The 55259-nt window shown below is 39.2% G+C and carries 68 protein-coding genes, 1 tRNA gene, 1 pseudogene and 2 riboswitches (1 of these 72 only partly in view); of the genes and pseudogenes, 44 read left to right on the top strand and 26 right to left on the bottom strand.

Features of this window, described 5'->3' with window-relative positions; translation table 11 throughout:
* Positions 1-236 precede the first annotated feature (236 nt).
* The 4 genes from M2369_RS14580 to M2369_RS14565 form a co-directional block, all read right to left on the bottom strand.
* The gene (locus tag M2369_RS14580) at positions 237-1148 is read right to left on the bottom strand and encodes a ClpXP adapter SpxH family protein (protein WP_007499002.1); all 912 of its coding nucleotides are present in this window, start codon (positions 1146-1148) and stop codon (positions 237-239) included.
* Entirely contained in the window at positions 1145-1543 is a 399-nt protein-coding gene (locus M2369_RS14575) for a globin domain-containing protein (protein WP_007499001.1), read from the bottom strand. Before M2369_RS14575 ends, M2369_RS14580 begins: the two co-directional genes overlap by 4 nt.
* 277 nt (positions 1544-1820) lie before the next feature.
* Entirely contained in the window at positions 1821-2585 is a 765-nt protein-coding gene (locus tag M2369_RS14570; RefSeq protein WP_008348461.1) for a lytic transglycosylase domain-containing protein, read from the bottom strand.
* Between the two features lie 25 nt (positions 2586-2610).
* Positions 2611-3186, bottom strand: a complete 576-nt coding sequence (locus tag M2369_RS14565) for a CYTH domain-containing protein (RefSeq protein WP_041092056.1) — start codon at positions 3184-3186, stop codon at positions 2611-2613.
* A 217-nt stretch (positions 3187-3403) separates the two neighbouring features.
* Between M2369_RS14565 and M2369_RS14560 the strand changes: the two genes are divergently transcribed.
* The 4 genes from M2369_RS14560 (at position 3404) to M2369_RS14545 (ending at position 6209) form a co-directional block, all read left to right on the top strand.
* Entirely contained in the window at positions 3404-3769 is a 366-nt protein-coding gene (locus tag M2369_RS14560) for a UPF0738 family protein (RefSeq protein ID WP_008348459.1), read from the top strand.
* Between the two features lie 33 nt (positions 3770-3802).
* Positions 3803-4432: a GTP diphosphokinase gene (gene yjbM / locus M2369_RS14555; protein ID WP_008348457.1), complete on the top strand. Its 630-nt coding sequence runs from the start codon at positions 3803-3805 to the stop codon at positions 4430-4432.
* Between the two features lie 65 nt (positions 4433-4497).
* On the top strand, positions 4498-5298 hold the full coding sequence (locus M2369_RS14550) for an NAD kinase (RefSeq protein ID WP_008355343.1): 801 nt from the start codon (positions 4498-4500) through the stop codon (positions 5296-5298).
* 17 nt (positions 5299-5315) lie between these two features.
* On the top strand, positions 5316-6209 hold the full coding sequence (locus tag M2369_RS14545) for an RluA family pseudouridine synthase (RefSeq protein ID WP_201268126.1): 894 nt from the start codon (positions 5316-5318) through the stop codon (positions 6207-6209).
* Positions 6210-6249: 40 nt separating this feature from the next.
* Here the strand turns inward: M2369_RS14545 and prpE are convergent, their stop codons facing one another.
* A complete protein-coding gene (prpE, locus tag M2369_RS14540) occupies positions 6250-6993 on the bottom strand; it encodes a bis(5'-nucleosyl)-tetraphosphatase PrpE (RefSeq protein ID WP_017359667.1) in 744 nt (247 codons plus the stop codon).
* 160 nt (positions 6994-7153) lie between these two features.
* Here prpE and M2369_RS14535 point away from each other — a divergent pair, with 160 nt between their 5' ends.
* The 10 genes from M2369_RS14535 to M2369_RS14490 all read left to right on the top strand — a co-directional run bounded on the left by M2369_RS14535 (position 7154) and on the right by M2369_RS14490 (position 16062).
* Positions 7154-9001, top strand: coding sequence for a monovalent cation:proton antiporter family protein (locus M2369_RS14535; protein ID WP_007498989.1), 1848 nt, complete (start codon positions 7154-7156; stop codon positions 8999-9001).
* A 53-nt stretch (positions 9002-9054) separates the two neighbouring features.
* Positions 9055-9164: riboswitch (TPP riboswitch) on the top strand.
* A gap of 78 nt (positions 9165-9242) precedes the next feature.
* Positions 9243-9953, top strand: coding sequence for a thiaminase II (gene tenA / locus M2369_RS14530; protein WP_008348448.1), 711 nt, complete (start codon positions 9243-9245; stop codon positions 9951-9953).
* Positions 9928-10545 carry a thiazole tautomerase TenI gene (gene tenI / locus M2369_RS14525; RefSeq protein ID WP_008348446.1) on the top strand — a complete coding sequence of 206 codons (618 nt, stop codon included), beginning with the start codon at positions 9928-9930 and terminating at the stop codon, positions 10543-10545. Before tenA ends, tenI begins: the two co-directional genes overlap by 26 nt.
* The gene (thiO, locus tag M2369_RS14520; RefSeq protein WP_008348444.1) at positions 10529-11641 is read left to right on the top strand and encodes a glycine oxidase ThiO; all 1113 of its coding nucleotides are present in this window, start codon (positions 10529-10531) and stop codon (positions 11639-11641) included. The genes tenI and thiO overlap by 17 nt, the downstream gene beginning before the upstream one ends.
* The gene (gene thiS / locus M2369_RS14515) at positions 11638-11841 is read left to right on the top strand and encodes a sulfur carrier protein ThiS (protein ID WP_008348442.1); all 204 of its coding nucleotides are present in this window, start codon (positions 11638-11640) and stop codon (positions 11839-11841) included. The genes thiO and thiS overlap by 4 nt, the downstream gene beginning before the upstream one ends.
* Before the next feature lie 4 nt (positions 11842-11845).
* A complete protein-coding gene (locus M2369_RS14510; protein WP_007498979.1) occupies positions 11846-12613 on the top strand; it encodes a thiazole synthase in 768 nt (255 codons plus the stop codon).
* Positions 12610-13623, top strand: coding sequence for a thiazole biosynthesis adenylyltransferase ThiF (locus tag M2369_RS14505; RefSeq protein WP_008348440.1), 1014 nt, complete (start codon positions 12610-12612; stop codon positions 13621-13623). Before M2369_RS14510 ends, M2369_RS14505 begins: the two co-directional genes overlap by 4 nt.
* 17 nt (positions 13624-13640) lie before the next feature.
* Positions 13641-14447: a bifunctional hydroxymethylpyrimidine kinase/phosphomethylpyrimidine kinase gene (thiD, locus tag M2369_RS14500; protein ID WP_039167328.1), complete on the top strand. Its 807-nt coding sequence runs from the start codon at positions 13641-13643 to the stop codon at positions 14445-14447.
* A gap of 149 nt (positions 14448-14596) precedes the next feature.
* A complete protein-coding gene (gene fabI / locus M2369_RS14495) occupies positions 14597-15373 on the top strand; it encodes an enoyl-ACP reductase FabI (RefSeq protein ID WP_003211867.1) in 777 nt (258 codons plus the stop codon).
* 113 nt (positions 15374-15486) lie between these two features.
* Positions 15487-16062: a CotO family spore coat protein gene (locus tag M2369_RS14490; protein ID WP_047945549.1), complete on the top strand. Its 576-nt coding sequence runs from the start codon at positions 15487-15489 to the stop codon at positions 16060-16062.
* 37 nt (positions 16063-16099) lie between these two features.
* Here the strand turns inward: M2369_RS14490 and M2369_RS14485 are convergent, their stop codons facing one another.
* The 5 genes from M2369_RS14485 to M2369_RS14465 all read right to left on the bottom strand — a co-directional run bounded on the left by M2369_RS14485 (position 16100) and on the right by M2369_RS14465 (position 18735).
* Positions 16100-16543, bottom strand: a complete 444-nt coding sequence (locus M2369_RS14485; protein ID WP_008348434.1) for a CotY/CotZ family spore coat protein — start codon at positions 16541-16543, stop codon at positions 16100-16102.
* Between the two features lie 212 nt (positions 16544-16755).
* The gene (locus tag M2369_RS14480; RefSeq protein ID WP_008348432.1) at positions 16756-17247 is read right to left on the bottom strand and encodes a CotY/CotZ family spore coat protein; all 492 of its coding nucleotides are present in this window, start codon (positions 17245-17247) and stop codon (positions 16756-16758) included.
* 147 nt (positions 17248-17394) lie between these two features.
* A complete protein-coding gene (locus M2369_RS14475) occupies positions 17395-17880 on the bottom strand; it encodes a spore coat protein (RefSeq protein WP_008348431.1) in 486 nt (161 codons plus the stop codon).
* 88 nt (positions 17881-17968) lie between these two features.
* Positions 17969-18304, bottom strand: a complete 336-nt coding sequence (locus M2369_RS14470) for a hypothetical protein (protein ID WP_035392394.1) — start codon at positions 18302-18304, stop codon at positions 17969-17971.
* A 44-nt stretch (positions 18305-18348) separates the two neighbouring features.
* Positions 18349-18735: a spore coat protein gene (locus M2369_RS14465; protein ID WP_007498962.1), complete on the bottom strand. Its 387-nt coding sequence runs from the start codon at positions 18733-18735 to the stop codon at positions 18349-18351.
* Positions 18736-18912: 177 nt separating this feature from the next.
* Between M2369_RS14465 and M2369_RS14460 the strand changes: the two genes are divergently transcribed.
* The 5 genes from M2369_RS14460 to spoVIF all read left to right on the top strand — a co-directional run bounded on the left by M2369_RS14460 (position 18913) and on the right by spoVIF (position 20385).
* Positions 18913-19263 carry a DUF1360 domain-containing protein gene (locus M2369_RS14460; protein WP_045035236.1) on the top strand — a complete coding sequence of 117 codons (351 nt, stop codon included), beginning with the start codon at positions 18913-18915 and terminating at the stop codon, positions 19261-19263.
* Between the two features lie 71 nt (positions 19264-19334).
* Positions 19335-19463: a hypothetical protein gene (locus M2369_RS14455; protein WP_008348422.1), complete on the top strand. Its 129-nt coding sequence runs from the start codon at positions 19335-19337 to the stop codon at positions 19461-19463.
* 84 nt (positions 19464-19547) lie between these two features.
* Positions 19548-19769 carry a hypothetical protein gene (locus M2369_RS14450; RefSeq protein WP_008348420.1) on the top strand — a complete coding sequence of 74 codons (222 nt, stop codon included), beginning with the start codon at positions 19548-19550 and terminating at the stop codon, positions 19767-19769.
* 84 nt (positions 19770-19853) lie between these two features.
* Entirely contained in the window at positions 19854-19991 is a 138-nt protein-coding gene (locus M2369_RS14445; RefSeq protein ID WP_008348419.1) for a YjcZ family sporulation protein, read from the top strand.
* Between the two features lie 136 nt (positions 19992-20127).
* Positions 20128-20385 (top strand): sporulation-specific transcription regulator SpoVIF, encoded by a 258-nt coding sequence (gene spoVIF / locus M2369_RS14440; RefSeq protein WP_008348417.1) that lies wholly within the window; start codon positions 20128-20130, stop codon positions 20383-20385.
* 16 nt (positions 20386-20401) lie between these two features.
* Here spoVIF and M2369_RS14435 read toward each other — a convergent pair whose 3' ends face one another.
* The gene (locus tag M2369_RS14435) at positions 20402-22711 is read right to left on the bottom strand and encodes an ATP-dependent helicase (protein ID WP_259254752.1); all 2310 of its coding nucleotides are present in this window, start codon (positions 22709-22711) and stop codon (positions 20402-20404) included.
* 126 nt (positions 22712-22837) lie between these two features.
* On the opposite strand from M2369_RS14435, the gene M2369_RS14430 reads away from it, so the two are divergent.
* Positions 22838-23095 carry a hypothetical protein gene (locus M2369_RS14430; protein ID WP_008348414.1) on the top strand — a complete coding sequence of 86 codons (258 nt, stop codon included), beginning with the start codon at positions 22838-22840 and terminating at the stop codon, positions 23093-23095.
* An 83-nt stretch (positions 23096-23178) separates the two neighbouring features.
* On the opposite strand, the gene M2369_RS14425 is transcribed toward M2369_RS14430, so the two are convergent.
* The 3 genes from M2369_RS14425 to M2369_RS14415 are packed head-to-tail and all read right to left on the bottom strand — an operon-like array spanning position 23179 to position 24928.
* A complete protein-coding gene (locus tag M2369_RS14425) occupies positions 23179-23613 on the bottom strand; it encodes a GNAT family N-acetyltransferase (protein ID WP_008348412.1) in 435 nt (144 codons plus the stop codon).
* A gap of 6 nt (positions 23614-23619) precedes the next feature.
* Entirely contained in the window at positions 23620-24135 is a 516-nt protein-coding gene (locus M2369_RS14420) for a YjcG family protein (protein WP_024720139.1), read from the bottom strand.
* Between the two features lie 52 nt (positions 24136-24187).
* On the bottom strand, positions 24188-24928 hold the full coding sequence (locus M2369_RS14415; protein WP_019743058.1) for an esterase family protein: 741 nt from the start codon (positions 24926-24928) through the stop codon (positions 24188-24190).
* Positions 24929-25148: 220 nt separating this feature from the next.
* Positions 25149-25270: riboswitch (SAM riboswitch) on the top strand.
* Positions 25271-25349: 79 nt separating this feature from the next.
* Here M2369_RS14415 and M2369_RS14410 point away from each other — a divergent pair.
* The 6 genes from M2369_RS14410 (at position 25350) to M2369_RS14385 (ending at position 29802) form a co-directional block, all read left to right on the top strand.
* The gene (locus M2369_RS14410; RefSeq protein ID WP_259254749.1) at positions 25350-26468 is read left to right on the top strand and encodes a methionine biosynthesis PLP-dependent protein; all 1119 of its coding nucleotides are present in this window, start codon (positions 25350-25352) and stop codon (positions 26466-26468) included.
* Positions 26465-27643 (top strand): cystathionine beta-lyase, encoded by a 1179-nt coding sequence (metC, locus tag M2369_RS14405; protein WP_259254748.1) that lies wholly within the window; start codon positions 26465-26467, stop codon positions 27641-27643. Before M2369_RS14410 ends, metC begins: the two co-directional genes overlap by 4 nt.
* 128 nt (positions 27644-27771) lie before the next feature.
* Positions 27772-27844, top strand: a tRNA-Val gene (locus M2369_RS14400).
* Positions 27845-27978: 134 nt separating this feature from the next.
* Complete coding sequence (locus tag M2369_RS14395) at positions 27979-28224, top strand: hypothetical protein (protein ID WP_259254747.1); 246 nt, start codon at positions 27979-27981, stop codon at positions 28222-28224.
* Positions 28212-28430, top strand: a complete 219-nt coding sequence (locus M2369_RS14390; protein WP_259254746.1) for a hypothetical protein — start codon at positions 28212-28214, stop codon at positions 28428-28430. Before M2369_RS14395 ends, M2369_RS14390 begins: the two co-directional genes overlap by 13 nt.
* 82 nt (positions 28431-28512) lie before the next feature.
* Positions 28513-29802, top strand: a complete 1290-nt coding sequence (locus M2369_RS14385) for a hypothetical protein (protein WP_259254745.1) — start codon at positions 28513-28515, stop codon at positions 29800-29802.
* Between the two features lie 367 nt (positions 29803-30169).
* Here the strand turns inward: M2369_RS14385 and M2369_RS14380 are convergent, their stop codons facing one another.
* Complete coding sequence (locus M2369_RS14380) at positions 30170-30493, bottom strand: hypothetical protein (protein ID WP_259254744.1); 324 nt, start codon at positions 30491-30493, stop codon at positions 30170-30172.
* Positions 30494-30514: 21 nt separating this feature from the next.
* Positions 30515-31060, bottom strand: coding sequence for a hypothetical protein (locus M2369_RS14375; RefSeq protein WP_259254743.1), 546 nt, complete (start codon positions 31058-31060; stop codon positions 30515-30517).
* A 1258-nt stretch (positions 31061-32318) separates the two neighbouring features.
* On the opposite strand from M2369_RS14375, the gene M2369_RS14370 reads away from it, so the two are divergent.
* The 3 genes from M2369_RS14370 (at position 32319) to M2369_RS14360 (ending at position 33939) form a co-directional block, all read left to right on the top strand.
* On the top strand, positions 32319-32483 hold the full coding sequence (locus M2369_RS14370; RefSeq protein ID WP_169744074.1) for a hypothetical protein: 165 nt from the start codon (positions 32319-32321) through the stop codon (positions 32481-32483).
* 8 nt (positions 32484-32491) lie between these two features.
* Positions 32492-33058 (top strand): type II toxin-antitoxin system PemK/MazF family toxin, encoded by a 567-nt coding sequence (locus M2369_RS14365; RefSeq protein ID WP_045035238.1) that lies wholly within the window; start codon positions 32492-32494, stop codon positions 33056-33058.
* A gap of 296 nt (positions 33059-33354) precedes the next feature.
* Positions 33355-33939: a DUF3102 domain-containing protein gene (locus tag M2369_RS14360; protein ID WP_259254738.1), complete on the top strand. Its 585-nt coding sequence runs from the start codon at positions 33355-33357 to the stop codon at positions 33937-33939.
* Between the two features lie 378 nt (positions 33940-34317).
* Here M2369_RS14360 and M2369_RS14355 read toward each other — a convergent pair whose 3' ends face one another.
* Positions 34318-35262: an acetyl-CoA carboxylase carboxyltransferase subunit alpha gene (locus tag M2369_RS14355; protein WP_259254737.1), complete on the bottom strand. Its 945-nt coding sequence runs from the start codon at positions 35260-35262 to the stop codon at positions 34318-34320.
* 32 nt (positions 35263-35294) lie between these two features.
* Entirely contained in the window at positions 35295-35741 is a 447-nt protein-coding gene (locus M2369_RS14350) for a MarR family winged helix-turn-helix transcriptional regulator (protein ID WP_047945567.1), read from the bottom strand.
* A 250-nt stretch (positions 35742-35991) separates the two neighbouring features.
* Between M2369_RS14350 and M2369_RS14345 the strand changes: the two genes are divergently transcribed.
* The 4 genes and pseudogenes from M2369_RS14345 (at position 35992) to M2369_RS14330 (ending at position 38583) form a co-directional block, all read left to right on the top strand.
* Positions 35992-36822 (top strand): sialate O-acetylesterase, encoded by an 831-nt coding sequence (locus tag M2369_RS14345; protein ID WP_216894923.1) that lies wholly within the window; start codon positions 35992-35994, stop codon positions 36820-36822.
* A 127-nt stretch (positions 36823-36949) separates the two neighbouring features.
* Positions 36950-37087 (top strand): annotated as a pseudogene (locus M2369_RS14340) (CatA-like O-acetyltransferase); the annotation flags it as partial.
* A 226-nt stretch (positions 37088-37313) separates the two neighbouring features.
* Positions 37314-38432, top strand: a complete 1119-nt coding sequence (locus tag M2369_RS14335) for a response regulator aspartate phosphatase (protein WP_216894925.1) — start codon at positions 37314-37316, stop codon at positions 38430-38432.
* Positions 38422-38583: a RapH phosphatase inhibitor gene (locus M2369_RS14330; protein WP_142154801.1), complete on the top strand. Its 162-nt coding sequence runs from the start codon at positions 38422-38424 to the stop codon at positions 38581-38583. Before M2369_RS14335 ends, M2369_RS14330 begins: the two co-directional genes overlap by 11 nt.
* Before the next feature lie 543 nt (positions 38584-39126).
* Here M2369_RS14330 and M2369_RS14325 read toward each other — a convergent pair.
* Together M2369_RS14325 and M2369_RS14320 are read right to left on the bottom strand one after the other, a co-directional pair.
* Complete coding sequence (locus tag M2369_RS14325; protein WP_045035248.1) at positions 39127-39315, bottom strand: hypothetical protein; 189 nt, start codon at positions 39313-39315, stop codon at positions 39127-39129.
* Between the two features lie 46 nt (positions 39316-39361).
* Positions 39362-39868: a hypothetical protein gene (locus tag M2369_RS14320; RefSeq protein ID WP_259254732.1), complete on the bottom strand. Its 507-nt coding sequence runs from the start codon at positions 39866-39868 to the stop codon at positions 39362-39364.
* Positions 39869-40478: 610 nt separating this feature from the next.
* On the opposite strand from M2369_RS14320, the gene catA reads away from it, so the two are divergent.
* The 5 genes from catA to M2369_RS14295 all read left to right on the top strand — a co-directional run bounded on the left by catA (position 40479) and on the right by M2369_RS14295 (position 44483).
* Complete coding sequence (catA, locus tag M2369_RS14315) at positions 40479-41141, top strand: type A chloramphenicol O-acetyltransferase (RefSeq protein WP_216894929.1); 663 nt, start codon at positions 40479-40481, stop codon at positions 41139-41141.
* Positions 41142-41648: 507 nt separating this feature from the next.
* The gene (locus M2369_RS14310; RefSeq protein ID WP_056407879.1) at positions 41649-42140 is read left to right on the top strand and encodes a hypothetical protein; all 492 of its coding nucleotides are present in this window, start codon (positions 41649-41651) and stop codon (positions 42138-42140) included.
* A 56-nt stretch (positions 42141-42196) separates the two neighbouring features.
* Positions 42197-43078, top strand: coding sequence for a hypothetical protein (locus M2369_RS14305; protein WP_259254729.1), 882 nt, complete (start codon positions 42197-42199; stop codon positions 43076-43078).
* A gap of 287 nt (positions 43079-43365) precedes the next feature.
* A complete protein-coding gene (locus M2369_RS14300) occupies positions 43366-43539 on the top strand; it encodes a RapH phosphatase inhibitor (RefSeq protein WP_160757922.1) in 174 nt (57 codons plus the stop codon).
* Positions 43540-43649: 110 nt separating this feature from the next.
* Positions 43650-44483: an SMI1/KNR4 family protein gene (locus M2369_RS14295; protein WP_259254727.1), complete on the top strand. Its 834-nt coding sequence runs from the start codon at positions 43650-43652 to the stop codon at positions 44481-44483.
* A gap of 30 nt (positions 44484-44513) precedes the next feature.
* Here M2369_RS14295 and M2369_RS14290 read toward each other — a convergent pair whose 3' ends face one another.
* Together M2369_RS14290 and cuyB are read right to left on the bottom strand one after the other, a co-directional pair.
* Positions 44514-45389: a LysR family transcriptional regulator gene (locus M2369_RS14290; RefSeq protein ID WP_008348346.1), complete on the bottom strand. Its 876-nt coding sequence runs from the start codon at positions 45387-45389 to the stop codon at positions 44514-44516.
* 23 nt (positions 45390-45412) lie between these two features.
* Positions 45413-46111: a cysteate racemase gene (cuyB, locus tag M2369_RS14285; protein ID WP_047945578.1), complete on the bottom strand. Its 699-nt coding sequence runs from the start codon at positions 46109-46111 to the stop codon at positions 45413-45415.
* A 192-nt stretch (positions 46112-46303) separates the two neighbouring features.
* Here cuyB and M2369_RS14280 point away from each other — a divergent pair, with 192 nt between their 5' ends.
* Complete coding sequence (locus tag M2369_RS14280; RefSeq protein WP_259254721.1) at positions 46304-46828, top strand: DinB family protein; 525 nt, start codon at positions 46304-46306, stop codon at positions 46826-46828.
* A 4-nt stretch (positions 46829-46832) separates the two neighbouring features.
* Here M2369_RS14280 and M2369_RS14275 read toward each other — a convergent pair whose 3' ends face one another.
* Positions 46833-47396, bottom strand: a complete 564-nt coding sequence (locus M2369_RS14275) for a GNAT family N-acetyltransferase (RefSeq protein ID WP_259254719.1) — start codon at positions 47394-47396, stop codon at positions 46833-46835.
* Between the two features lie 16 nt (positions 47397-47412).
* The gene (locus tag M2369_RS14270; protein WP_310503997.1) at positions 47413-48318 is read right to left on the bottom strand and encodes a LysR family transcriptional regulator; all 906 of its coding nucleotides are present in this window, start codon (positions 48316-48318) and stop codon (positions 47413-47415) included.
* Positions 48319-48430: 112 nt separating this feature from the next.
* On the opposite strand from M2369_RS14270, the gene M2369_RS14265 reads away from it, so the two are divergent.
* The 3 genes from M2369_RS14265 (at position 48431) to M2369_RS14255 (ending at position 51341) form a co-directional block, all read left to right on the top strand.
* Entirely contained in the window at positions 48431-49591 is a 1161-nt protein-coding gene (locus M2369_RS14265) for an MFS transporter (RefSeq protein WP_160757969.1), read from the top strand.
* 74 nt (positions 49592-49665) lie between these two features.
* Positions 49666-50103, top strand: a complete 438-nt coding sequence (locus M2369_RS14260; protein ID WP_045035281.1) for a GNAT family N-acetyltransferase — start codon at positions 49666-49668, stop codon at positions 50101-50103.
* 104 nt (positions 50104-50207) lie between these two features.
* Entirely contained in the window at positions 50208-51341 is a 1134-nt protein-coding gene (locus M2369_RS14255) for a response regulator aspartate phosphatase (protein ID WP_096881305.1), read from the top strand.
* 784 nt (positions 51342-52125) lie between these two features.
* Here the strand turns inward: M2369_RS14255 and M2369_RS14250 are convergent.
* A complete protein-coding gene (locus M2369_RS14250) occupies positions 52126-52389 on the bottom strand; it encodes a hypothetical protein (protein ID WP_024720168.1) in 264 nt (87 codons plus the stop codon).
* Between the two features lie 251 nt (positions 52390-52640).
* Between M2369_RS14250 and alr the strand changes: the two genes are divergently transcribed.
* Complete coding sequence (alr, locus tag M2369_RS14245) at positions 52641-53822, top strand: alanine racemase (RefSeq protein ID WP_039168779.1); 1182 nt, start codon at positions 52641-52643, stop codon at positions 53820-53822.
* A 78-nt stretch (positions 53823-53900) separates the two neighbouring features.
* Here alr and M2369_RS14240 read toward each other — a convergent pair whose 3' ends face one another.
* On the bottom strand, positions 53901-55013 hold the full coding sequence (locus tag M2369_RS14240) for an NAD(P)-dependent alcohol dehydrogenase (RefSeq protein WP_007498906.1): 1113 nt from the start codon (positions 55011-55013) through the stop codon (positions 53901-53903).
* Between the two features lie 212 nt (positions 55014-55225).
* Here M2369_RS14240 and M2369_RS14235 point away from each other — a divergent pair, with 212 nt between their 5' ends.
* Positions 55226-55259, top strand: the 5' portion of a protein-coding gene (locus M2369_RS14235) for a TetR/AcrR family transcriptional regulator (protein ID WP_259254711.1). The gene runs 581 nt beyond the window's last position; the window shows 34 of its 615 coding nt (coding positions 1-34); its start codon is at positions 55226-55228; its stop codon lies beyond the right edge, outside the window.

Below are 55259 nucleotides of genomic sequence, written 5' to 3'. Positions count from 1 at the left end.
TGTGACAAAAATATGAACATATAGTATATCGGTTGTCATAAGTCGACAAAATTTGATATACTACAGATGTGAAATTAATCACATACAAACATTACCCCTTTGTTTGACCGTGAAAAATTTCTCCCATCCCCTTTGTTGTCGTTAAGACATAGTGAAACCGCGCTTATCCCGGCGCGGTTTCTTCGTACTTATAAATAGAACAAGTGTTCTTTTGGGGGTAAAGAAAAAAACATGGGTCAGCACCCATGTTCATTCTCACAGCGGTAGACATCAAGATCTGAATGATTGTCTCCTTCTGTATAACGCCAAAACATTTCCTGATGTACTTGTACACGTTCTACCTTTTTAGCGAATGCGAGCTTTTTCATCTCGCGCTCAACTTCTTCAAGGGTCAGGTCATATACAACGGCAATTTCTTTTGCTGATGCAAATTGAAAGTAAGCGATAAACCATTCAATTGGCGGTCGTTCTGAAGGTGTTGGTTTTTCGCCAATCATTTCAAAGAGAATTTCCTCGTAAATATCATAAGAATATGCACCTGAAATCTTTAATCCTTCTTCACCATTTATCGTATTAAAAAAGGCGAAAGTGGGAAGCTCAGACACATCCATTTCAGCTGCGATTTTCATATCACATTGGAGTGCTTTGACAGCACTTTGAGAATGGATATCTCGCTGGAACTCTTCAATGTCCAGTCCAGCCGTTTTTGCATTTTCTAGCAAGACTTGTTCACTGGTGACGTCCTGCTGATGGCAAAAAAGCGATTCTTGAATGAGTCGTAAAAATTTCATTCCGCATTTTCTGCCCTGAAGTTCAGCTGCTTTTAATGCAAGAGAGGCGAGATAAGGTGATGTCACAATTTGTTCAGACAGCATTTGTTCTTTTTTGGTCTGAGTTTTCGTGGCAAATTTCCCCCACGCTTCTGTTAGTAAATGTTTTTTTCGTTTCCGGTTCAAAGCATTAATACTAGAACTTGTAACCGTTCGTAAAGTGAAGAAACGGCCATATTTCATTTTCAACTTTTTAATTGATGGCTCTAATAACCAGCAGTCCGGGCTGAGAGGATCAATGAATACATAGATTTCAATCGGCTTTTGAGGATGTCCGTGACAATGTGAGAAATATTGCTCATGCGGATTGCAGCTCAAGATCGTCCGTCCTTTTCAGGTATTTGGTTGACCATGTGACGAGCCGTCAAAGACAGTCGCTCAAATAAAAAGTCACGAATATCGCCGGTTAGTCCTACTTGATCCATTGCATCCTCCATGCATTCAAGCCATGCGTCCGCTCGCTCCTCAGTAATCGGAAAAGGGAGATGTCTCGCCCGTAGCATTGGGTGACCATGCTCCTCAGTATAAAGCGGCGGTCCGCCTAAATATTGAGTTAAGAACTGTTTTTGTTTTCTTGCTGTTTCTTTTAAGTCATCCGGGAAAATAGGATGAAGCAAAGGATGACACTTTACATTTTCATAAAAAGTATCAACAAGTTGCGATAGAAGTTCCTCTCCAACCGCTTCGTAAGGTGCGTTAAACGATTGTACCATGTTGACTACTCCTTTAACTCGTAGCTAATAGGATGGCTCACCCTATTGCGAATTTCATGTATTTCAAAAGTGATATTCAGTTTGTTCTATTTTGTTGTTTCTATTCTTGTATACTTATTTTAACAACCTCTACTCAATTCCACAAACAAACCGCTTTGGTCCTTTGGGAATAGTGAGGGAGACAGGGTCCGTGTTCAATTGACCATATCATAACACATTCAGTCAAAAAAGGGTGAAAAGCGACATACAAAAAACCGAAGAGGTTATTCTCTTCGGTTTAGGCGAAATATTGAGCTGTGATTTTCTTTACATAATTTTGTGTTTCTTTAAATGGAGGAATGCCTCCGTACTTATCTACATTCCCTGAGCCTGCGTTATAAGCGGCTAAGGCAAGTGAGACATTTCCATTATATTTTTGCAGCATTTGTTTTAAATACTTCGTTCCGCCTTCGATGTTTTGGGCTGCATCAAAGGCATTGTTCACGCCAAGTGATTTAGCAGTAGACGGCATAAGCTGCATCAGTCCAAGTGCACCAGCATGGCTGACAGCATTCGTGCGATAACCGGATTCTTGCTTGATCACTGCGTGGATCAGCTTTTCTGGAACTCCGTGCTTTTGAGCCATTTGTGAGACGATCTGATTAATCTCTTTTGATGAAGAGCCTGAAACAGCTTTTTGAAGCGGCGGTGTGTAGCTGTTATTTAAGACGTTTCCAATACCATTTGCGGTATTCAATTGGCTGTCATTTGCATAAAGAGACTGAGATTGAAGCTGTTCACTGCCCGCTATCGCAGATAAATATGGATTCATGCGTGCATATTGCGTGTTCGGAGACGTTGATGGGTCCGATCCCATGAAAGCAGAAATGGAAAGCGGGAGACGAGATAATTCTGATCCGCCTAAAAAATCTTGCAACAGCGACTGGAATGAAGTCTCAGCGCTTGATTCTTGTCCAGCTGTGAGTTGTGTTTGTCCATTATCAGATTGTAACGTTTTGAGTGCTTGAAGCTGCATAAAGGATTGAAGTTGATTGACGTTCATCATGTTCCTCCTTCAAGGAATTCATCTATTCTTTTGTTTTCATTTTTTCTTCATAAAAACGTACGACTTTGTTTTTCGTGTGTCTTGGTGGGATTTGAAATTGCTGAAGCAATGCTGTGAAAGCGGCTTGTCCAATGTCTAAATCGCTCACTTCAAATTCAAGTTCATAGTCCTCTACTGTTAAATATCGGCTGTGATCCAAAACAATTAAGCCTTCTTTGATCATTTTTTCTGCTCTTGACGTTTCCAGTGAACCAAAATACACGATTTGATCCTTTTGAATGTGAAGGTGTACTAATCTGTCTGCCACTTCACCTTCAGGCAGGTGGAAATGTTCAAGACTTGCGGGAGGATCGATCGTTTGGTGAGTTTCCAAAAGGCCGATCTCATGCGGTTCTTTTAATGTGAGGACCCACTGCCCGCCTTTTTCTCTCATTCGTAATGCAGCGAATTTGGATTTTATATCAAATTGAGGTGTATCAAAATAATAGTTGGTTTGAGTGTGGAAGTCCTCGTCCTTTAATTGAAAATAATCTTTTAGCTGTTCAAATTCTTCTTTCATTAATAATTGTTTTAGTTCTATCTCAATTTCCTGTGCCATTTTGACATCAACCTTTCATTTAGAGGAAATATGATTATTGTACATGAAAAGCTTCTTTTTTTCTTATTTATTCCTTAAAAAGAGACGTATATAGATGCTAAATGAGGCAAAATGAACAATGAAATGGAGAAATCAAATTTTCTCAAAAAGTTCGGTTTATCAATATTGAACTTGATATGATAAAATAAAGCTGTACTTTGTTGTAAAGGAGATCATGATGCAAAACAGAATTGAAATCACAGAAGCAACTTTAAAAGAAGACAGGCTGATCTTGACGGTCCAGTCAGATGAGCAAATTCAAAAAGCAAAAGCATCAGGACAAATGCTTGTTGATTCTGATCACTTTGCGTTCGTTTACATACTTGAGACTGAGGAGTCTTTTACGTATCTTATTTTAGGAGAACATACATGGGCTCCATTAAAAGAAGCAATGAATCGTGAAATCCCTGTCTATTTGGCGGCGGAAGAGCAAACACTAGAACTCATTCAACTTCATCAGGAATTAAACTATTTAATCGACAATATTAAAGACAATGCCAATTACGGAGATATGGAAGAGAAAGTGAAGAGCACATTCCTCTGAAATAATTAGGTATTTGGAATTGGGGGAAGTTTCATGGACAAAAAACAATGGGATCAATTCCTCGCACCATATAAGCAAGCAGTCGAAGAATTAAAAGTGAAACTAAAAGGCATTCGAAAACTGTATGAATTTGAGGATGACCATTCACCAGTAGAATTTGTCACTGGCCGAGTGAAACCCGTTGCCAGCATATTGGAAAAGGCAAAGCGTAAAAACATCCCGATGCATGAGATTGAAACGATGCAGGATATTGCAGGGCTTCGCATTATGTGCCAATTTGTAGAAGATATACAAGTCGTCAAGAAAATGCTCCAGTCACGAAAAGATTTCGTGGTTGTAGATAAACGCGACTATATTGCAGAACATAAAGAAAGCGGATACCGCTCGTACCACCTTGTTGTGTTATATCCGCTGCAAACGATCAATGGAGAGAAGCAGCTCCTCGTCGAAATCCAAATCCGTACATTAGCCATGAACTTTTGGGCGACCATCGAGCATTCTCTGAATTATAAATATAGCGGGAATATCCCGGAGAAGGTCAAGCAGCGCCTTCAAAGAGCTTCTGAGGCAGCATCTCTTCTTGATGATGAGATGTCTGAAATCAGAGGGGAAATTCAAGAAGCGCAAGTGGCATTTTCCCGGAAAAAGAAAAACGATAGCTGAGCCTAAGCTTGATCAAATATGATGCTGCTTTCTCGTCGCAGCAAGGTGGAAAAGGAGAAGAATTCATGAAATTTGCAGTTTCTTCGAAAGGGAATTCTGTATCTGACACACTTAAAAATAAAATACAGACCTACTTATTGGATTTTGGAATGGAATTAAATGAAGAGGAACCCGATCTCGTCATTACAGTTGGCGGAGACGGAACCCTTTTATACGCTTTTCACCGGTATAGCAACCGTCTGAACGAAACCGCTTTTGTCGGCGTACATACAGGCCATCTTGGTTTTTATGCGGACTGGGTCCCGAGTGAAATAGAAAAGCTTGTGTTAGCCATTGCCAAAACGCCTTATCACATTGTGGAATATCCGATTCTTGAAGTCATCGTCAGGTACAACGATGGGGGCAGGGAAGAAAAATATTTAGCAATGAATGAATGTACGATTAAAAGTATGGAAGGTACACTTGTGGCAGATGTTGAGATTAGGGGTCAGCTTTTTGAAACATTCAGAGGAGATGGTCTTTGTTTGTCTACACCATCTGGCAGTACAGCCTATAATAAGGCACTTGGCGGGGCTATTATTCACCCATCCATTAGGGCGATCCAGCTGGCAGAAATGGCTTCAATCAACAACAGAGTGTTTAGAACGGTCGGTTCGCCGCTCATTTTGCCCGACCACCATACGTGTGTGATCAAACCGATTAATGATGTGGATTTTCAGGTGACGATAGATCATTTGTCGCTGCTGCATAAAGATGTGAAATCCATTCAATGCCGAGTGGCAGACGAGAATGTCCGGTTTGCCCGATTTAGACCATTTCCGTTTTGGAAAAGGGTGCAAGATTCCTTTATCGGCAAAGGAGAATAAGAAAGAGGTTGTTCTCGCTGGAATACTTTAAGATAAACAAAACCATATCAGCCAAAGAAGAAGGCAGGCTGCTGAAGGACTATTTAATCGATCTTGGCATTTCAAAACGAATGCTGACAGATATTAAATTTGATGGCGGTGACCTTCTGATTAATGGAGAGCATGTAACCGTGAGATATGAGCTACGCGAGGGAGACAGGCTCACCATTTTATTCCCCGAGGAAAAAGTGAGTGAAGGGCTAAAACCTGCGGCCATTCCGCTTGATATTTTATTTGAGGACGAGCACGTGCTTGTGCTGAATAAAAAGCCGTATATCCCATCGATTCCTTCTCGAGAGCACCCTGAGCATAGTATTGCAAATGGGGTGCTTCACCATTATGCTGAGCAGTCCGTTCGGCTGACTGTCCACTTGGTGAACCGTCTTGATCGTGATACTTCTGGTGTCATGTTAGTCGCTAAACATCGCTTTGCACACAGCCTTTTATCAAAGGCGCAGAAAAAAGGGGAAGTCAAGCGAACGTATAGAGCCATTACACATGGCATGATCACGCAAAAGGAAGGAACAATTAGAGCAAAAATTGCTCGAAAAGAGGACAGCATTATTGAACGAATGGTGGATGAATCTGGTCAGGAAGCCGTAACACATTATACGGTGCGGGCGGTACATACTCATTTAGATATGTCTGATGTGTCCCTTACCCTTGAAACGGGAAGAACTCATCAAATTCGTGTTCACATGCAATTCCTTGGTCATCCGCTTGTTGGAGATACGCTATATGGTGGAACAAGCGAGAGAATAGGCAGGCAGGCACTTCATAGTGAAACCCTTGTTTTTCCGCATCCGATAACAGGGGAGTCCATGACCTTTTCGGCTCCTTTGCCGGATGATATGACATTATTGCTTCAGTAAACAAGTAAACCCGGTCACCTGTCATGGTGGACCGGGTTTTTTATTGCGTGAAATGCTGAAATCTTGAATCGTCATATGGCATAGATGAAGGAACAGATACGGTCTCAAGCTCTGGATATCTAAGGGCAGAGAGCTTGTGGCCAAAGACGCAGCCTGTATCAATGTTAACCGTTCTACCGATAAATCTTGGTTCTTTTACGGGTGTATGCCCGTACACAATCCATGGTTTTCCGTGATATTCCTTTGCCCAGTCCTTCCTGACAGGTCGACCGTCTGGCCATGTTTCTCCGGTGACTGCTCCAAATAATAGATAAGACCTCATCTGTTTGTTCGGTTTTTTGCCAATATCCTTTTCCTTCATCGCTGCGTGTGCAATGATCAGTTCATTCGGAATCAGTACATCATAAAGCGGTGCCTTTTCAAATAAATGTTTAAATTCACGTGATAAAATGGTTTGTTCATCATGCGGCAGGTTTTTGATTTCGTTCACCGTTGTTTCAATGCCATGCAGTAATTTTACGGGATTTCCTTTCAAATAGCGATACAGCTTAAAACAATGGTTACCAGGCACATAGCGGATTGCGCCCTTAGAATAGGCGTGTATGACAAATTGCATGACGGCAACTGATCGAGGGCCGCGGTCTGTTAAATCACCAACAAGGGCCAGTGTTCTCTTATCAGGGTGGACAGGTAGTCCATGTTTGAGTTCGTATCCTAGTTTGTGTATGAGGGTAAGCAGCTCTTCGTAGCAGCCGTGGATATCGCCGATGATATCGAATTTCATAAAGGTTCCTCCTGATTTTTTCATCCATTGATCGGATATAAAGAAGTTTGAATTTTAGAAAATATAACGAATGGCTTTCATTTCATTTGCGCAATTGTTAGAATCAATGCTTTAACGTAAAACTTAAAAATTAAACATGAATGTTAGGAGGCTTTAGCCAATGGAGCATACATCTGTTTCATCACTCGTTGTCGTTATTATTGTAGCCTTTTTCACCCCCATTTTATTGCACCGATTTAAGCTGACCATCCCGGTCGTTGTCGCTGAAATCATCATGGGGCTCATCATTGGAAAAAGCGGTCTTCAACTAGTTGTTGAACACGACGCATGGCTAGATACGTTATCCATGCTAGGTTTTATTTTTCTTATGTTTTTAAGTGGACTTGAAATAGATTTTTCTTCTTTTGAATCAAAGAAGAAAGCGCGAGAACTACCAAATGGTTTAAAAGAACCGAATACATTTAAAACAGCGACCATTATTTTTGTTGGGGTATTTTGTATGTCCTTTATCCTGTCTTATGCGTTTGTCCTTGCAGGATTTATTCAAAATGCCTTTTTAATGACGCTTATTATTTCCACCATCTCATTGGGTGTGGTGGTTCCTACCTTAAAAGAGGAAAAGTTGATGCAGACGAATATTGGTCAAATCATTTTGCTTGTAGCCGTCATTGCTGATTTGGTGACAATGATTTTACTTGCTGTGTTTTCCTCCATTTATGGCGATGGAACAGGGAACATGTGGTTGCTCTTATTATTATTTGCGGCAGGTATTCTTCTTTATTTATTTGGCCGGGTATTTAAGACAAAGTCCATTTTTCAGTCCATGTCAAAAGGAACGGTGCAAATTGGGACAAGAGCCATCTTTACTCTCATTATAGTCTTAGTTGCCTTATCTGAATCACTCGGTGCTGAAAATATTCTTGGGGCTTTTTTAGCAGGTGTGCTTGTGTCTCTTCTTTCGCCTAATAAAGAGCTCGTACAGCAGCTGGACTCGTTTGGCTATGGATTTTTAATTCCGATCTTTTTTGTGATGGTCGGTGTGGACCTGAATATATGGTCACTCTTTAAAGATCCAACCATCATGATCATGATTCCGCTGCTGTTTATCGCATTATTGCTTAGTAAACTCGTTCCGATTCTTTATTTAAAAAAATGGTATGACATGAAAAAAGTCATTGGTTCTGGTTTTTTATTAACCTCGACGTTATCCCTAGTTATTGCTGCTGCAACGATTGGTGAGCGGCTTGGTGTCATTGATCATAAAATGTCAGGAGCCCTTATTCTAGTCGCTGTGCTCACGAGTGTTTTAACGCCTGTTTGGTTTAAGGCGTTATTTAAACAAGAACGTGAAACCAATCATAAAAAGCGTGTGACGTTTATTGGAGCAAATCAGCTGACGTTACCTGTGACGCTTGATTTGCATCAGGATGAATATGACATCCGTATTTTACACGTCTTTCAGGAAAATAAAGAAGCCTTGCTTGCTGACTCCATCTTTGAAGTTGAAGCGATTGAACAATATGACGATGATACGCTCAGGCAGGCTGGCATCGGGCAAGAGGATGTGCTCGTTGTAGCTACAGGCAGTGAAACGAAAAATAAGGAAATTGCTTTATTTGCAAAAGAAGAAGGGTCTAAACAAGTCATTGCAAGTGTTAACAAAGCGGAAGCCGAGCTGACTTTAAAGGAAGCAGGGATCGATACCTTTTCTAACTTCTTATCATCTAAAACGGTGCTGAGGGCATTGATTGAAGCACCTGATGCGATTCGCTTGTTAACAAATGAGGATTCTTCTTTGTATCAAATTCAAATGAACAATCATCGGTATCATAATGTCATGCTGAGGGAATTTCCTTTTACCGGCGATTTGGTGTTTGTCCGTATTTTTAGAGGAATTGACAGCTTAGTACCGCATGGGGATACGACGCTTAGAAGCGGTGACCGCGTGCTTGTGTCTGGCTCCCGGGAGTATGTGGCAGGACTTAGAGCCCAATTAGAGTTGCAATGAACCCTTGACCGATGAACAAATCCTGATTAAGATAGAGGTACAACAATATATGTTTGATCCACTAGGGGAGTCCTTTAAAAGGGCTGAGATAAAAGTGTAGACTTTTAGACCCTCATTACCTGAACAGGTTCATACCTGCGTAGGGAAGTGGTGCGGTGTTTGACTATGCTTTTTACAAATTCCAAACCACTTTCCACGCGGAAAGTGGTTTTTTTATATGGAAAAACAGGAGGAGAGGAACATGACATTTTCGAACGAATGTAAAGAAGCAGCAGCTAGATGGTGGAATGGGAGCTTTACACACCCTTTTGTGAAAGGGATTGGTGATGGCACACTTACACTCGATCGTTTCACTTATTATGTGATGCAGGATTCGTACTATTTAACTCATTTTGCAAAAGTACAGTCGTATGGAGCCGCTATTAGTGAGGACTTACATACGACAGGCAGAATGGCATATCATGCGCAGGGTACGTATGAAGCAGAGCTATCACTGCATAGAAAGTTCACAGAACTGCTCCAGATCTCTGATGAAGCGCTGGCAAACTTTAAACCTTCTCCAACTGCTTATGCATATACCTCGCATATGTACCGATCTGTGAAAAGCGGTCGTTTTGAAGAAATTTTAGCCGCATTATTGCCGTGCTACTGGCTTTATTATGAGGTAGGAGAAAAACTGAAACAAACAACGCCTGACCATCCGATCTATCAAGAATGGATTTTGACATATGGCGGGGATTGGTTTAAAGAGCTTGTTTTTGAACAGGTGAACCGTTTTGATGAACTTGCAGAAAAAGCGCCAGAACATGTGCGGGCTAATATGAAAGAAAATTTCGTGATTTCGAGCTATTACGAATACCATTTCTGGGAGATGGCGTATGAAAAAGAAATGTGGCAAACAGCATGCTTAGATGGGGTTGGTGCAAATGGAACTCCATGCAGTGACAAATGATACGCTTCCTGTCAGGAAGCTCATCAAGCAAATAAAAGACATTGCGTCTGAAGTAGACTTTATTCATATTCGTGAACGATCGAAGGCAGCAGGTGAGCTGGTTCACCTCGTGAAACAACTCCTAGCAGAAGGTGTTCCGAAAGAAAAGCTGATTATAAATGACCGAGTTGACGTTGCGCTGCTGACCAATATTCACCGGGTTCATCTTCCAGGACACAGCTTTTCGCCAAAGGAATTAAGACAAAAATTTCCTCATCTCCATGCGGGGGTATCGGTTCATTCGATAGAAGAAGCCAAAGCAGCAGAGAAGAACGGGGCAGAGTATGTCATGTTTGGGCATGTGTATGATACCGCATGCAAACCCGGACTACAGGCGAGAGGCATAAAGATTGTGGAAAACATGACTTCTACGCTGTCCATTCCAGTCGTTGTCATTGGTGGAATCACACCAGAACGACTGCCAGAATTGATGCATGTTGATTTAAAGGGAATAGCCGTCATGTCGGGAATTTTTGCTCATCCTCAGCCGCGCAAAATGGCGCAAACATTTTCTAAAAAGCGAAAGGAGAATCCTTATGAACAAGCATTATGATGTTGCAATCATTGGTGGTGGAATCATAGGGATGTCGATCGCTTATCACCTTGCAAAAGCAGGAAAGCAGATTGTCTTATTTGAGGCAAATGAGATCGGGAAGCAAACGACGAGTGCGGCTGCTGGCATGCTGGGTGCTCACGCTGAAGGAGAAGGTGATGAAGATATTTTCTTTCAAGTAGGCAGACAAAGTCAGGCTTTATATGAAAAATTAACGGTCGACCTTCAGCATGAATCGGGCATTGATATTCGGACATCAGTGGGCGGGATTATGAAGGTGGCTTTTACAGAACAAGAAAAGCGAGCTCTTTGCCGGATGCAGCATTTGCCCACATTTGAATGGCTTGAAGCAAGCAGCGTAAAAGAACGTATGCCTCAAATAGCAGATAACATCGTAGGAGCAGGATTGATAGCAGATGATGTACATGTCGAGCCATATGCGGTATGCAGGGCTTTTTGGCAGGCGGCTGTTCGGCACGGAGCGGATGTGAAGGAGTTTACCCCCGTTATCGATGTGAAGAGGGGAAAAGAAACATTGACAGTCAGTACAGCTAAAGGCATCTTCACATGTGATCATCTGACTGTAGCAAGTGGTGTATGGTCAGGCCGTTTTTTAGAAGAACTGGGGTTATCACACTCTCTCTATCCTGTAAAAGGAGAATGCGTGTCTGTTTGGAATAACGGTCCAGCGCTTGCACACACCATCTATCATGATCATTGTTATATCGTTCAAAGGGATAGCGGTAAGCTAGTGATTGGTGCAACGATGAAACCGAATGACTGGCAGGCCGTTCCGACACTTGGCGGTATTGAAGCAGTTATTCACAAAGCATCTCAGCTCATGCCTTCTATTCGAGAGATGCCGATTGATCAATGCTGGGCAGGTCTTCGGCCAGCGACAAGCGACCGGCACCCCTATATTGGAAAACATCCAGAAGACGAGCGTATTCTTTTTGCAACGGGACATTACCGAAATGGCATTTTACTTGCGCCAATTACGGGGGAAATCATTCGCGGCTTAATAGCGGGCGAGTCTGTTCACAAGGAATGGCTTCATGCGTTTCGTATTGGGCGAAAGGAGGCACTGTTCGTATGAAAATTCAATTGAATGGAAGAATGGTTGATTTCGATAAGGAAAATGGCACGATTTTTGATCTGCTATCAGCCTATCAACTTGAAAACCGAGTGGTGATCGTTGAAAAGAACCAAGAAATTATAGATAAAGAAGCCTATCAACAGGTAAAAATTCAATCAAATGACACGATTGAAATCGTTCACTTTGTAGGAGGAGGATGACACCATGCTGCGCATTGGCGGAAAAACATTTACATCAAGACTATTACTAGGGACAGGAAAGTATCCATCATTTGAAGTTCAAAAAGAGGCGGTCAACGTATCAGAAGCTGAAATTTTGACCTTTGCTGTGCGAAGAATGAACATATTTGAACCATCACAGCCTAATTTTTTAGAGCAGCTCGATTTATCAGCCTATACATTGCTGCCAAATACTGCCGGGGCAAGTACAGCGGAAGAAGCGGTGCGGATTGCCCGTTTAGCGAAAGCTTCTGGACTGTGTGACATGATCAAAGTAGAAGTCATTGGCTGTTCAAGGTCTCTTCTGCCAGATCCAGTCGAAACGTTAAAAGCATCTGAAATGTTATTAGAAGAAGGTTTTATCGTGCTGCCATATACGTCAGATGATGTGGTGTTGGCAAGGAAATTAGAAGAACTTGGTGTCCATGCCATTATGCCAGGTGCTTCTCCAATTGGATCAGGTCAAGGGCTTTTAAACCCTCTGAATCTATCGTTTATTATCGAACAGGCAAAGGTGCCAGTTATTATTGATGCGGGTGTAGGTTCTCCGAAGGATGCTGCTTATGCGATGGAATTGGGCGCTGATGCTGTATTACTGAATACAGCCGTGTCTGGCGCAAAGGACCCTGTGAAAATGGCTAAAGCGATGAAGCTGGCGATTGAATCTGGAAGACTCGGGTTCGAGGCAGGCCGTATTCCACTCAAAAACTATGGAACAGCCAGCAGTCCGCAGGAAGGAATGCCAGCATTTTGAGCACACGTTATTCACGCCAAGAGCTTTTTAGGCCGATTGGAACAGAAGGACAAAAACGGCTACATGTCTCAAAGGCCGTCATTATTGGGGCTGGGGCACTTGGAACAGCGAGTGCTGAAATGCTTGTCCGTGCCGGCGTAGGATCTGTCACCATTTTGGATAGAGATTATATTGAATGGAGCAACCTGCAGCGTCAGCAGCTATACACAGAACAAGATGTTCTTGATCGGCTGCCAAAGGCTGTGGCTGCTGAGAAAAGACTCAAGCAGGTGAACAGTGATGTTCACGTGAGAGGAATCGTCCTTGACGTGACCGCTCAAAATATTGATGAGTACGTCAGCGGGGCATCCATCATCGTGGATGCAGCGGATAATTTTGAGGTGAGAATGATTGCGAACGATGCGGCCGTCAAACATCAAATTCCGTTCCTTTATGGAGCCTGTGTAGCAAGCTATGGTATTCAATTCACAGTGATTCCTGGTGAAACCCCGTGTTTACACTGCCTGCTTGAGCATTTACCTGCACAAGGCATGACATGTGATACAGCAGGAATTATTAGTCCAGTTGTGCAACAGGTTGCGGCCTATCAAGTGGCGGATGCACTGAAGCTTTTAACAGGATACCACATCACGCCGGTATTAAGATCGTTTGATTTATGGACAAACGAGCGATCTGATATTCGATCCGTTACGTCTTTAAAAAAGAAACAATGTCCAAGCTGCGGTCTTAAGACATATCCATTTCTCTCATATGATCAAAGAGCAAAAGCAGATGTATTATGTGGACGAAATACCGTACAAATTCGCAGTGCACTAGGGGCACCCCCGGCGCTGCATGAAGTAGCCCGTCAGCTAAAGAAAGCAGGAATGGATGTGCTGGAAAATCCTTATTTGCTTTCGTGTCAGAAGGATGAGTACAAGCTCGTTTTATTCAAAGATGGCAGAGCGCTTGTACATGGGACAAATGATATTGCGAAAGCGAGAACGATTTATCATCAATGGATTGGCTAATGAGAGGGTGAGATGACATGACGATTAAAAAAGCATTAACCATCGCAGGTACTGATTCTGGTGGTGGAGCAGGTATTCAAGCAGATTTGAAAACCTTTCAGGAGCTTGGTGTGTACGGAATGTCCGCCATTACGGCCATTACAGCTCAAAACACACTTGGTGTTCACGGTATTTATCCACTGTCTATCGAGGCGCTCGAAAGTCAAATTGATGCAGTAGCAGAAGACTTGTTGCCAGATGCCGCTAAAACAGGGATGCTGTGGAGTGCCGACATGATCAGTGTCGTTGCTGAAAAGACGAAGCAATATGACTTGAAACTAATTGTCGATCCAGTCATGATTGCTAAAGGAGGCGCTTCTTTATTAAATGAAGATGCGGTCTCTGCTATGAAAACACAGTTACTACCTGTCAGTTATGCAGTCACACCGAATCTCCCTGAGGCAGAAGTGCTGACAGGCATGCACATTCAGACAAAAGACGATCGCCATAGAGCAGCAGAACGACTTTATGAGCTTGGCACGTCCTATGTTGTGATCAAAGGAGGTCATAGCCCTTCAGACGGCCTCATTACAGATCTTTTGTACGATGGAAAAAGCTTTTTTGAACTCAGTAATGAACATATTGATACACCACATACACACGGAACAGGCTGTACATTTGCAGCGGCATTAACGGCAGAAATAGCAAAAGGTCGTTCCATGAAGGAAGCCTTTGAAACGGCAGAAACCTTTGTCCATGAGGCGATCAAATTTCCTCTAAATATTGGCGCTGGGCACGGACCGACTAACCACTTTGCTTATCAGCAAAACAGAGTCAAAGCATAAAAAGAAGACTGTCTTCACTTGTGAGGGCGGTCTTTTTTCTGAAATAAAAACTTTCTTTCAGAGGAAATTGTCAATATCTCATGATTTGTGATAAGATTATGATCAGGTACTAATACTATGTCTTGAAAAAATAGGAGGCTTTAATACATATGAACTTTTCTTTAGAAGGCCGTAATATTGTGGTGATGGGTGTTGCCAATAAACGAAGCATCGCTTGGGGAATTGCTCGTTCACTTCACGAAGCAGGAGCTCGTTTGATTTTTACTTATGTTGGAGATCGTCTGGCAGAATCAGTGAAAGAGCTAGCAAGCACGCTAGAGCGTGATGATTCCATTATTCTTCCTTGTGATGTGACAAGTGATGAAGAAATCGAAAAATGTTTTGCAACGATTAAAGAAAAAGTACAAGTCATCCATGGTGTTGCACATGCGATTGCATTTGCGAACAAAGAAGAGCTTGTCGGTGAATATTTGAACACGAACCGTGAAGGTTTCCTTTTAGCGCACAACATTAGTGCCTATTCACTAACAGCTGTAGCAAAAGCAGCACGTCCGCTCATGACAGAAGGCGGAAGCATTGTCACACTTACTTACCTAGGCGGAGAGCGCGTTGTCTCTAACTACAATGTCATGGGTGTAGCAAAAGCAGCCCTTGAAGCAAGTGTGAAATACTTAGCAGCTGATCTTGGAGCGGAAGGCATCCGTGTGAACAGCATTTCTGCTGGTCCAATTCGTACGTTATCTGCAAAAGGAATCAGCGGCTTTAATACGATCCTGAAGGATATTGAAGAGCGTGCACCGCTTCGCCGTACAACGACTCCTGAAGAAGTTGGCGATACAGCACTATTCTTATTCAGTGATTTATCCCGCGGCATGACAGGTGAGAATCTTCATGTTGATTCTGGCTTCCATATCATTGCCCGCTAAACGAATAAATGATTTGCAGCATACCAATCACTGGTATGCTGTTTTTTATTTTTCTTCTGATTTGGGGTGTCCTTTCATATATATAAGGAATGAATCATTCGGGAGGGATCAGTATGTCAAATAAAGGTGATGAGAATCAAAAGCCGCTTATGTATATTGTTCAGCCGAGCTATGATGAATCAGCGCCGGCCATGCAAAATATTGTGAGGAAGCGCAAGAAGTCAGAAAAACCTTCAGAAACCAAAAAAAGCGCCAAAGAGGATGCAATCGAAGAAAGCGTGCAAGAACCTGTATCACAGGAAGTAAAGCAGAAAAAAGAAGAGCCGCCTGCGCTACAGCAAGAGCGGGAGATCAATCAAGAAAAAGATAATTCACAAAATCGAGAGCCAGTACAAGAACAAGAAAAACAGCCAGAAGGCGTATTTCATGAAACAAAAGAAGAACCAAGAAGAAAACGAGTGAAGAAGCCGTTAAGCCAAATGAATATCGAGGAGAAAGTCGATTTTCTTACAAGTCTGCCGCATAATATGCCGAGAGCGCTTTGCCTCATTGAAGCCGATGGAAAAACATACAGAGGAATCATCATGGAGAGAAAAGACAATATGGTCGTCATCCGCACGGCAGGCGGTGGTAACCCAGTGGAATTAGCGATTGGTGATATTTCTTCTATTCATCCACTTGGTTTTTAATGAACATAAAAAAAGTCCCATAACGGGACTTTTTTTGTTAGCAGCTACGGTTGATGAGTCTTGGATTTAAGCACTCGATTGCGCAGAAGCAGTCAAGGTCTACTTCAATGCAATATTTTGATTTTTCTAAACGGAACACATCACATACGGAATCTTTATCTGTAAAATCTAAAATATGACGATCTTTGTCAAATGCAATAAGCAAGCTGAGTGTTGCGCAGTGATCAGAGATGTGTTCGACTCTGAAAAATGCAGTGCTGAAGCAAGGGCCAGCATCTACTTCTCCGACGTTTCCGAATGCGACGAATGGTTTTGATTTTGAGGTAAATAGAACAAACGGGACAGTGTCACCTAATGAATGTGATGGAGAAAGGAGATTGCTGTAACAGCTGGTTGGGCAATCCTCTTCGACGGCATTTTGTAAGTCGTTTATGTTTTCAACAGCCTCTGCTACACAGTTCCATGAATGTTTGCGGCTCATATTCAACCCTCCTATACAAGGAAATTTGTTTGAGTGTTTGAGCACTGTCATCATCATCTATAAGCTTTATTACGTGTCTCGCCGGTTGATGCATCTAATGTCAATCAATGCGGAAGCGGCCGCCTTTTGCTGACTGCTCCGCATGATTGGTTGTCATTCGTGAGGAAGGGGATGCTTTGACTTATGACAAGTTAGATGAGCGGGCGATTGGTTTAGCCGTGGTGATGATGCTTTTTATCTTTTGTTGGCATGACTCTGTCGACAAGTTCTGGATTTAAACATTGGATCGCGCAGAAACAGTTCAAATCAACTTCGATACAAAAGTCCGCTTTTTCTAAACCAAAGAAGTCAGGATCGCAAGGGTGACAAACGCTTAGCGTATGTCCGTGTACATCAACAGGTCTTAATACAGATAATGTGGCACAGCAGTCATGCAATTTTTCAACCCGGAAGAAAATGGATTCGAAGCATTGGCAATCGTCAACAAATCCTCCAATGTTTCCGAAAGTAGAGAACAATCCGCCCTTTTTATCAAAAAGTAAAAACGGAATCGTATCTTTTCCAGAAACTGTCGGGCTTAATAAATTACTGTAGCAGCTCGTAGGACATTTATCTTCTACAGCTTCCTGCTCTGCTAAAATCTTATCAACCGCATCGCATACACAGTTTTCATCATGTCGGCCATGGTGTTTTCCGCAGCTCATGGATTTCAGCTCCTTTAACAAGGTATTTGACTTTAGTCCTTAACAACATATGTATGCGCCCTCTAGTTGGTGTGGGTAAATGACTATTTATCTTTGTTGTATTTTTAGAAAAAGGAAAAGCAGAGCTTTTCGCTCTGCTTTTGTACATTAGAGGATACCAATTGCAACGATCGTCGCAACAAGTGTCTGTGTAAGCGTTTGGATGGCAATAGAGATGTCTGCATCGATTGTAGAGACTGTAACGTTTCTAGAGTTTTCGATGACAAGTTTCTGGCGATTTGTTTGTTTGTGGCTAGCTGCTTGCAATAGATCTTGCGTGACGCGGTCAGCTAGGTCACCATCAGCGATTGAGATGTTTGTAATGGTGATGATCGCTGTTTGAACAGCTGCTTGGATAGATGCTGCAACCTGTGCATCAACAGAAGAGACGTTAATGTCACAAGAATCTCTAACGATAATGACTTCCTCAGATGTCTGCTTTGTTACACTCACTTGATCAAAGTCTTGTAAAACATCTTCATCATCATAATAGTGGCCGTCACAAACTGCTTTTCTTTCGTAGTTATGATGGTAATCGCCGTGGTGTGTACAGTTGCGATCTAGAGCGACCCAAGAGTATGGTTTAGAATCCATTTCTTTTCCTCCTTCCGTTTACTTTATTAAATGCTGGAATGATTGGTTTTGTCTCGGGCATTTATCCTAGCAGGCAACCCATTTTTATTTAATCGTTATTTTGCTGCGCTTGACGACGCTGCTGGATACGTTCTCGAAGTGAATTTCGTTTAGGGCGCACTTGTGGTTCAGGCTCGACCTCTTCTGCATGTTTTGCTGCCTCTGCCTGACGCTTTTTCTCCTGCTGCTGCTGTACGAAATCATCTGCTTTCTTTTGTAAATCCTGAACCAGCTTCAAAATCATCCTTCTTTGATCTTCTGAAAGGTTTGCTTTCTGATCATCTGTGACATTATTTTTGTTTAAAATATCACTCACAAGAAGGCTTGTTAATGGATCAACATCAGTGTTGATTTGAAACTCCTTTTTTTCGTTCTCTTCAGCCACGATTATTTCACCTCTTTCATACGTGATGTTAGAAAAAGAAAGGGTCAAAGAATGCCGGCTTCAACTAAAAGTACATTCAGTGTTTGAGTGAGAATTTGTACGGAGTTCATAATGGATGCATCAGATAATGTAATCGTGACGTTATAACAATTGATGATTTGAATCACTGTTTTCTTTTGAACTGTCACTTGTTGTGCAGCTAAAAGCTGTTCTGTGATGTCTGCAGCCAATTCATCATCTGGTACAAGAATTTGAATTAAAAGAGTAATGATTGTCGTTACGGTCGCTTGAAGGGAGAGTGCGGCTGTTACATCTGTTTTATGAATCGTGACATTTTCGGAATCCTTGATCTCGATGAAATCATCATAATTGCTGATTAATTCGTTTAACAGTTGTGTGTATAATAAATCAGCACTTTCTTCAATAGACAATACTTTCACTCCTTTCTTATCTATACATTATTTAATGCAGCAGAGGCTCAAGGTGGAATCGGAAAGCATGAAAAAGTACAACCCAATTTTATTTGCACCCGATTCATCATGGTGGTCTTTCTTTTTGCATATATAAAGAAAGGACGGAAAAAGAAGAATGAAGGAGGTGGAGGTTCCATGAGCGGCGCTTTGTCATTTGCTATATTTGCCCTCGCATCCTTTAGGCTGACGAGATTGATCGTGTTTGATACGATTACAGCCCCCTTTCGCCGTCTATTTCATGAAGAGCAAGAAGAGGTAAACGAACAAGGTGAAGTCGAGACCTATATCGTCATTAAGGGGAAGGGACTGCGATCTTGGATAGGAGAGCTGTTAAGCTGTTATTGGTGTACGGGTATATGGTGCACTGCTGCTTTATTACTGATATACATATTTTTTCCTGTCATCAGCATGTGGCTTAATTTACTATTAGCGATTGCCGCCGCAGCAGGCTTGATTGAAGCAGTCGTGTCGAAGCTTGTGAAATAAACAGGCATTCTGATCAGACACGCTTAAAGAAAATGCATATACTAACATGGAATAGGAAAGGAAGGGTTGCGATGAAACCAACTGAAACACCGTCACATATGCTTCAAGGGTATCCAGCGCAGTCAAATCAACAATCTGTATATACGAAGAAAATCAAGAAGACGGGCTGCGGCTGTGGGAAGAAAAAGAAACCTCAATAGGGAAAAACAAAAGCCGGATTTATCCGGTTTTTTTGTTGCCCTTTTTTTGGGTGATGCATATGTAAGAGAGAAGGGGTGACCAGAATGGATGCATTCGAACAATTAATCGGTTCCTTGTTCACTAAACCCCATGATGGGAAAGAGCAAGCGCACGAAAAAGCTGAAATGGATCTAGCGAATAAAGCGAAGGATCTTGAAGAGCACTTAAAAGCATTTGGCGAGAAAATGGATACTTTTGCGAAAGAAACAGAAGCATTCATGATCCGTCATGGAGAGGCAGATTACGTCTTTAAACAGCAGAAATAAAAATTCCGCACTTTTTTATGTGATCGTCCAAACCATTTCATGTATTTTTCATATTTTGTAAGGGAGAAGAGGAGGTGCTTATATATGAGTTGTTACGGTTACGGTGGCGGTTATTGCGGAGGTTATGGTGGCGGCTACGGCGGCGGTTATGGTTCAACTTTTGTTCTTGTCGTCGTGCTTTTCATCCTTCTAATCATCGTTGGTGCTTCTTTCTTTAACTAAACAGTAAGAAGGTGAGGGAAGCAATAGGGAAGCCTTTTGCTTTCCTTTCTCTTTGCTAACAAGGCAGCAGGATAGGCACATATCTCGCCTATTTTCATATAGTAAGGTGATTACTCCACAAAGAGGAGGCAAAGGAATGGATAATAAGTTCTTTAAAAGTGTGGAAAATAAAACAGGTGTAAATATGAATGATGTCTTTAAGCTTGCAGGTTCTTTGCAAAACGCGAACTTTAAAGATGAGAATACCGTTCGAGGTGTCATTAAAAAAGTAGCGCAGCTTGCAAACAAACGTGTACCTAAAGAAATGGAAGACAAAATCGTTCAATCGATTACAAGTGGAAAAGAAAAGCTTGATTTTAATACAATCGCTAAAATGATGAACAACAAAAAATAAACAACAGGCTCTCCATTTAAAGGGGGGCCTGTTGTTTTTGTGTGAATAATTCACGATTTTTCTTTAAAAGGGGGTACAAAAAGCGGGAGCGGTGAGCAGTTTTTCCTCTTCTATATGATGGAACGGATAGATAAAGGGATTGTTCTGCTCTCGTCATGGCAACGTATAATAAGCGCCGCTCCTCTTCAATGGCTTCTTCATCACCGCTTCTCAGCTCATCAAGTGCAAAGTCATGAGGGAGCGCCCCATCAACCACGCTCGTGATGTACACTGTTTGGAATTCTAGTCCCTTCGCACGGTGGATCGTCATGAGCTGAACGCCTGGTTCATCTGATTTTTCCTTTTCAGCAGATTTCATATGTTCGGCATGAGCGAGGAAGGCTTCAATTGTTTCAAAACGTTTCGCCGCTGTTTTCACATCCCGTACATCATCTGTTCCTTTTTCAAGCACATTCGTATCATTCACGCGTTTTTTTAAATAATCACCAAGTCCCATCCTTTGTTCAATAAACGCTACAGCTTCAGATGGCTTTAACGATTTTAACGTTCGAAACAGGGGAACGATCGATTGTAGTTTTTTGCGCTGAAACGGCTGAATGTCTGTTAGCTTTCCAAGTGCCTCTACCATAGAACAATCTTCCGTAATGGTCAGCGCCTTCAGGGTATTCAGTGTTTGCTGCTTTAAAAAGAAAACGGGCAGCAGCAGCTTCATTGCGGCGACATCATCTGCATCCTGACTTAGCGAAAGAAAAGCGAGCAGCACCCGAACAATTCTTCTGCTATAAAAGGCTTTTACGCCAGCATCGGTTTGATACGGAATCGCCGATTGATGAAGACGTTCATAAATCGCACGGCCTCCTGTATTCGTTCTAAACAGCACGCAAAAGTCATTCGGTTTTGCACCGTTTTTAATTTTCTCCTGAATATCTGCTACGATCATGGTCGCTTCCTCTTCCTCGTCATATGGATAAAAAAGAGTCGGCGGAATTTCCTCCACGCGTACGGCTTTTAACGTTTTCTCGTAACGATGCTGATTCTTCTTAATAATGGCGTCAGCACTTGCGACAATCGTATGATGAGAGCGGTAATTTGCATGTAAATGGACGATCTCAGCCGAAGGATAGTCCTGTTTGAAGTCAAGAATAAAAGCAGGGTTGCTTCCTCTAAATGCATAGATGGCTTGATCATCATCGCCTACACAAAATAGCTGCTCGGATTCTCCAGCTAGAAGCTGGATTAATTGATATTGTACGGGATTAATATCTTGAAATTCATCTACTAAAATATACTTGAATCGTTCTTGATATTGTTTGAGCAATTCAGGCTGCTTATTCAGCATGTGTAAACAGGCAATCGCCATGTCATCAAAGTCAAATTGTTGATTTTCACGCTTTTGCTGTTCGTATGACTGATAGATTGTCCACATTTGCTTTTCCTTTTCATCTTTCAGCTCAGGAAGTTCGTTTGGTAAAAAAGCATTTTTCCAATAGCCGATTGATTGCAGCACTTGATCGGTTGGATAGTCTTTTTCATCAAGTCCTTCATTCATGATCGCTTTGCGAATATACTGCTCTTTTTGCCAGTCGAATTTAATCAAATGCTGTCCGTTCCATTTGCCCCGATCATCGTGAAGCAGCATTTTATAAAATAAACTGTGGAATGTGCCTGTCACAACTTGGCTCGCCTGTGAAGGATGAAGCTGATACTGCATACGCAGTCTTTCTTTCATTTCACTGCTTGCTTTTGTGGTGAAGGTCACGAGCAGGATATGGTGAGCGGGGATTTGATGGTGCGACATCAGATAAGCAGCTCTTGCTGTCAGTACCCTTGTTTTCCCGCTGCCGGCGCCAGCTAGCACAAGCATCGGACCGTCTTTGTGTGTGACTGCTTGAAGCTGCGGTGCGCTAAAGGTGATGTGTGGAAAGAGGTCAATGGTATGCACTTCTTCATTCTTTTCTAAATGAAAGGTTTCGCCAAATTGAATGGATCGTGGTTCCTGCCAGTCATCCGATTCTTCTGTTTGTGAGCTGATCTGTTTGCCGGTTGGAAAGCGAAAGCCGCCAAGCTCTTTGTAGGATGCATGTTCCTCTCGTTCAGCCGGTTTCTTTTCCTCTTGTTGTTCTCTTTTTTCGCAAATCTCTTGCTGAGATATTTGCTTATGGATAAAGGCAGGTTCTTCATGTATATTTAATCTAAAAAAGACGGGTTGTCCGCAATATGGGCAAGATAAATGCCCTTTTTTCCCCTCATCATGGAGGAATTGATAGTGTTCTCTCGAATATGTATGTAATGAGATCGTTCGATCATGTCGTCGTGCGCATTTCAAAGCTAGTCCTCCAATAGTCAATCAATCTTAAAAAGAAACACATCTAATCATATCAAATGAGGCGTGTTTCAAACAGTCATAATTAGGGAATAGTAGAGTAGAAGAGAAGCAAAGGAGGCGTTCTTGATGGGATATATAGCCCCGATTCAGCCGGATCTGTATTTTCAATATATCAATCGTCCTGCTCCTCAGGATAAAGAAGACTATGCGAAAGTGACGAAGGTCACCCGCACCTTTCATGACAAGGTATACAGAGAGCTGGAGAAAAAAGAGGACTTAGTGACAGAAGCGGAAACGAAAGTACAGCAAAAAAAGCGGGAACGCTTTGTACGAGATATGTTTATGGAAGAAGGTAAGGGCGTTCATATCAATACTTACGTCTAAATGACTGCGCTTTCTTCCTGAGCGAACGAGATGGAATCAATAAAAAGCCAGGGCATCCATGATGCCCTGGCTTTTTATTTTCGTTAAACGGATAGTGTTTTTGTCATTTTGACATGTGTAATCCCTGCTTCTTCAAACGGTTCTGAAACGGCTTTGTAGCCTTTCTTTTCGTAGAAAGGAAGAGCTTGGACTTGTGCATGCATGACAGCTTCTTTCGCTCCGTTTGCCATCGCTTCAGACTCAAGTGCTTCTAAAAGCTGGTGGCCAAGACCGAAAGAGCGCGCCTCTTTTAATACACAAATTCGTTCAAGCTTTGCCTTATGACCTTCAATTATGCGCAGTCTAGCAGCAGCTTGTGGTTTGTTGTCATCATTATAAATGACAAAGTGAATGGCTTCGTCCTCAAGTTCATCAATTTCGATCTCTAACGGGACTTCTTGTTCTTTTACGAAAACTTCTTTTCGAACATAATAAGCATCTTCTCGTTGTGTTTGTTCTTTTACGATGACTGTATTCAAATGTCTTTAACCCTCTTCTCCTAAGATAAATGTTTCATAAACGGTCCAAGAACCGTTCTCTAATTGATATAAAAGGTGGAAGCGGTCAACCGTTTCCTCGTGGTCAATTTTTCTCAGCTTCAATGTGCCTAGAACGTCTGAATGCTCATCGTCTGATAACTTTTGAGCCACTGTCACATGCGGAACAAATGCATATTCAGGTGTACCAGCAAGCGGATCAGTGTACAACTTCTCATTGAGAGTCATTAATTCTTCGTTCGGTTCTACTTTCATATAAATCACGTTGTTTACAGGAGCGAATGAACTGAATTTTTTAATACGTAACGTAATAGGAGAAGCATTTTTTGCGTACTCTCGCAAGGTGGAGACGACCTCAGCTGCTTCTAGATCCGTTAATTCAAAAGGTGTTCTTAATGTTAAATGAGGTGGTATGAGTGCATAGTTCGGATCATAACGTTTCCGATAAGAGTTCGCAATGTCTTGCAATTTTTTTGATGGAAATAAAACAACTCCGTATTTCATCATGTTCCCTCCTGATTAAGAAAGTATTTATTATTTTTTATTATAACAAAATTCAGTTGATTAACGAATATGGGAGCATTCTTTTTAACGAAGGTGAAATGAGCGGCTGCCAAAACGTCCATTTATGATCGCCTTCGAATGTCTCAAATAAATAATCCGCACCGGACTTCTCCAAAAGGACCTTTAATTCTTCGTTCGGCTGAATAAAGTCTAGCACTTGCCCATCTGTCGTTTTCACAGCTGTTTCTTCTAACCCGATTTGATGGATAATGGCATAATGAGCAAGGGATGATGACTGTTTGACTGCTTGCAGAACCGACTCATCCACGTAAGGAGACTGCAAAATCAGTCCGCCAAATAACGAAGGATAATCAATGGCTGTCATAAGTGAGATCGTAGCACCTAATGAATCACCAATAAATGTACGACCTGATCCAACTTGATACGTTGGATAGTGTTCATCAATATACGGAACTAGTTCATTTGCCAAAAAGCGTTTATACGCCTCGAACTTTGGTCCGTCTGGATGATACGTATTTCGTCTTTCAGTAACATTTTCATATGGGACACCAATGATAATCGAGCGTTCCATTTCTTTGTTTTGCATTAATTCTTCCGCTTGTCTGCCTATTTTACCTAGACGGAAATAATCATGACCATCTTGTGCAATGATGACATGATATGTATAAAGGGGGGAGTAATTGACTGGCAAATAAATCAAAATGGTCATATCTGCCCCAAGTTCTTTTGACTGTAAGGTTTCTTCTTGAATGATGCCTGTTTTCTTCACCATAATCCATTCCTCCAGCTAACCAAATTCATCATAAGTGAAACGTTTCCATTCATTGTAACACGAAAAACAGCGTTGTTCCTATATGCTAACATGCAATCAAATTGGCTAACATTCAATCTAGTGCAAAATACAGAAAATTTTAATTAATCGTTACATTTCCCCTTGAAAAATGAGGTTTAATGCGTTACAGTATTAAGAATTAGAACAGACAGACAACACATTCTTATCGTGAGAGGTGGAGGGACTGGCCCTTTGAAACCTCAGCAACCGGTATGCATCACTTCATGTGATGTACCAAGGTGCTAAATCCAGCAAGCAGCTTTTTTGCTTGGAAGATAAGAGGAAGCGATTAAACCCCTTCTTCTTATGAAGAAGGGGTTTTTCTGTTTTGAAATTAGATTTTTACTTAGGATGGTGTCAAATGACAGAACATGTGGAAACGAAGTTAGCGCAAATTGGAAACCGCAGCGAAGAGGTGACTGGTACTGTCAGTCCTCCCGTTTATCTTTCAACAGCTTACAGACATAGAGGCATTGGGGAATCAACAGGATTTGATTATATTCGGACGAAAAACCCAACAAGGCAGCTTGTAGAAGATGCGATTGCTTCACTCGAAGAAGGAACGGCCGGTTTTGCCTTCAGTTCGGGAATGGCTGCCATCCAAACGATCATGGCGCTGTTTGAGAGCGGGGATGAACTCATTGTTTCATCAGATTTATATGGCGGTACATACCGTCTATTTGAAAACGAATGGAAAAAGTACGGACTGCGCTTTGTTTATGATGATTTTTCAGATGAAGACTGTTTACGCTCTAAAATGACGCCAAATACAAAAGCCGTCTTTATTGAAACGCCAACAAACCCACTCATGCAGGAAGCGGATATTCAACAGGTTGCGAAAATCGCAAAAGAACACGGTGCATTGGTCATTGTGGATAACACCTTTTATACGCCCGTCTTGCAAAAACCGATTACACTCGGAGCGGACATTGTCATTCATAGTGCAACCAAATATTTAGGCGGGCATAACGATGTTCTTGCCGGACTTGTCGTCACAAAAGGAGAGAAGCTATCGGAAGACATGTTCCAGCATCAAAACGCCATTGGGGCGGTTTTATCTCCATTTGACTCATGGCTTTTAATGAGAGGAATGAAAACATTGGCGCTGAGAATGCGCCAGCACGAGGCAAATGCGAAGGAATTAGCTGACTTTCTAAAGCAGCAGCCGGAAATTCAAGATGTCCTTTACCCAGGCAAGGGAGGCATGCTGTCATTCCGAGTAGCCAAAGAGGACTGGATCAATCCATTTTTGAAGCAGCTGAAAACGATTTGTTTTGCTGAAAGCCTTGGCGGAGTCGAAAGCTTCATTACGTATCCTGCAACGCAAACCCATATGGACATCCCAGAAGAGATTCGCATCGCAAACGGTGTGTGTAACAAATTGCTCCGTTTCTCAGTCGGGATTGAGCATGTGGAGGACCTAAAAGCAGACCTGAAACAGGCACTATCAAATGTGAAAGAGGAGGTACACACGAAATGACCACACACGATTGGACATTAGAAACACAACTCGTTCATAATGCGTTTAAAACAGACCGTTCAACAGGTGCAGTCAGTGTACCGATTCAACATGCATCGACGTTTCACCAAAGCAACTTCGATGACTTTGGTCAATATGACTACTCCAGATCAGGCACCCCTACACGTCAGGCATTGGAGGATACCATTGCAGCGCTAGAAGGAGGAACGAGAGGGCTTGCCTTTGCGTCAGGTATGGCAGCCATTTCAACCGCTTTTCTTCTGTTATCAAAAGGAGATCACGTTCTTGTCACAAGAGATGTGTACGGCGGGACTTTCCGAATGATCACCCAAGTTCTTTCAAGATTTGGGATTGAGCATACCTTTGTGGACATGACCAATTTGAATGAAGTGAAACAAGGCATTCAATCAAATACAAAAGTCATTTACATGGAAACACCGTCAAACCCTACACTCGGTATTACGGATATTGAAGGTGTCGTACAGATTGCGAAAGAACATGACTGTCTGACTTTCTTAGATAATACGTTTTTAACGCCTGCGCTTCAGCGTCCGCTGGACCTTGGTGTTGACGTTGTGCTGCACAGCGCAACGAAATTTTTAAGCGGCCACAGTGATGTACTGTCAGGCTTAGCCGTGGTGAAAGATGAGAAGCTAGGAGACGAACTTTATTCGCTGCAAAACTCCTTCGGGGCGGTACTTGGCGTACAGGATTGCTGGCTTGTGCTTAGAGGATTAAAGACCCTTCAAGTCAGATTAGAAAAAGCCAGTCAAACCGCATTAGAACTGGCTTCATTCCTCAAAGAACATCCTGCGGTCAAAAAAGTATATTACCCAGGATTAGATGATCACCCAGGGGCAGACATTCAGCGGAAGCAGGCGAGCGGTGCAGGTGCTGTTCTTTCATTTGAACTAGAAAACCAAGCGGCTGTCAAAGAATTGGTCGATGGCGTCACATTACCTGTATTCGCCGTCAGCCTCGGAGCAGTCGAATCCATTCTTTCCTATCCGGCCAAAATGTCCCATGCCGCTATGCCAAAAGAAGAAAGAGAAAAAAGAGGCATCACGGATGGTTTACTTCGATTAAGTGTGGGCGTAGAAAACGGAGAAGACCTCAAAAGGGACTTCAAACAAGCACTAGATCAACTAAAGCCCGTCCTTGTGAACCAATCATAAAAGTCAGTGAAAAGCCGGTATGGATACCGGCTTTGTGCCTTTTTTGAACAAAACCATTGACGACTGATCATGATGGTTATATAATAGAGACTGTCAGTAACAGAAAGCCCAGAACTGATACATAACCCGATTCCGTAGCTCAGCTGGGAGAGCGCTACCTTGACAGGGTAGAGGTCGCTGGTTCGAGCCCAGTCGGAATCATATGAAAAGACGTTGATACAGAGCCATTCTTGAGATAATCGAGAATGGCTTTTGTATTTCTGAAAGGTATAATTAGCAAATAAAAACCACACTGAAAAGTACAGTGTGGTCAATTTAATATGTGGTCAATTTGATTGGCTATCTGTTGGAAAGAGGCTTCAAATGCTCTTGGTGTTGTCGTTAAGGGTAATACAACAGGACAAAAAATCGCTCGTTTTAAGACTGGTGGATTAGTTGGTAAAGTACCAGTTCAAGGAGCTTTAGCTGTAGTAGATGATGGAGAAATTGTCCCCAATAAACAAGACTCAGTTAACATGCTTAAAGCTGTAGAGCTGCTTAGAGAATCAAAGATAGAAGATATAATAGTATGGGAGCAATAGCAAAGAGCTACGAGTCAATACGAAGTATGTTTAACAATGTTGCTTCTTCAGTAGCTATCCCTATACTTTCTGTTCCAGGATTTGAAGTGTCAGAGTCCATGAATGTTACCAACAATTATTCAGTGAATATGTACATCGATAAAATGGTCGCTGATGAAAAAGGGGCTGAAAAAGTTCTAGGGCGAATTGTAAATGGAGTAAAGTAAATGTGTGGAATTTTTTAAAAGGTTTATAGAACTTAATCTATAAATCTTTTTTGTTTGTTTTTTCCAATGGGTTGAGAGATAATTGAAATTAAAGATTTTTTATTCAGAAAGAGGTAATAGTTTGCTCAAGATGCTCAAAAAGAAAAAAATAACCAAGTTGCAAACAAAATTTTTAAATAAGCTCTTCTCAATTGTCGACAACAACGAAGAATATTTAGAATTTATTAAAAAGAAAAACCAGCAGTTAAAAAACGAAGAGTTTGTTCATATTAGTAAAGTTCAATTCTATGACGTTTATGATAACACTGAGTTGAATAAGTTAATTAGAGGTATTGGAAATTTAAATAGATGTGAATACGCTGTAGAGCTGTTTTTGAATTATAAGAAAAAAAGAGAATTAAATTATTTAAAAATGCAGTATGATTATACGAGCATATCCAATATAGGAGTAGTAACTTTTAAGAATGATTTATTTGTAGATAAAGTAACTCTTGCATTTACTCAAATAAACAACAATGAAGTTGTTGTAGAATTTTGTATTAATTTTAAGAAAATCATGAATAGTGATAATTGGAATGAATTTATTAAAGATAACAAAAAATCGTTAAATGATAAATGGTTTTTAGGTTATTTTGATATTGACAAACATGTTGAATTAAAACAATTTGAATTTATTCATAATTCAATTCTAAATCTCAGAGGCACAGCTTTACAGGCTAAGTTAGCAGATTTATTAAACTTAAATTTAGGGAGGAAATATACTTTACCTCAGTATAATGCTATAAACTTTTCAGAAAAACATCTCAATGATGAAACATTTAAAAATGTATTTCTATTTCAAACTATTAAGATTGACCGAAACTTTATGTTAGTTGATTTAATTAGAACAGAAGGCCTCAAATTGGATTTTTATTATTCAAATAATTACTTATTTTCACCTATAAATATATTAGGATTGTTTGCAACTTATCGAATGGATTTTTATTATTTCTTATTTGAAAATATTGAACGTCATGAGATCAATGAAATAATTAACAAGTACTTTTTGAATACTTCGAAAAGAATTAAATATAGAGATTACAAGTGGCTTATTAATAAAATGAGATCATTAAATGATAACAAGCTACTTGGAAATTATAGTGAGTCCAGTGTACTAGTTAAAGAGTGGAAAGCTTATATAAATGGTGAAGAAACACCATTGTATTTTGTGAGTGGTAAGTATACAGAGAAATATAACATCATTTACTCTGAATCTTTAGATCATATTAGAATGGCTTACTCTATTCAAAAAGAAAATTTGGTAATATATTTAGCTTCTGGTTCTTTAATCGCTTCTTTAATTGGAGTAATTCTCACATTAATTTTAAAATGATTAAGTTTATTGGTGAGAAATATATTGCCCGCTAGATTTTTAAATTTTAAATAAAAGAAGTATGTTGAAGAGAGTAGGGGAGGGATTAATATGAAAGTTTCTTTAAATGATGTTAGACCAGGAATGTGAGAAAAAGAACCCTATAATTTTGGGGTTCTTTTTCATGACTTTTTTATATTTGTACATTAGGTGTGTCTTTAGTGTATTCTTTTTTGCATACTCAAAGATTTCTTTCCAATTTCCTCTATTAGTTCTGACCACAATAAAACACCTCTAATTCAATTTCTAAAATTAATAATAAGAAAAATAGAGGAGGGGGTTTATATGTAAATGATGGTAATTAAAAAAGACCTTCAAGAGAAGGCCGTTAATTGAATTTCTTTTTTAATCCATCCATCATATCTGCATCATAAAAAGATTGTAAAAGCTCGTCCACATTGATTTTTTTATCCTTCTTGCTTAGAAATTGATTGATGATCTCTTCATATTCTTCTCTAGTATTTCCTTCAATATCTGAAAGGTTTAATTCCTCACCAAAGTGTCTAATGAACGCTAACCTTGTTATATCATATGCCTTTTTGTCTTCCTCTTCACAACTGCAAAATGCTCCTGAGAGAGTGATAAGGAATTGAACGTCTTCATCGTCTAAACCGTTGGCTTTTTGGAACTGAATGAATTGATTTTGTGACATATATAGTCACCATCCTTTTACCTAAAGTATGAGTAAATCAGCAGTGAGAACGATGTATTCAACAACAAGTCCGATTGTATCAGCTACACCTCCATCTATATGTTTTCTAAGCTCTGCAGAAACAACCTCTCGAGCCCTACCAGCTGCATTTTTTGGAGTATCAATAATTTTTTCTAATTCTTTAATGATTTTGTTTGCATTTTTGACAGTACCATTTACAGCTTCCTTTCCAAAACGTTGCTGCAAAAGCCATTTTGCCCAGTCGTTATTTACTAAGCCTTTAATTACTTTGATTGCTGCCTTAATAGCTGCACCCTTAGGGCCATTTGTAGTAGCAAGTGGATCATTGTTAGCATTCTCAATAGCTTTAAATGCTTGAAGCAAGGCTTCTTGTTTTTCTAATGGTACATCTCTTAAAGCAAGTTGTTTTTGTAGCTCAGTAGGATTGAAAGTTACTGCCAAATTTTCTTTCTGTTCGATCTTTTCTGCTGCATATGTAGCTGTTGTGGGAATGAAAACTGCTGCTGATATGAGAACTAGCAACATCTTAACAAAAAACTTTTTCATTGGAATACTTCCTTTCTAATCATTTTTCAATAGTGAGGATATCACAGAAAGGAATTAATTTTACATAAATTAGAATAAATAGGCTTTAAATCACATGCTGTTTGTCTTTGTTTAATTCGATGTGTTACTAATTTCTTACATCTTGAAAAGGGCATATTTACGCATGAAAAAACCATCTACACATCAATGTAAGTGGCTACTTGTCAATCTAATTTTTTATTTATTTGATTTAATTCATTCTTTACATCATCAATGAATTCAATAATATTGTATTCAATTTCTTTTTAGATGTAAGGTTAATAGGTGAGTTACTATTTGTAACAATCATGAGCACATTAGGGCTATTCCTACTGCTCATGATCGTCATTTCTAGCTGATTAGAAAGTGTTGGCGCACTATCTAATCTGATGGGTTGGTACGCGCCCGTGATACCAGCCCATTCTAACTTAATTTAGTTTATATTCAATAGGTCGTGCATTTTACAAGGCAAGTAAAGTTTACCTCACCTAACTAAATAGAATCAGTCTATACTCCTGGATCAAGGTGTTGTCTTTAGTGATGCCTATTTTAAGGGTAAGACTGTCGTGGAATGCGCTAACACACGTTAAACTTGAAAGGGTAGTGACTCAGCCGATTCGATAAATGAGGATAGGATACCACTGTGCTTCCCTATTTGCACATGTATCTGAAAGGCGGAAGCTGCCATTAAGTGCTGAACGAAGGATGGGTGTATCGTTTCTGACGATGTAGGACAAGCCACAAGTATGAGAGCGCAAAATTGCGCTTTCTGAAACTGTTAGGGACACTTGACACAGTAGGTTTGTTTGGAGAATAACCAACGGCAAATAGGGTGACACATACGGATACCATAAGCTTGATACACTATCAAGATGATTAGTCGCCTGTCTGAGTTTGTTTATTTTTTTACAAGCAAATTCAGGCAGACAACTTGTCCAGCCGTTGTCCATTGCTTTCAACCTATCAAGCCAAAAAGCAAACGACAAGTCAAGACTAATCATGCGGTCTTATGTTTGCCACTTGTAATAAAGAAGTGTTCTTTGGGGTATAAGTGTATAAAGCAAGCATAATATAGTGATGATAAGAATATGATTACAATAAGTGGAAAAGGACTTGTTAACTTGTTTTGTTTATATTACAATTACTGTACGATCACCAAAAATAGGTTGCGCAGTAATTAATGCATTGAAATCTTTTTGGTGAGGTGTTTAACATGTGTGAAAAAAAGGAGGACAAAAATATGTTCGCCAATACTGTGTCTAAACGTAAAGCAGTCAAGAAACCTAAGCTATCTAAAAATAAGTTTTCCAATTTAACTGAAAATGATTGGAAAGAAGCCAATGAACAAACAAAAAAGGATCGTGGGATTTCTGGACTTACTTATCGTGACATTTACGGGAGGTAATTAGAAAGTTGTCGGATTTTATTTCAAAGAAAAGTTGGACAAGCATTGAAAGGGGAACGGAATATCTTGCTGCTTTTACGTTTCATGCCAAGAGACCCCTTTCTTTCTTTTATCCTGATTCACAAGATCCTGAAAAAGGAATTATCACCAATTCTATTGGGGATTTTAGTCCAGAAAAACAAAATGATGGGACTTTTAAAGGGAGAGTGCAACATATTGTTGTTCCATTGAAGCCGCGAAATGTTGTAGTCATTACATCAGACGAAATTAATAAATCCCAAAACTACGAATACATTTTGGTTGCTCCTATTTATACTATTAAAGATGCCGATAGAAATAAAGATTGGTATTCTATTTTAAGAGACGATGAACATCCCATATATACTTATCTACCTGGTAAAAATGGTCTTGAGAGGTATGCCGATCTAAGTCAAACAACGAGTATACATAAAAGTTTACTTCTAAAGAAACTAGTTACAATTGAAGAGGAAAGATGGGAAGTATTAGAAGAGAATCTTTTACACTGTTTATCATTAGGGATTATAGATGAGGATGTAGAAGACGCTGATGCTTAATTTGATATTCATAATCTTTTAAGGAGGCTATAAATTAGCCTTTTTTATTTGTCTAATACCCGAGATTTTAGCTCTCATTCAACTAATATCAACTCTAAATTAGGTTAGTTTCATTTCTGTCCATTTGACAGGTATAAAAGGGAGTAGTTTTAACCGACACTCTATCAGTATGATAGGAACACTATGCCGGTCACCACTATCATTTAAAATGAGGGTATTAAGCAGATGCCTAAGCTGAACTTAGGAGCTAGACTAACCTACAATGGGGATCTCATAAATACCTACCGTCATTTGAGATGACATCAGCTGGCTCAATTTTAACCGACGCAAAATTGCGTTCGTTGTTTAAAACTAAGATATTCTCAAATGACTTAAACATCATTACAGCCGAGATAAACTCATATAAGCAAGTAGCTGGACAAGCCATATTTGAGATTGGTAGACGGTTGAAACATGTGAAAGAGAATGATTTGGTTCATGGTGAGTGGATTAAGTGGTTAGAGAATATAGACATGGATAGGCATGATGCGTCTAAATTTATAAAAGCTTATGAAGAATTTTCAAATGTGGGTACGTACCCACATTTAAGCCAAAGTAAGATATTCCAATTGATTTTTTTACCATCTAATATCAACAAAAAAGAATTCATCAATTCATCTCACCAAATTCCGTCAACAGGTGAAACAAAAACTGTAGACGAAATGACAGTGCGTGAGCTGCGTGAAGTCAAGAAAGCATTAAAGGAAGCTGAACAAGATAAAGAGCGATTAGAACGTGAGTTAGATGAAGCTAAGAGTATGGATCAAGATGAATTGATTGAAGATTCGAGTCACATTGGTGTCACAAGAAATGTTTTTACTAATAAGAATCACTCAGTATAAGTTAGTAAACTAAATAGAATGAACCTTTATGTACCAAGGGTTGGGACGATTATTTAGAATGTGTTAGAATTAGTCAGAAAACGTGTCTCGTCCTTGACAGGGTAGAGGTCGCTGGTTCGAGCCCAGTCGGAATCATCGTTGAAACCCTTGCCTAGCAAGGGTTTTTTTGACAACGAATTTTTGTTCTGTTTCTTTTGGTTGGGGATGAACTTTATCCACCAGATTGTTTCTCAGTATTTTTAGAATCAAAAAATCCCTTTTCCATACAGATCACACACTTTTAATAGTATCAGCATATCCAGTTTAAGAGGTTACTTACAAAATATTTAGAACTTTTTAGTAAGAATCCTCAGAAATGTAATACGGTTTTAAGTATTTTCATTTATAATTCTCTATTTGTCTATACTTTTCATATCGCTGTTGTATAAGCTCTTCCGAGGATAATCGTATCAATTTTTTAAGAGATGATTCGATTGCAGCTTCAATCAATTTTGCCTGTGATTTTATATCATTTTGTGCTCCACCCTTAATTTCAGGAATGATTTCATCAATAATTCCTAAATGCTTTAAATCTTTTGCTGAAATTTTCATGTGTTTAGCAGCTTCTGGAGCATACTTAGCATCCTTCCATAGGATAGATGCTGCTCCTTCTGGCGAAATGACCGAGTACCATGAATACTCTAACATATGGATATGGTTACCGACACTAATGCCAAGAGCTCCACCACTTGATGCCTCTCCAATTACAATACAAACAATTGGCACTTTAAGTGTAGTCATTTCAAATAGATTTCGAGCTATCGCTTCAGAAATTCCACGTTCTTCAGACCCTTTCCCTGGATAGGCGCCTATTGTATCAATAAATGTAATAATAGGGCGATTAAATTTATCAGCTTGTTTCATAAGTCTTAGCGCTTTTCTATATCCTTCTGGATGTGACATTCCAAAATTTCTTTCTATATTTTCCTTTGTACTTCTCCCTCTTTGATGACCAATAACCGTAACGGGCATTCCTTTAAATCTTGCAATACCACCTATCATTGCTTGATCATCACCATATAATCGATCACCATGAAGTTCGAAAAAGTTTGTAAACAATAAAGGTATATAGTCCAATGTCGTGGGCCGGTTACGTAGCCTTGCAATTTGAACTCGCTGAAAAGGTGTAATATTAGAATAAATTTCATCTTGCATTTTATTTAAACGTTTTTCTAATACATGGATTTCTGAAGATAAATCTACATTATGTTCTTCCATCATTTTCTTTAACTCATCAAATTTCTCTTTTAATTCAATAATAGGACGTTCAAAATCCAAACTCATTTTATCCTCCAAAGGGTATGATTTACCTCACTCTAATCAAAAGACTTAGAAATAGAATCAATAAATAATTCAAAACCATCCACAACTATTTTTTGTTCTGATTCTGATAAATTATTGAGGATACGTTGATAAAATGTAAGGGATTGTTCTCTTAAGCGATTAACAGTAATGTGGCCTTTTTCTGTGAGGTGCAGAAAAAGTTCTCTTCTGTTTTCTTCATTTACTTCACGATAAACAAGTCCCTTTTTTACTAACTTATCTACCAATCTACTTACAGTTGAAGTCTCTAATCTAAGTTTATTGGATAGTTGCCAAACAGTTAATTTTTCCATCTCTATTTCCTCTAACGCCATCATTTGAGAAGTTGGTAGAGGTTTTTCAAATGGTCCATTGGGCAAATTTTGAGATTCAAAAACCCCAGTTATTATAATCATTTTCTTAATATCTGATCTTAGTTTTAAGGCATCTTCTCTTTTCAAAAAGGTCACCCTCCTAAAATTCATGTATGATACATCAATTGTATTATACATGAATATGTTTTTTTCACAAGTTTAACGTAAGCCCATATGACAACATGGACAAGAGATTTCTTCTTGTTAAAATGGTTTAAGTGGATTGATCATAGTCGATCCACCTGATTGATAGATGCATCAGGATCTTACCCTAAGTAATTGCTGTTTACTGTTCTTTCAACAAAAATATGAAAAATAAAGAGAGGGGGAGAAAAATATGAAGTCATTTTTACTAATTGGACAATCTAATATGGCAGGTCGAGGCTTTAAGCATGAAGTGCCACCAATTTATAATGAAAGAATCATGATGTTGCGAAATGGTAGGTGGCAAATGATGACTGAACCGATTCATTTTGATAGGCCGGTAGCTGGTGTAGGACTGGCGGCTTCCTTCGCGGAGACTTGGTGTAAGGATCATGAGGGAGAAAAAATTGGTCTTATTCCATGTGCCGAAGGTGGCAGTTCCATTGATGAGTGGTCACGAGATGGGGCATTATTTCGTCATGCAATAAATGAAGCTACATTTGCAAAGGAAGATAGCGAATTGGCCGGGATATTATGGCATCAAGGAGAAAGTGACAGCCAAGATGGGAAATACAAAGAATACGATGAAAAAATACGAAGATTATTTCATGAGCTAAGAACTGAATTATCTGTACCTAACATTCCGCTTGTGATAGGTGGTTTGGGCGATTTCTTAGGAAAGACAGCATTTGGCGCAGGATGTGTGGAATATCAACTGATCAATGAGGTACTACAAAAATATGCAAATCATCATGAAAATTGTTATTATGTTACCGCGAAAGGCCTTATACCTAATCCGGACGGAATTCACATTAATGCGTTGTCCCAAAGAATATTTGGTATAAGATACTATGAAGCATGTCGAAAAACAGAACATATACATGAACCATTACCAAATGAACATGAGCTAGTGAATGACTGTCATAATAGAATGAATACCTCAGCGGAGAATACATATATAGCACTAGAAAAATTCACGTTGGGCAAGATAACTTACGAAGAGTTGCTGCAGGCTTTAACGTAGGTAAAGGTCATGGTAGTCTTTGAATAGACAGAAACATGATATATCTTTTGAAAGGATGATTGTGGTGGTAAAAACAGATAAAGCTTCCTCCTGAATACAAGAAATTACATTCAGGAGGAGATAAAAAATGTTTAAACAAATAGATGAAAATTATCCGAGAAAAGAGCACTTTCATCATTATATGACGGTAACCCGATGCTCATATAGTCTGGTGATCGATCTAGACATCACGAAATTGTATGCGATATTAAAAGAAAAAAGGCTAGATTCAATGCAAATTACCTGAAGACAAAAGGTATTCTCATGGAAATCTAGAAGATGAAGGCAGACTGAAATGAGTCTGCCTTTTAGTTTTGTGATGATAAAGACATGTGCCAAAGGTTTATTGATGTACAATGGTTCTTTTTGCGGTTTCTTTTCGGTGTCATGTAAATTTCTGTATGTCATAATAAATGTAATATAAGGCAATCTTGTGGAAGGGGAGTAAGGGGATGGAGAAGGTTCTTTCTTCACATGTTGGTGTGAAAATAAATGAATGGTATAAAATGATTCGTCAATTTAGTGTTCCAGATGCAGAGATTTTGAAAGCTGAGGTAGAACAAGAAATTGAACGAATGGAAGAAGACCAGGATTTACTGATTTACTATCAATTGATGTGCTTTCGTCATCAGCTTATGCTTGATTATATTAAACCCTCTGATCAACGCTCTTTATCCATTGCAGACTTAGTTGATAAAATAGAAAACTCCAATCATAAATTGTCCGGCATGCTGCAGTATTACAACGCTTTTTTTCGTGGGATGTACGAGTTCAGTATAAAAGAATATGTACAGGCCATCCAATACTATAAAATGGCGGAGAAACAACTTACGCTAGTTATAGATGAAATTGAACAAGCTGAATTTCATTTCAAGGTGGCTGAAGCTTATTATATTATGAAACAAACCCACGTTTCGATGCATCATATTTTAAAAGCTCTGGAAATCTACGATCAATATGATCTGTATAAAGTAAGAAAAATTCAATGTTTATTTGTCATAGCAGGAAATTATGATGATTTGGCTCGACATGATAAATCAATTCCTCATCTAAAGAATGCAATTAAAATTGCAGAGGAAATTGGAGATCAAAAAATCCTAACTAAAGCATTTTTGAACATTGGCCATACATTTGATAGAGACGGTCAATGGGATGAAGCTATCAATTATTTTGAGAAGGCTATTCAAAAGGCAGATGATGATTCGGAGCTTCTTACCAAATTGTATTTTGCGATTAGCTGTACGCAATTTAAAGCAGGAAGACTTAAAGAAGGAGAAGCATCTTTAAAACAAGGAACTAATATACTTGAGGAAGCCCCTAATAAGCTTTATGAAAATCTATTTACCTTCTTAGAAGCGGTTTATGTTAATAATATAAATGAGGAGCAGCTGGCCGAAGTGTTTCAGTATCTAGAACAGAAACAGCTTTTCGCTTACGCTGAGGCATGCTATATAGTGTATGCAGATGAGTATGGGAAAAAAGGTCAATTTGAAGAAGCAACAGCTGCTTATCAAAAGGTATTAGAAACACAACTCAAAATTCAGAGAGGGGATTGTTTGTATGAGTTTTAAGAAGGGTTTTACGATGATTGCTCTTACAGTGGTTGCAGCTGCAGGAGTGTACACTATTGCAACTGATCGAAACACAACATCGATACAAATACAAAAAATCGATCGAAACACGACTATGATCGATCGAAACACAACTTCTCAAAACGTATAGGCAAAATTAAAACAGACCCTGCATGGTCTGTTTTTTATGGGGACGGATTGGGGACGAACCCTTTCAGCTCTCTTCAGAAATGCACATTTTTTATCAGAAAGGCTCATCATAGAACCTTATTAAATCAGCCTTTTTCAGGGAAGGTCTGTTTGCTTCAGATGAGGTCATTCACCTTGACAGGATAGAGTTCGCTGGTTCGAGCCAGTCGGAATCATAGATGTTGATACAGAGCCACTCTCGAGATAATCGAGAGTGGATTTTGTATTTTTAAAACCAAAAAGAAAAAGGTAACATTACCAAAATAAAAACCACACTGAAAATATAGTGTGGTTAATTTAAAATGCCGTCCATTTGATCAGCTATCTGTTGGCCTGTTGAAGTTAGTACATGAGCATATGTTTGAAGCGTTACTTTTATACTTTTGTATCCTAGTCTTTCACTCACTACTTTTACAGGTGCACCATTTAACAATAAAATAGGTGGTGGTTCGTTGACCTGTTTTTCTTAATCAGGGAGCTACATAAAGTGGCTCTCTGCACAGAATCAATCTTTCTTTTTTTTGTAGTCTTTTACTAAGCTTGAAACAGTTAAACCCATTACACCGAAAGCTACTACATAAAATAAAATATTTGTTACAGGTGTATCAATTTTCCCTAAAATCAAGACAACAGCTATAATAGCGATGGGTAAAGTAATTAACAAACTTTTGGATGCTTTATTTTCCTGTGTCATTAACCAAGCACCTCCTTATTGTTTCAGCATTGTGTTTTAGTTCATTTTAAAAAACGAACAACATGATGGTTTTAGCAACCCACCATGCTGCATTTTCACTTCCAGTAACTTTAAGAGCACCTAAATAAATACCATGTTCAAGAGTGCCTGTATAATGCTCAATAGTTATTAGAATTGTTTCTAACCCTGTAACACCGCCTATCATTACTTTCAGTTTTGAAGGTAATTGGTCATAAGCTTCTTTTATTGCTTTTATAGCCCATGTGAATTTACCGTGTGTAATAGCTTCTCCATTTGTTTTTGATTGAGCTCCTTTAATTGCTTTTTTGAACTTTTCTGTTTCTACTTCATTTAAATTCCAATACTGTGTTATCTCATCTATTGTAGGCTCTTTTGCTTGATCAAAAGAAGATTTTACAAATGAATAAGAATAGAACTGTTCTTTCTCAAAAGCTTTAGATGCATTTGCTTCTGCAAAAGGTGAGAGTATAAAAACAGAAATTCCTGCAACCATTGATAATATTAAACCTTTGGAAGTACTTGATTTTCCCATAATAAGCTCCTACTTTGGAATATTTTTTAGATTAAGCTTTCAACGTAATTAATAATTCAATAATTGTTTTAGTTGTTAGAAATATTCTTCCTTTTCTAAATAATGTTATCATTTGTAAATAAATGAAGTAAATAGGTTATTTGTTATAGGATAGAATGGTACAATATACATATTAATTACGAAAAGACATGACTAGCAAAGAATTTAAATCATTCGTAGAATCTAAAAAAGGAATATCTTTTTTGCTCTTAAAAACGAAGAAATACCAGAGGGGAATATTAAAGAAGAAGAGGAGGATAAATAGCTTCTACAGAAAAAATAGAAGTGAATACAGTATATCGTTAATAATTACAGGATTTTTATATCTTCTTTGTAAGCTGAGAAAGATATAGAGCACTAGAAAAGTTCACGTTAGTCAAGATCACTTAAGAAGAATTGCTGAAGGCTTTATCGTAGGCTAAGCTTATGGTAGCCATTGAATGAAAACGTTATAACTTAGAGTAGTGGTAGACAGAAACATAACCTACCGGTTGAAAGGATGATTGTGGTGGTAAAAACAGATAAAGCTTCCTCCTGAATACAAGCAATTACATTCAGGAGGGGATAAAAAATGTTTAAACAAATAGATGAAAATTATCCGAGAAAAGAGCACTTTCATCATTATATGACGGTAACCCGATGCACATATAGTCTGGTGATCGATCTAGACATCACAAAATTGTATGCAATATTAAAAGAAAAAAGGCTAAAAGTATATCCTGTGCAAATTTATTTGTTAGCAAGAGCTGTGCAGCAAATTCCTGAGTTTCGGATGGATCAAGTGAACGATGCACTTGGTTACTGGGAGATTCTCAATCCTAGTTATACGATTTTAAATAAAGAAACAAAGACATTTTCAAGTATCTGGACGCCTTATGACGAAAACTTTGCTCGGTTTTATAAAAGCTGTGTAGCGGACATGGACACTTACAGCAAAAGTAACAACCTATTTCCGAAACCTCATATGCCAGAAAACATGTTCAATATTTCAAGTCTGCCGTGGATTGATTTTACTTCTTTTAACCTTAATGTATCTACAGATATAACTTATTTACTACCAATATTTACGTTAGGTCAATTTAAGATGAAAGAAGAAAAAATCACCTTGCCAGTCGCGATTCAAATCCATCATGCTGTTTGTGATGGCTATCATGTCGGTCAATATGTGGAATATTTGAGGTGGCTTATTGAACATTGTGAAGAGTGGTTAGACGATTCATTGGATATGTCCTGAATGTCAGGAGTGATTTGCAAGAGGTTTCCAATGGTTTATAGAAGTTAGCATAAAGCAGACTTTAACGAGTCTGCTTATTTGTTGTGTGATGAAGAAGTTATTAGTTTGCAAATAAGGCAATCATGTTTTGTTTCTCAATTATTTTTGCGGTTTCTTTTCGGTGTTTTATAAATTCCATTATGTGATAATAAATGTAATATAGAGGGAATTGATGGAGTGTGGATAGGGGTATAGAAATTTTCAGCTTGAAACTGTCTTCAAGAGTAGTAGGCCTGAAAAATGATTCTGAGTGTTTGTCATGTAAGCTTCTAAATTAATTAATGATAGGTGATGAACTACGGAGTAATGGAATATTTTGAAACTGTAAAAAGGGCGGGAGATTCTTATAGAAGAAAGCAGTGATTTTGTCGGATGTGAAAAAATGTATGCTCACTCTATCTTAAAATCATTATATTGAATTAAATGTATATGTATTTACTCTAAAAATTGATAAAGGTGGTTTACATGATGAAAAAAAGCAATACATTATTACTGTCTTCAATATTTTTAGCTAGCACGATATTCCCTGCAACTGTTTCAGCAACTACTGTTGAGAAAAATGAAACTGAATGGATAACAATTGCAGAGGATACTTCAACGGATTCTGTATCGCATTCAACTAACAAAAAATCGGCAAAAGCTGACTATGTTACGAATTGGAAACTAAGAAAAACTGGTGGATTGATTGGCGAGATATTTCAATGTAACTACAGCATGTTAACGACAGCGAAGTCAAAGGGTAAAATTGATTATATAGAAGCAAAATCACGACTATATGGAGGAGATGGAGGACTTTCTAAAAGCAAGACCGATTCTGCGAAGAAATCAAATTATGCTGGAGCGAATGCTGCCGGTGGTGTTGATGGTGGTTGGGGATGTAAAGGTAAAGCGATTGGAAACTCTTTATATAAAGATAGTGGTTATAAAACTGTTAGTCGCCAAAAGACTTTTAAAATTTAATAGTCGTGATGAGACATAGAACAATTTTATTCATAACCATTTTCATCGTATTACTAATGACTTTTATTTTATTTGTCGGACAAGGAAAAGTCTCTGGCGATATAGACTATAATGATGAAATGTTGGATGTTACTGGACCAGGAACGGAGACCGTATCATATGGTATGTATGAACCTGAGGGGAAGCTTCTTGATACTCTAGATATCGGTTTGATTAAGAATAACCAAATGAACAAAGTTCTTTCCTTCTCACACTACATAGATGCAGATAGAAAGTACACGTTATTCTTACTAGCAAATTTTAATCAAATAGCATTTTCTGCAGATAATCATAGACCAGCTAAATCATACACATTTGAGATGACTAAAGACCAGGTGATGACATTACCAATCAAAGCGACATTACCAAAAGATGTTGGAGAAATAGCGTTTATTATTGTTCCCGAAGCAAAGTATCATTTGAAAGATAGTCATATAGATATAGCGACAGGTTTACAAGAAAATTATATTATGCGATTCATTACAAAAAAAGCTTCATCTCATCATATTAGAAGTGAATTTTCTCCAATATATAAAACGGATGAATTAACTGGAGAAGAAATTTTCATGGCTTCAGGAAAGGTTTCAAATAAAGTGCTGTATACTTCAAAAAGTCAAATGCCGGTCTATCTCCAAGTGGATAATACAAGTAAAGAAAAAATGAATTATGCTTTAGTCGCATTCTCGGAATTCGATCAACAAAAATTCAATGGAAAACCTGTGATGTATGTATCTGTAGAAAGTGAAAAAACAAATGTTTATCAAATAAAATTGCCAAAAGTGAAAAAGGAAAAGAATTTTCAAGTCATTGCTTTTCCTGCACCTTTTGATAATAGTACTAAATTTGAGGAAGTTAATTTTAGAGGCTATTCTTCTATTAGAACGTTAATTCAACCATAGGAGGCAATTTTATGTGGATGATCATTATTTTATTCATTATATTGATAGGATTTACAGGGAACATGGTATCGATTTTGAGAAATATTCAACAATCTAATGAAAAGATTATAAAATTATTAGAAGAAAATCAGACACACAAGTAGTCCATTGAGTTATGGTTTATGACAGCGTATTTAGCACACTGCTCCTGAGAGGGAGCTCTTTATTTACGGTTTCTTTTTGGAAAGAGTAGCAGAATAGAAAGGCTCTTAAAGCTCAAAATGATATTCAAAAAGGAGAGTGTCTGTATGGTGATTAAAAGACTCCTAATCATTGTATCCATTGTATTGTTAAGTGTTTCAACAGCAGAAACTTTAAAAATCATTGAAACGAAATCAATTCGGAATACAACAATGGAGGAACAAAAATCATATCGAAACACGACTATGATTGATCGAAATACAACTTCTGAAAACGCATAGACAAGATTAAAACAGACTTTAAGAGTCTGTTTTTTTATGAAGTAGAATGAGTAAATGAACAGTTGGTCAATGTTATACTTATCTCAGATAGATACGAGGAGGCATCCACTTTGAAATCATTCTGGGAGAAAGAAGAAGAGAGTCCTTTTACGTTAGAAAAGATAGATGAGGCACAAATTCGTGAAGCAGAGGGAACGCTTGGTGTCACTTTACCTGATACATACAAAAAACTCATTTTAGAATGGAATGGTGGTTTTACAGTTCGTAATGCTTTTCCAACCGAACGGCCGAATTCATGGGCAGAGGATCATGTTCAATTTGACCATCTAAGAGGAATCGCCAAAGATGATGGAATTATGAATAGCGCTCAGTTAAGTGATGAATTGGAGCTGCCCGAGGGACTTATTTTCATCAGCGGGGAAGAAGATACATGGATCGCCATGGATTACCGAGAAACGAAAGAACATCCTCCTATTCACTATTTCGATTTAGAGCTGGAAGTAGATTTTAAGCTGGCAGATAGTTTCGATGAATTTGTTGAGCGGTTATATACAGCTGACGACGCCATGGTTGAAGTAATAGAGATTGAGGAGGAAGCTTCGGATTTATATATCAGTAAAGAAGAGCTTGAACACATTTTTGAGAGAGGAGACCTTCGTCAGCAGAATCTCTTCAAAATAGCGCATTATCCGATGGAAGACATTGAAGAGATCGCATGGTTTTTCATGCGCATGAAACAGTGCATCAAACAGATAAAAGATCAACATGTCTTGTATGAAACAGCTACTGCTATTCACTCCAACCTTCTGTTAAACCCAGATATGCCAAGGAATGACCGTATCAATCAAGAGCTGCAAGAAATGGCTGAATTTCTAGAAAATAGTGGAGATCCGAATATCGCCTTTTTGGGAGGGGACATTCATCCAGTGAAAAAACGACAGTGAAAGAAAAAAAGCCCCCAAAAAGGGCTTTTTTTAATCTAATTCATGAAAAAATTGTTTGAGCTGATCAATGAAAACGGATTTGGATTTTCCCTTTTTATAGATAAACTCAATATTGATGTTGAAATTGATAGATGGATCGATTGAAATTTGTTTTAATGTTCCTTGTTTTACTTCATTTCTAACACAATGATGAGGAAGAAACGATAGTCCCATTCCTTGCAGTACCAAATTTTTTGCAGTTTCCATATGATCAACCTCAATGGAAATGTTCGGTGTGATGTTGTTTTTTTGAAATAATCGGTGGAGCATCAACCAATCAAATGACCCATAGTCAAAGAAAATAAAAGGTTGTTCTTCTAGTTCTTTCATATTGATGTTGCCATGGCTGGCGAGCGGGTGATGAGTTGGGACGAACAGCCCGATTGGATCGCTGAAAATCGGGATGGATTCAATTTGAGGATGTGTTTCAGTCCTGACAATGCCAAAGTCTACTTGGTTGTTAATCACTTTTTGGACAACATCCTTTGAATGTCCTGTTACAATTTTCACTTTCAGGTTTTCGTATTTTTCTTTTAGGGCGGGCAATATGTTAGGCAATAGATTATTGGAAATAGAGGATGCGCATCCAATCGTCAATTCATAAGGGATCATCGTTTGTTTGAGACTATGCTTTGCTTCTTGATAAGAATGGAGAATCTTTTTGGCATGCGGGTAAAACTGTTCACCTTTTTCCGTCAGAGATAATTTATTTCTCTGTCTATCAAATAATTTCAGATCTAATTCTTTTTCTAACGATTGAATACGTGCCGAAACAGAAGGCTGGGTTAAATACAGTGCTTCTGCAGCTTTATTGATACTGCCTAGCTGGCATACATAAATAAACGCTTCTATATTCTCAATATTCATGTTATCCCCTTATATGACGTTCTTTAAATGTTTAGCTTTTCAAGCTCATACACTAATTTTACAGCTTCTTTCGCCAAAATGACAGTAGGGTCAATCACTTTCACAGCTTTGGTTGACCTTAGAACTAAAGGAATTTCTGTACAGCCGGCAATGATAGCTTCTGCTCCTTGATTGATTAGAATTTCTGCAGCTAACGCCAGTTCACTTTCGCCTTTACTCAATTTCCCTGCTTTCACGGCATAAATCCCATTCATCACGTTTTTCTGAAGAGTTTCACTAGGAGTCATGACATCAATCTTGTGATGGGCACAAGCCTTTTGATAGAGCTGGGTTTTTAATGTGCCATCAGTACATAGTAGGCCCACAGACGTATAGTGATGTTTGTTCAGGTGCTTTGCGGTTTCTAATGGCATATTCATGATAGGGATATGAGTGGATTGTTGTACGTTTTCTAAAAAGAAGTGAGCGGTATTGCATGCAATCAGAATAAAGTCCGCTCCTGCGCGTTCTAATCTTTTAGCTGATGCAATCATATATTCTGTAGGATCTTCGCCTTTCCCAAATATGGCATTGGTTCTATCAGGGATTTGCGGATAATTATCAGCAATTACATGGAGATGATCTTGATCTTTAATAGCTGGTGTATGAGAGATGATTTTTTTCATCAGATCAATCGTCGCTAAAGGGCCCATACCACCCATAATCCCAATCGTTGTAGACATCACTATCACCACATTTCATTTTTTTCTATTATAAAAAAAGAAAGGATGGTGAGTGTTATAGAAAAGTTCTATTTGTATATAGAAGGTTGATCAAAAGCGCCTTTTATTTTCTTCTTTATCTGTTTTGCGGTATGAGTTGCAATCTAATTAAAAAACATTAGAATAAAGAAAAATTGATAAAGGAGCAGCCATATGAATTTCAATTTGAATGAAGCTTTAGATATGTTGAGTCGAACTCCTCGTACATTAGAAAGTCTTTTGTCAGGTTTATCGAAGGATTGGCTTCACAGTCGTGAAGGGGAGGGAACGTGGAATCCCGTTGAAGTCATTGAACATTTGATTGAAGCAGAGAAATTCAACTGGATTCCCCGATTAAATGTCATTCTTGCTGATGGAGAGAATACCCCATTTCCTGCATTTGACCGCTACTCCCATTTGAATCAAACTGAAAGACAGATAGAACAAGCACTAGCGGAGCTTCATCATGTGCGGATGGAGAATGTGGCATACATTCAGCGTATGACACATTCAAGTCTTGATCTAGAGAAAAAGGGCGTCCATCCAGAATTCGGCGTCGTGCAAGTGAGCGAATTACTTTCTGCGTGGGTTGTCCATGATTTCACCCATATTTCCCAAATTGTTCGGGTCATGGCGGAACGATATCGAACCGATGTAGGATCGTGGAGCGCTTATTTAGGGATTTTGAATAGGAAATAAATGATTAATGACGCTTCGAGTCCCACTCGGATTGAAGAATCGCATATTGATACTCATCGACCCAATGTCCTTTTGACATATAATTTTGTAGCAAATGTCCTTCGCGCCTCATGTCTAAACGTTCCAGCACTCGAATGGATTTTTCGTTTCGTACATCTGTAAAGGCAATGATTTTATGCTTGTTCAGTGTAGTGAAAATATATTCGATCATTGAATTCAAGGCTTCATGAATATAGCCCTTTCCTTGAAATTCAGGCGCTAGGGTAAATCCTATTTCAACGATTCTAGGCTCGCTGCCGAGTGTATGAATGGCGCAATCTCCTATCAACTGATTGGATTCAGATAAGGCAATCGCGTATTGAAACCACGTCCCTGGTTGATTAGGTTGTTGCGTCATTTGGTGTTGAACAAATGATTCAGCGTCTTCGTGCGTGTAGTTTTCCCAAGATTGAAATGTGGCAATAGAGGGATTTGATCGGTATTGATAAAATGCTTCAATATCCTGCTGATCAAACTGACGAATCACAACCCGGTTTGTTCTTGTAAATATGCTGTTTGCATTCTTCATGTGTTACCCTCACTTTTTAGTTTGTTCTTGATTTAAAAAAGTCTATTAGCCATTCAGATAGCTGTTTTTGCGCTTTGGTCACAAATCGATCGGCATAATACGTTAATTCAAGATGCCGAACAGGAGCAGGGGCAGAAATAGGGATAGAGACAATATTAGGCCATGCTGAATGTTGCTTTAACAGCCCTCTTGGCTGGATGGTGGCGCCGATACCGGCTTCAACCAGCTGCAATAATGAAGTGGCAGACCCAACATCCATGACCGTGTCCAATTCAAAACCGTGTTCTTTACATACGTCATCGACCAAATCTCTTCCTAGATAGCCTTTTGGATACATGACCAGTGCATGCTTTGTCAGCTCATTTAGCGTCACTTCACGCCTTTTTGCCAGTTCACTGTCTGAATGAACAAACAATTCGTAGGGCTCATCGCCAAGTGGAATTTGAATCAGTCGTTTATCCGCAGGCCCGCGCAGCCCAATTCCGATATCGACTTTATGTGAGAGCACCTCGTCACGAACAAAGATGGTCGAAAAAGCCTTTAGGTTGATCTCTGGATACAGCGTTTTAAATTCTACAAAAAGCGGAACAAGCTGAAAGTCAAGATCAGAGGGAAGGACGGCAAGCCGAACAGTGCCCCGCTGTTCAGATAACAGTTCTTTCATAGCATTTTTGGCATCTCGTTCAGCCTGAAGCATTTTCATGCCATATTGATAAAGAAGCGTACCAGCTTCAGTTGCAACTACTTTTTTACCGATTCGGTCAAAAAGCGGCATCCCAACTTCAGCTTCAAGCAGCTGAATCTGTTGGCTTAATGTAGGCTGTGATATACCTAGTTGCTCTGCAGCCTTTGTGAAATGTAAATGATCGAATACAGCCATAAAATAGGTAATGTGACGAGTATCCATATGCCATCCTTTCATTAATGATAGTATTTTCCTATCATCATAATACGAATTATTGTATTGATCAATGAATGAAGCGGATTTATACTCATAGTAACCTCAACAAGATGAGAGAGGAAGAAGAGTATTGATAAAAAAAATATTTTATTTAGCTGCTTTATTTTTAGCTGCCTTAAACTTGCGCCCAATTATTACATCCGTAGCTTCTATGATGAGCATGATTCAATCAGACCTTGGCGTTAGTGCACTCACGGCAAGTCTTTTAACCACTTTGCCGGTCTTGTGCATGGGGGTGTTTGCCCCTGTAGCAACGAAACTAAGCCGACGGTTTGGATTAGAGAGAACCCTTTTTTTCTCGATTTTTCTTATCACAATTGCGACTGGACTGCGTGGTACAAGTCAAACGGTTACCATCCTTCTAACGACTGCTTTTGCAGGAGGAGTTGGAATTAGTTTTGCCGGACCATTGTTGTCTAGTTTTATTAAAAAGTATTTCCCGAAAAGTCCTGGGATTGTCAGTGTGTACTCTATATCGATGACAGTTGGAGCTGCACTTGCTTCGGGCTTGACCATTCCGATTTACCTTCGCAGTGAGCATAACCTTCCACTTGCGTTATCCTGCTGGGCGATTTTAGGCGTTATTGCCATGATTTTATGGCTCGGTCTAGCTCGTCAAAACCAACAAGCGGATCTTGCAGACGTGCCGCTGAGATTACCGCTGCGAAACAAAAAAGCCATTCAATTCACCTTGTTCTTTGGCTTTATGTCTAGCATGTTCTATTCGTTAACAGCGTGGATTTCACCCATTGCGCTTGATTTTGGGAATAGTCCGCAGTATGCCGCCATGCTGCTTACGATATTTACACTCATTCAGATTCCGGTGGCATTACTCGTTCCAAACATCGTCAATCGTCTAGGAAAGCCGAAATTATTTCTGATCTTATGCAGTTTGTCAGAGCTGATTGGCCTCATATTCCTTCTATTGCCAATGCCGATCCTGCCAGCTGTTATTTTTCTAGGGATTGGAGCAGGTGGATTATTTCCTTTGGCGCTTATGCTGCCTATTATTGAAACGCGTACGCCAGAAGAAGCCGGTACATGGTCAGCGATGTCACAGATGGGCGGGTACATCATGGGAGGATTTGGTCCATTTTTAATCGGTTTGATTTTCGATATCAGCGGACATTTTCAAGCTGCTATTTTCGCAATGCTCGCCATCGTGATGCTGATGATTGGTGTTCAGTTATCTATGAAGTTAGGGGGAAAACGTGAAGAAGGATCCAGCTCATAATTTTACTCGCTGGAAGCATTTCGGTCATCATGTCTAGATGCTGCCCTATTTAATTGGAAATTGGAGGGATTCACATGCTTATACGAGAAGCAAAAACGATCGACTATCCACAATTAAGAGACATTTATTTCGAATCCCGCCGGCAAAGTTTTCACTGGCTCCATACGGAAGAAATAAATCTGCATGATTTTGATCAGGATACCCGGGAGGAACAAATTTTTTTAGTCGAGAAGAACAGTAAAATCCTTGGTTTCATTTCTCTCTATGTACCAGATCGTTTTATTCATCTCTTGTTTGTCCATCCAAATGCGGCTGGTCAAGGGGCTGGAGATCTATTGCTTCAACATGCTATAGAAGTTCTAGGAACACCGGTCACCCTCAAATGCGTCTCCGAAAATCACAAGGCTTTATCTTTCTATCACAAAAGAGGTTGGAAGGCAGTGGTAGAAGAAGGAGAACCGGGGGCGGAATACTGGGTTCTTGTTTATGAAGAAAGATCATTTATGTTTTAGCTCCTTTACAAGGGGCTTTTTTGCGGTTTATTTTCGGTGTCGAAAGATTTATAAAATGATAATATATGTCATTATAGGGAAAATAGAGGGAGGAGTAGGGGTGGATGAAAAAAGTACTTTCTTCTCACGTCGGCTTGAAAATCAATGAATGGTATTATCATATTCAAAGATTTAATGTTCCTGATGCCGAGGCGTATAAAGAAGAAATCAAATCGATGCTTGATGATATGGAAGAAAATCAGGATCTATTATTATATTTCTCACTCATGGAGTTCAGACATAAATTAATGCTAGATTACTTGGATCCTTTAGAAAATGGGAAAGAACGAGCGAACTTCAGGGAACTTGCAGTGAAGATAAAAAAAGATCAAGAGAAATTAACAGGATTGCTAGAATATTACTTCAATTTTTTCTACGGCATGTATGAATTTGAGAACTACGAATACTTAAATGCGATTACCTTCTATAAGCGGGCAGAAAAAAAGTTAACCCTTGTAAGTGACGATATTGAACGTGCCGAGTTCAATTACAAAATGGCTGAAATCTATTACCACATGAAACAAACCCACATGTCCATGCACCATATCGCACAGGCGATAGAATGTTACCGAGAAAAAGATACATACACAGTTAGAGAAATTCAATGTTCTTTTGTCATTGGCTTAAACTATATCGATATGGGCTGTCCCGAAAAAGCCATTCCACATTTTGAACGCGCACTAGAACAAGTTGCCGATCACTCAACAAAAAGATTAGAAGGGTCAGCGCTCTATAATTTAGGGTTGAGCTATTTTCATCATGGTGACCTAGCACAAGCAATTATTCACTTTAATGACTCGATTCGAGCATTTAAAGAGCGGGGCTACGAGCATTTAAATCGGATTTTAGACCCTCTCGTGATGTTGTCAAAAGCCTATTTTAAAAAGAACGAACAGGATTTAGGTACGTATGCTTTGCATAGCGGAATAGAACTATCTGAAAAACTGAAAGATCATGTGCTGTTACGTATCTTTACGTTTTTAAAATCACTATACGTTGACAACAATTTTGAACAACTAGAACAAATTTCAGAATGGTTAGAGATGAAGTCCATGTATCCTGACCTTGAAGACTTAGCAAAAGATGCCGCAAAATATTATAATGAATTGGGAGATAAAGACAAGGCAATGCTGTTTTATGAAAAAATTCTTTATTTCCAAGTTCAAGTAAAGCGGGGTGACTGTCTATATGAAATTTAAAACTGTATCCATTGTATTCGTGGTGATGAGTGTGATAAGTGTTGTGAGTTATTTCACATCTGAAGTTACAGCAAGTCATGATGAAGCTAGGAGAGGTCATACAGCAAGTATCGGTTATTCTGCTTAGTAAAAGGCCCTTAAAGGGCTTTTTACTTTAAAATGGAATTTATGCAATGGATAAAGTATATTTTTCACATAAAATATACTGAGGAGGAAGTAAAATGACAATGTTAAAATCCAAATTATTTCGAAGGATTTTCATTATATTCTTTGCTTTAACCTTTATGATTAGCCTGTTAAATATGGCTGTATTTCCAGGGACGCCAGTGTCTTATTATGTTGGTCTGATTTGTAAGATGTTGTTAATCAGTTTGTTAAATGGTATGTTTTTCGGCACAATCTTCTATTTGATTGTCACCTTTCTTATCGCTAAAGATTTTAATCAAAATCAATAGTTAGCAAAGCATTCATGAATCTAACATTCTGATTGGAAGGCAGGCAGTATAAGCCGATACTAGAACAACAAAGATTCAAAAGTTCTCAAGTCTCATTTTTCATTCGCAAAACTCCACTATAAACTCATTCAAAATTTGAATTGCCAATGTTAAATTTCTCTTTCACCTTTATATCGATTCAATGTTGTTAATAATATGAGAATAGCTAGAAAAGTGTACCACATGAAAAATAATTACTAGGGGGAATCACCATTTCATGTGAGGCCTCTAAGTAAGTGAAGTGAAAAAATCTGCCCTAATAAAGGGGCAGATTTTTTTGCATTTTTACATTATTCGTAAACATAACAAGTGCCGCTTATAACAGTGACACATTCATAAGTATTAGAGTAAGACTTACCATTCGAATCTCTAAAGAAAACGGTAACGGTTGCTACTCCACTGCTATTGTAGCCATTCCATTGATATTGATAGCCATCATACTTGTCCCTAATAGGGATTAAATTCGAAGCGGCATCAGCAGGAATTGCAGAGAACATTAAAGCACCAGTGAAGAGAGTAGCTCCCACTATTTTTTTCATTTTTCCCTTAAACATTAAAACATCTCCCTTTTCCTTATTTTTCTATTAAACCAATGTTTAACAGATGCTTATAAGAATGGCACGTCTAGTAGGAGAAAGATGTCAAAAAATGTCTAAATAAATAAAAATTCAAAAAATATACATATTTAGGAATTATTTGTTTTTGGCGTGATTGAATGTTTTTTCCTAAAAATGAATAAAGATAGACTACGCATAAAAGCGAACATGGATAAAGGGATGATTAAATTGATTAGGAGGAGAAATACATGCAAAAGCTTTGCAGGGAAGTCTGGATAGAAGTCAATCTTGATGCGATAAAAAGAAATATCGAAGCGATTCAAGCGCATATTCCAAGAAAAAGTAAGATCATGGCTGTCGTGAAGGCGAATGCTTATGGACACGGTTCAGTGGAGGTAGCACGGCAGGCACTGGAAAGCGGTGCGACGGAGCTCGCAGTTGCTAGCTTAGAGGAAGGCATTGTGCTGCGAAGAGCAAAAATTGAAGCGCCGATTTTGGTTCTTGGATTTACACCGCTCGATTGTGTGAAAAGGGCCGCAGCCTGGAGAATTGATCTCTCCGGCCTTCGAGAAGACTGGATTGCTCAAGCAAATGAGATCTTAGCGGAAGAAGAAAGCCAGCGCCGGCTTGGGATTCATGTCAATGTTGACACGGGGATGGGGCGATTAGGTGTACGGACAAAGGAAGAGCTGTTAGCGGTGGTGAAGGCGCTTGAAAAGAGTGAAAACCTGAGGTGGGATGGAATATTTACGCATTTCTCCACTGCGGATGAGCCTGACCCTGATTTCACGTTGCTGCAGCACAGCATCTTCATTGATTTTCTTCGGTTCTTGAAAGAAGAAGGGATCAAACTGCCGACCGTACATATGAACAATACAGCTGCTTCGATTGCGTTTCCTGAATTTAGCGCCGATATGATCCGGCTTGGTATCGGACTTTATGGATTGTATCCCTCGCAATACATTAAAAGCTTAGACGCTGTTCAGCTAGAGCCCGCTCTCAGTTTAAAAGCAAGGATTGCGTTCGTGAAGAAAATGGTGACAAAGCCAAGAACGGTCAGCTATGGGGCAACCTATGTGGCAAAGCCTGACGAAGTCATTGCAACCATACCGATTGGTTATGCAGATGGGTACTCACGTGCTTTATCCAATCGAGGGTTTATGCTTTTCCGCGGAGAACGAATGCCAATTGCGGGCCGAGTCACAATGGATATGACGATGATCAGCTTAGGAGAGATGAAAGCAAAGCAAGGCGAGGAAGTCGTCATTTATGGCCGTCAAAAGGGCGGAGAAATTTCTGTTGATGAAATTGCTGAAATGCTCAATACGATTAACTATGAAGTCATTGCAACATTAAGCCGCCGTGTTCCAAGGTTTTATCGTCGAGGCGGGAAGATTATTAAAATATCGACGCCGGTGATGTATGTGTGAAGGTAAGGACAGCATGAAAGTCCAAAAATCCCCCTTTATATGGAAAGGGGGATTTTGAGTTTCATGTCTTATTTCGGCTTAAGCTCGATACTCTTTATCTAAAATAAGAATTGGTTTAATCGTAGATCCATTTTTAGAATCTTCAAAAGCTTGTTCAATCTCTTCTAATTCGTAGAATTTTGCTAGTTTCTCAACTGGGAATTGTCCATTTTTAAAGAACTTGACTAGTTTAGGAATGAATAGTTGAGGAACGGCATCGCCTTCTATCACACCTTTTAACGTGAGCGCATTGAGCATGAGATCATTTGTGACATTAAACGTTAAATCGCGTTTTCCTACTGCTACTGTTGCACAAGTTCCTTTGACACGCAGGCAGTGAAGGGCAGCTAGCGTGACTTCTGGTACTCCAGTTGTTTCAAATGAGTAATGTGCCCCTTTTCCTTCTGTGATTTCCTTCACTTTTTCAGCTGGGTTCTCATGTTTACTGTTGATGACATGTGTTGCACCTAATTCTTTTGCTAGCTCAAGGCGGCTATCATGGATATCAACGGCAATAATCGGATCACAGCCTGCAATTTTTGCTGCCATTAACCCACTTAAACCAACAGCGCCTGTACCGAACACAACAAAGCTTGTACCTGGAGCTGGAGCAAGTGAATTTAAGACAGTACCGCTCCCAGTCATTAAGCCGCAACCGAATGGTCCTAAATAACGTAAATCAGTTTCTTTGTCTACTTTCACCACATTTTTCTCATCAACTGTTGCATATGTACCAAATGACGATTGACCAAAAAATTGTGATACATCTTGATGATCATGTGTATGGATAGGCGTTTCATTATGTTTATTACGACCAGAAAAATTCAGTGGAATCATGTTTTCACATCCACCAGCGTTCCCGTCAAGACAATTATGGCAATGACCGCAATAAGCGAAACCAAGTACAACGTGGTCTCCTTCTTGAACGGTTGTGACATTAGAACCTGCTTTTACGACAATGCCAGAGCCTTCATGTCCTAATAAAGCAGGACGTGGGACAGGAAGCGTACCATCTAATACTGTGGCATCCGTATGACAAACGCCAGATGCAACGATTTTGACAAGCACTTCATCTGCTTTTGGATCATCTAGTAATAATGTTTGTTTCTCGAAATCTTTTTCATTTGTTGTGACCATCGCTTGAATTTCCATATCATGTGCCCTCACTTTTTGTATAGTATGATATTCTGAAGAAGTTAGATCAAATGTCACAAAAAATTCATTTCTTTATGACTAAGTTGATTGTAGGACGAAAGATTTTCCGTTTCAATCAGCAAAAAATCTTTTTTGTATAGGTTTTCAACACAAATAAATTTATGTATATCTAATCAACATTTATTAAAAATTGTCTAAAGGAGGGGCCCATGATCAAAAAAGAGGATCGCCGTGTTGAGCGAA

The sequence above is a fragment of the Bacillus sp. JUb11 genome (assembly GCF_024807925.1).
Lineage (GTDB): Bacteria > Bacillota > Bacilli > Bacillales > Bacillaceae > Bacillus > Bacillus altitudinis.
Note: the sequence above shows the minus strand (reverse complement) of the source record. Positions and strands in the feature narration are given on the sequence as shown.

Excerpts from the sequence above, each read along its gene's own strand:
- M2369_RS14360 (WP_259254738.1), top strand. The coding sequence starts at position 33,355 with ATGACATCAGCTGGCTCAATTTTAACCGACGCAAAATTGCGTTCGTTG.
- M2369_RS14445 (WP_008348419.1), top strand. The coding sequence starts at position 19,854 with ATGAGTTGTTACGGTTACGGTGGCGGTTATTGCGGAGGTTATGGTGGC.
- M2369_RS14325 (WP_045035248.1), bottom strand. The coding sequence starts at position 39,315 with ATGACACAGGAAAATAAAGCATCCAAAAGTTTGTTAATTACTTTACCC.
- M2369_RS14485 (WP_008348434.1), bottom strand. The coding sequence starts at position 16,543 with ATGAGCCGCAAACATTCATGGAACTGTGTAGCAGAGGCTGTTGAAAAC.
- M2369_RS14430 (WP_008348414.1), top strand. The coding sequence starts at position 22,838 with ATGGGATATATAGCCCCGATTCAGCCGGATCTGTATTTTCAATATATC.
- M2369_RS14335 (WP_216894925.1), top strand. The coding sequence starts at position 37,314 with ATGGAGAAGGTTCTTTCTTCACATGTTGGTGTGAAAATAAATGAATGG.
- spoVIF (WP_008348417.1), top strand. The coding sequence starts at position 20,128 with ATGGATAATAAGTTCTTTAAAAGTGTGGAAAATAAAACAGGTGTAAAT.
- catA (WP_216894929.1), top strand. The coding sequence starts at position 40,479 with ATGTTTAAACAAATAGATGAAAATTATCCGAGAAAAGAGCACTTTCAT.
- yjbM (WP_008348457.1), top strand. The coding sequence starts at position 3,803 with ATGGACAAAAAACAATGGGATCAATTCCTCGCACCATATAAGCAAGCA.
- M2369_RS14450 (WP_008348420.1), top strand. The coding sequence starts at position 19,548 with ATGGATGCATTCGAACAATTAATCGGTTCCTTGTTCACTAAACCCCAT.
- M2369_RS14275 (WP_259254719.1), bottom strand. The coding sequence starts at position 47,396 with ATGAAGAATGCAAACAGCATATTTACAAGAACAAACCGGGTTGTGATT.
- cuyB (WP_047945578.1), bottom strand. The coding sequence starts at position 46,111 with ATGTCTACAACGATTGGGATTATGGGTGGTATGGGCCCTTTAGCGACG.
- M2369_RS14375 (WP_259254743.1), bottom strand. The coding sequence starts at position 31,060 with ATGAAAAAGTTTTTTGTTAAGATGTTGCTAGTTCTCATATCAGCAGCA.
- tenA (WP_008348448.1), top strand. The coding sequence starts at position 9,243 with ATGACATTTTCGAACGAATGTAAAGAAGCAGCAGCTAGATGGTGGAAT.
- thiS (WP_008348442.1), top strand. The coding sequence starts at position 11,638 with ATGAAAATTCAATTGAATGGAAGAATGGTTGATTTCGATAAGGAAAAT.
- M2369_RS14300 (WP_160757922.1), top strand. The coding sequence starts at position 43,366 with ATGGTGATTAAAAGACTCCTAATCATTGTATCCATTGTATTGTTAAGT.
- M2369_RS14570 (WP_008348461.1), bottom strand. The coding sequence starts at position 2,585 with ATGAACGTCAATCAACTTCAATCCTTTATGCAGCTTCAAGCACTCAAA.
- fabI (WP_003211867.1), top strand. The coding sequence starts at position 14,597 with ATGAACTTTTCTTTAGAAGGCCGTAATATTGTGGTGATGGGTGTTGCC.
- M2369_RS14260 (WP_045035281.1), top strand. The coding sequence starts at position 49,666 with ATGCTTATACGAGAAGCAAAAACGATCGACTATCCACAATTAAGAGAC.
- M2369_RS14480 (WP_008348432.1), bottom strand. The coding sequence starts at position 17,247 with ATGAGCTGCGGAAAACACCATGGCCGACATGATGAAAACTGTGTATGC.
- M2369_RS14415 (WP_019743058.1), bottom strand. The coding sequence starts at position 24,928 with ATGGTGAAGAAAACAGGCATCATTCAAGAAGAAACCTTACAGTCAAAA.
- M2369_RS14575 (WP_007499001.1), bottom strand. The coding sequence starts at position 1,543 with ATGGTACAATCGTTTAACGCACCTTACGAAGCGGTTGGAGAGGAACTT.
- M2369_RS14280 (WP_259254721.1), top strand. The coding sequence starts at position 46,304 with ATGAATTTCAATTTGAATGAAGCTTTAGATATGTTGAGTCGAACTCCT.
- M2369_RS14510 (WP_007498979.1), top strand. The coding sequence starts at position 11,846 with ATGCTGCGCATTGGCGGAAAAACATTTACATCAAGACTATTACTAGGG.
- M2369_RS14370 (WP_169744074.1), top strand. The coding sequence starts at position 32,319 with ATGTTCGCCAATACTGTGTCTAAACGTAAAGCAGTCAAGAAACCTAAG.
- M2369_RS14310 (WP_056407879.1), top strand. The coding sequence starts at position 41,649 with ATGAAAAAAAGCAATACATTATTACTGTCTTCAATATTTTTAGCTAGC.
- M2369_RS14565 (WP_041092056.1), bottom strand. The coding sequence starts at position 3,186 with ATGGCACAGGAAATTGAGATAGAACTAAAACAATTATTAATGAAAGAA.
- metC (WP_259254748.1), top strand. The coding sequence starts at position 26,465 with ATGACCACACACGATTGGACATTAGAAACACAACTCGTTCATAATGCG.
- M2369_RS14255 (WP_096881305.1), top strand. The coding sequence starts at position 50,208 with ATGAAAAAAGTACTTTCTTCTCACGTCGGCTTGAAAATCAATGAATGG.
- M2369_RS14345 (WP_216894923.1), top strand. The coding sequence starts at position 35,992 with ATGAAGTCATTTTTACTAATTGGACAATCTAATATGGCAGGTCGAGGC.
- prpE (WP_017359667.1), bottom strand. The coding sequence starts at position 6,993 with ATGAAATTCGATATCATCGGCGATATCCACGGCTGCTACGAAGAGCTG.
- M2369_RS14475 (WP_008348431.1), bottom strand. The coding sequence starts at position 17,880 with ATGGATTCTAAACCATACTCTTGGGTCGCTCTAGATCGCAACTGTACA.
- M2369_RS14420 (WP_024720139.1), bottom strand. The coding sequence starts at position 24,135 with ATGAAATACGGAGTTGTTTTATTTCCATCAAAAAAATTGCAAGACATT.
- M2369_RS14550 (WP_008355343.1), top strand. The coding sequence starts at position 4,498 with ATGAAATTTGCAGTTTCTTCGAAAGGGAATTCTGTATCTGACACACTT.
- M2369_RS14290 (WP_008348346.1), bottom strand. The coding sequence starts at position 45,389 with ATGAATATTGAGAATATAGAAGCGTTTATTTATGTATGCCAGCTAGGC.
- M2369_RS14330 (WP_142154801.1), top strand. The coding sequence starts at position 38,422 with ATGAGTTTTAAGAAGGGTTTTACGATGATTGCTCTTACAGTGGTTGCA.
- M2369_RS14270 (WP_310503997.1), bottom strand. The coding sequence starts at position 48,318 with ATGAAAGGATGGCATATGGATACTCGTCACATTACCTATTTTATGGCT.
- M2369_RS14250 (WP_024720168.1), bottom strand. The coding sequence starts at position 52,389 with ATGTTTAAGGGAAAAATGAAAAAAATAGTGGGAGCTACTCTCTTCACT.
- M2369_RS14320 (WP_259254732.1), bottom strand. The coding sequence starts at position 39,868 with ATGGGAAAATCAAGTACTTCCAAAGGTTTAATATTATCAATGGTTGCA.
- M2369_RS14355 (WP_259254737.1), bottom strand. The coding sequence starts at position 35,262 with ATGAGTTTGGATTTTGAACGTCCTATTATTGAATTAAAAGAGAAATTT.
- M2369_RS14410 (WP_259254749.1), top strand. The coding sequence starts at position 25,350 with ATGACAGAACATGTGGAAACGAAGTTAGCGCAAATTGGAAACCGCAGC.
- M2369_RS14380 (WP_259254744.1), bottom strand. The coding sequence starts at position 30,493 with ATGTCACAAAATCAATTCATTCAGTTCCAAAAAGCCAACGGTTTAGAC.
- M2369_RS14240 (WP_007498906.1), bottom strand. The coding sequence starts at position 55,013 with ATGGAAATTCAAGCGATGGTCACAACAAATGAAAAAGATTTCGAGAAA.
- thiO (WP_008348444.1), top strand. The coding sequence starts at position 10,529 with ATGAACAAGCATTATGATGTTGCAATCATTGGTGGTGGAATCATAGGG.
- alr (WP_039168779.1), top strand. The coding sequence starts at position 52,641 with ATGCAAAAGCTTTGCAGGGAAGTCTGGATAGAAGTCAATCTTGATGCG.
- M2369_RS14455 (WP_008348422.1), top strand. The coding sequence starts at position 19,335 with ATGAAACCAACTGAAACACCGTCACATATGCTTCAAGGGTATCCAGCG.
- M2369_RS14390 (WP_259254746.1), top strand. The coding sequence starts at position 28,212 with ATGGGAGCAATAGCAAAGAGCTACGAGTCAATACGAAGTATGTTTAAC.
- M2369_RS14305 (WP_259254729.1), top strand. The coding sequence starts at position 42,197 with ATGACTTTTATTTTATTTGTCGGACAAGGAAAAGTCTCTGGCGATATA.
- M2369_RS14460 (WP_045035236.1), top strand. The coding sequence starts at position 18,913 with ATGAGCGGCGCTTTGTCATTTGCTATATTTGCCCTCGCATCCTTTAGG.
- M2369_RS14560 (WP_008348459.1), top strand. The coding sequence starts at position 3,404 with ATGCAAAACAGAATTGAAATCACAGAAGCAACTTTAAAAGAAGACAGG.
- tenI (WP_008348446.1), top strand. The coding sequence starts at position 9,928 with ATGGAACTCCATGCAGTGACAAATGATACGCTTCCTGTCAGGAAGCTC.
- M2369_RS14535 (WP_007498989.1), top strand. The coding sequence starts at position 7,154 with ATGGAGCATACATCTGTTTCATCACTCGTTGTCGTTATTATTGTAGCC.
- M2369_RS14490 (WP_047945549.1), top strand. The coding sequence starts at position 15,487 with ATGTCAAATAAAGGTGATGAGAATCAAAAGCCGCTTATGTATATTGTT.
- thiD (WP_039167328.1), top strand. The coding sequence starts at position 13,641 with ATGACGATTAAAAAAGCATTAACCATCGCAGGTACTGATTCTGGTGGT.